This is a genomic window from Actinosynnema sp. NPDC091369 (genome assembly GCF_044757065.1).
GTDB lineage: Bacteria > Actinomycetota > Actinomycetes > Mycobacteriales > Pseudonocardiaceae > Actinosynnema.
Window position 1 is genome coordinate 918,483 of the sequence record NZ_JBIVUG010000002.1, and the last position, 47,701, is coordinate 966,183.

At 72.3% G+C, this 47,701-nt stretch carries 49 protein-coding genes (1 of these 49 running past the window's edge); 31 read left to right on the plus strand and 18 right to left on the minus strand.

Annotated features, from left to right (window positions below; translation table 11 throughout):
* The 3 genes from ACIQMJ_RS12235 to ACIQMJ_RS12245 all read left to right on the plus strand — a co-directional run.
* Window positions 1-247, plus strand: partial view of a hypothetical protein gene (locus ACIQMJ_RS12235; RefSeq protein WP_499761003.1) — the 3' end only. 725 nt of this gene lie to the left of the window's left edge; only the last 247 of its 972 coding nucleotides appear in the window; its start codon lies beyond the left edge, outside the window; the stop codon is at window positions 245-247.
* Window positions 248-364: 117 nt separating this feature from the next.
* The gene (locus tag ACIQMJ_RS12240) at window positions 365-1,183 is read left to right on the plus strand and encodes a phytanoyl-CoA dioxygenase family protein (RefSeq protein WP_499761004.1); all 819 of its coding nucleotides are present in this window, start codon (window positions 365-367) and stop codon (window positions 1,181-1,183) included.
* Window positions 1,184-1,281: 98 nt separating this feature from the next.
* Window positions 1,282-3,210: a family 43 glycosylhydrolase gene (locus ACIQMJ_RS12245; protein WP_499761005.1), complete on the plus strand. Its 1,929-nt coding sequence runs from the start codon at window positions 1,282-1,284 to the stop codon at window positions 3,208-3,210.
* 2 nt (window positions 3,211-3,212) lie between these two features.
* On the opposite strand, the gene proS is transcribed toward ACIQMJ_RS12245, so the two are convergent.
* Window positions 3,213-4,652: a proline--tRNA ligase gene (gene proS / locus ACIQMJ_RS12250; RefSeq protein ID WP_499761006.1), complete on the minus strand. Its 1,440-nt coding sequence runs from the start codon at window positions 4,650-4,652 to the stop codon at window positions 3,213-3,215.
* 61 nt (window positions 4,653-4,713) lie between these two features.
* Between proS and ACIQMJ_RS12255 the strand changes: the two genes are divergently transcribed.
* Window positions 4,714-5,109: a hypothetical protein gene (locus ACIQMJ_RS12255; protein ID WP_499761007.1), complete on the plus strand. Its 396-nt coding sequence runs from the start codon at window positions 4,714-4,716 to the stop codon at window positions 5,107-5,109.
* Here the strand turns inward: ACIQMJ_RS12255 and ACIQMJ_RS12260 are convergent.
* The 4 genes from ACIQMJ_RS12260 to ACIQMJ_RS12275 form a co-directional block, all read right to left on the minus strand.
* On the minus strand, window positions 5,081-6,418 hold the full coding sequence (locus ACIQMJ_RS12260; protein WP_499761008.1) for an extracellular catalytic domain type 1 short-chain-length polyhydroxyalkanoate depolymerase: 1,338 nt from the start codon (window positions 6,416-6,418) through the stop codon (window positions 5,081-5,083). The genes ACIQMJ_RS12255 and ACIQMJ_RS12260 overlap by 29 nt on opposite strands.
* Before the next feature lie 149 nt (window positions 6,419-6,567).
* Window positions 6,568-7,794 carry a serine hydrolase domain-containing protein gene (locus ACIQMJ_RS12265; RefSeq protein ID WP_499761009.1) on the minus strand — a complete coding sequence of 409 codons (1,227 nt, stop codon included), beginning with the start codon at window positions 7,792-7,794 and terminating at the stop codon, window positions 6,568-6,570.
* A 189-nt stretch (window positions 7,795-7,983) separates the two neighbouring features.
* Window positions 7,984-8,220: a hypothetical protein gene (locus ACIQMJ_RS12270; RefSeq protein ID WP_499761010.1), complete on the minus strand. Its 237-nt coding sequence runs from the start codon at window positions 8,218-8,220 to the stop codon at window positions 7,984-7,986.
* 230 nt (window positions 8,221-8,450) lie between these two features.
* Window positions 8,451-9,044 (minus strand): TetR/AcrR family transcriptional regulator, encoded by a 594-nt coding sequence (locus ACIQMJ_RS12275; RefSeq protein WP_499761011.1) that lies wholly within the window; start codon window positions 9,042-9,044, stop codon window positions 8,451-8,453.
* 92 nt (window positions 9,045-9,136) lie between these two features.
* On the opposite strand from ACIQMJ_RS12275, the gene ACIQMJ_RS12280 reads away from it, so the two are divergent.
* Entirely contained in the window at window positions 9,137-9,538 is a 402-nt protein-coding gene (locus tag ACIQMJ_RS12280; RefSeq protein ID WP_499761012.1) for a nuclear transport factor 2 family protein, read from the plus strand.
* Window positions 9,539-9,557: 19 nt separating this feature from the next.
* On the opposite strand, the gene ACIQMJ_RS12285 is transcribed toward ACIQMJ_RS12280, so the two are convergent.
* On the minus strand, window positions 9,558-12,035 hold the full coding sequence (locus tag ACIQMJ_RS12285) for an SdrD B-like domain-containing protein (protein ID WP_499761013.1): 2,478 nt from the start codon (window positions 12,033-12,035) through the stop codon (window positions 9,558-9,560).
* Window positions 12,036-12,216: 181 nt separating this feature from the next.
* Between ACIQMJ_RS12285 and ACIQMJ_RS12290 the strand changes: the two genes are divergently transcribed.
* Window positions 12,217-12,933 carry a hypothetical protein gene (locus tag ACIQMJ_RS12290; protein ID WP_499761014.1) on the plus strand — a complete coding sequence of 239 codons (717 nt, stop codon included), beginning with the start codon at window positions 12,217-12,219 and terminating at the stop codon, window positions 12,931-12,933.
* 9 nt (window positions 12,934-12,942) lie between these two features.
* Here the strand turns inward: ACIQMJ_RS12290 and ACIQMJ_RS12295 are convergent, their stop codons facing one another.
* Window positions 12,943-14,268, minus strand: coding sequence for a right-handed parallel beta-helix repeat-containing protein (locus ACIQMJ_RS12295; protein WP_499761015.1), 1,326 nt, complete (start codon window positions 14,266-14,268; stop codon window positions 12,943-12,945).
* Between the two features lie 65 nt (window positions 14,269-14,333).
* Here ACIQMJ_RS12295 and ACIQMJ_RS12300 point away from each other — a divergent pair, with 65 nt between their 5' ends.
* Together ACIQMJ_RS12300 and ACIQMJ_RS12305 are read left to right on the plus strand one after the other, a co-directional pair.
* Window positions 14,334-15,464: a Dyp-type peroxidase gene (locus ACIQMJ_RS12300; RefSeq protein WP_499761016.1), complete on the plus strand. Its 1,131-nt coding sequence runs from the start codon at window positions 14,334-14,336 to the stop codon at window positions 15,462-15,464.
* An 86-nt stretch (window positions 15,465-15,550) separates the two neighbouring features.
* Entirely contained in the window at window positions 15,551-16,339 is a 789-nt protein-coding gene (locus ACIQMJ_RS12305) for an MOSC domain-containing protein (RefSeq protein WP_499761017.1), read from the plus strand.
* A gap of 78 nt (window positions 16,340-16,417) precedes the next feature.
* Here the strand turns inward: ACIQMJ_RS12305 and ACIQMJ_RS12310 are convergent, their stop codons facing one another.
* On the minus strand, window positions 16,418-17,095 hold the full coding sequence (locus ACIQMJ_RS12310) for a GNAT family N-acetyltransferase (RefSeq protein WP_499761018.1): 678 nt from the start codon (window positions 17,093-17,095) through the stop codon (window positions 16,418-16,420).
* A gap of 330 nt (window positions 17,096-17,425) precedes the next feature.
* On the opposite strand from ACIQMJ_RS12310, the gene ACIQMJ_RS12315 reads away from it, so the two are divergent.
* Window positions 17,426-18,478, plus strand: a complete 1,053-nt coding sequence (locus tag ACIQMJ_RS12315; RefSeq protein WP_499761019.1) for a lytic polysaccharide monooxygenase auxiliary activity family 9 protein — start codon at window positions 17,426-17,428, stop codon at window positions 18,476-18,478.
* A gap of 82 nt (window positions 18,479-18,560) precedes the next feature.
* On the opposite strand, the gene ACIQMJ_RS12320 is transcribed toward ACIQMJ_RS12315, so the two are convergent.
* Window positions 18,561-20,525 (minus strand): heavy metal translocating P-type ATPase, encoded by a 1,965-nt coding sequence (locus tag ACIQMJ_RS12320; RefSeq protein ID WP_499761020.1) that lies wholly within the window; start codon window positions 20,523-20,525, stop codon window positions 18,561-18,563.
* 94 nt (window positions 20,526-20,619) lie between these two features.
* On the opposite strand from ACIQMJ_RS12320, the gene ACIQMJ_RS12325 reads away from it, so the two are divergent.
* Both ACIQMJ_RS12325 and ACIQMJ_RS12330 read left to right on the plus strand, forming a co-directional pair.
* Window positions 20,620-20,979 (plus strand): ArsR/SmtB family transcription factor, encoded by a 360-nt coding sequence (locus ACIQMJ_RS12325; protein WP_499761021.1) that lies wholly within the window; start codon window positions 20,620-20,622, stop codon window positions 20,977-20,979.
* A gap of 80 nt (window positions 20,980-21,059) precedes the next feature.
* Window positions 21,060-21,470 (plus strand): Fur family transcriptional regulator, encoded by a 411-nt coding sequence (locus tag ACIQMJ_RS12330; RefSeq protein ID WP_499761022.1) that lies wholly within the window; start codon window positions 21,060-21,062, stop codon window positions 21,468-21,470.
* Between the two features lie 7 nt (window positions 21,471-21,477).
* Here the strand turns inward: ACIQMJ_RS12330 and mrf are convergent, their stop codons facing one another.
* Window positions 21,478-22,572: a ribosome hibernation factor-recruiting GTPase MRF gene (mrf, locus tag ACIQMJ_RS12335; protein WP_499761023.1), complete on the minus strand. Its 1,095-nt coding sequence runs from the start codon at window positions 22,570-22,572 to the stop codon at window positions 21,478-21,480.
* A 47-nt stretch (window positions 22,573-22,619) separates the two neighbouring features.
* On the opposite strand from mrf, the gene rpmB reads away from it, so the two are divergent.
* From rpmB to ACIQMJ_RS12360, 5 genes are read left to right on the plus strand one after another with little or no spacing between them, the layout of a single operon-like run.
* A complete protein-coding gene (gene rpmB, locus ACIQMJ_RS12340; RefSeq protein ID WP_499761024.1) occupies window positions 22,620-22,859 on the plus strand; it encodes a 50S ribosomal protein L28 in 240 nt (79 codons plus the stop codon).
* Window positions 22,859-23,026: a 50S ribosomal protein L33 gene (rpmG, locus tag ACIQMJ_RS12345; protein WP_033439124.1), complete on the plus strand. Its 168-nt coding sequence runs from the start codon at window positions 22,859-22,861 to the stop codon at window positions 23,024-23,026. The genes rpmB and rpmG overlap by 1 nt, the downstream gene beginning before the upstream one ends.
* The gene (gene rpsN / locus ACIQMJ_RS12350; protein ID WP_499761025.1) at window positions 23,026-23,322 is read left to right on the plus strand and encodes a 30S ribosomal protein S14; all 297 of its coding nucleotides are present in this window, start codon (window positions 23,026-23,028) and stop codon (window positions 23,320-23,322) included. The genes rpmG and rpsN overlap by 1 nt, the downstream gene beginning before the upstream one ends.
* A gap of 10 nt (window positions 23,323-23,332) precedes the next feature.
* Window positions 23,333-23,566, plus strand: coding sequence for a 30S ribosomal protein S18 (rpsR, locus tag ACIQMJ_RS12355; RefSeq protein WP_499761026.1), 234 nt, complete (start codon window positions 23,333-23,335; stop codon window positions 23,564-23,566).
* Window positions 23,567-23,626: 60 nt separating this feature from the next.
* Window positions 23,627-24,787 carry a GTP-binding protein gene (locus ACIQMJ_RS12360; RefSeq protein WP_499761027.1) on the plus strand — a complete coding sequence of 387 codons (1,161 nt, stop codon included), beginning with the start codon at window positions 23,627-23,629 and terminating at the stop codon, window positions 24,785-24,787.
* Between the two features lie 35 nt (window positions 24,788-24,822).
* On the opposite strand, the gene ACIQMJ_RS12365 is transcribed toward ACIQMJ_RS12360, so the two are convergent.
* Window positions 24,823-26,166 carry a hypothetical protein gene (locus ACIQMJ_RS12365; protein WP_499761028.1) on the minus strand — a complete coding sequence of 448 codons (1,344 nt, stop codon included), beginning with the start codon at window positions 26,164-26,166 and terminating at the stop codon, window positions 24,823-24,825.
* Window positions 26,167-26,237: 71 nt separating this feature from the next.
* Window positions 26,238-27,734: a glycoside hydrolase family protein gene (locus ACIQMJ_RS12370; protein ID WP_499761029.1), complete on the minus strand. Its 1,497-nt coding sequence runs from the start codon at window positions 27,732-27,734 to the stop codon at window positions 26,238-26,240.
* A 233-nt stretch (window positions 27,735-27,967) separates the two neighbouring features.
* On the opposite strand from ACIQMJ_RS12370, the gene ACIQMJ_RS12375 reads away from it, so the two are divergent.
* The gene (locus ACIQMJ_RS12375) at window positions 27,968-28,978 is read left to right on the plus strand and encodes a TerC/Alx family metal homeostasis membrane protein (protein ID WP_499761030.1); all 1,011 of its coding nucleotides are present in this window, start codon (window positions 27,968-27,970) and stop codon (window positions 28,976-28,978) included.
* A gap of 115 nt (window positions 28,979-29,093) precedes the next feature.
* Here the strand turns inward: ACIQMJ_RS12375 and ACIQMJ_RS12380 are convergent, their stop codons facing one another.
* The gene (locus tag ACIQMJ_RS12380; protein ID WP_499761031.1) at window positions 29,094-29,876 is read right to left on the minus strand and encodes an MBL fold metallo-hydrolase; all 783 of its coding nucleotides are present in this window, start codon (window positions 29,874-29,876) and stop codon (window positions 29,094-29,096) included.
* 84 nt (window positions 29,877-29,960) lie between these two features.
* Between ACIQMJ_RS12380 and ACIQMJ_RS12385 the strand changes: the two genes are divergently transcribed.
* Window positions 29,961-30,545: a CGNR zinc finger domain-containing protein gene (locus tag ACIQMJ_RS12385; protein ID WP_499761032.1), complete on the plus strand. Its 585-nt coding sequence runs from the start codon at window positions 29,961-29,963 to the stop codon at window positions 30,543-30,545.
* 171 nt (window positions 30,546-30,716) lie between these two features.
* On the opposite strand, the gene ACIQMJ_RS12390 is transcribed toward ACIQMJ_RS12385, so the two are convergent.
* A complete protein-coding gene (locus tag ACIQMJ_RS12390; RefSeq protein ID WP_499761033.1) occupies window positions 30,717-32,546 on the minus strand; it encodes a DNA/RNA non-specific endonuclease in 1,830 nt (609 codons plus the stop codon).
* Window positions 32,547-32,809: 263 nt separating this feature from the next.
* On the opposite strand from ACIQMJ_RS12390, the gene ACIQMJ_RS12395 reads away from it, so the two are divergent.
* Window positions 32,810-34,009, plus strand: a complete 1,200-nt coding sequence (locus ACIQMJ_RS12395; protein ID WP_499761034.1) for a S8 family peptidase — start codon at window positions 32,810-32,812, stop codon at window positions 34,007-34,009.
* Window positions 34,010-34,011: 2 nt separating this feature from the next.
* Here ACIQMJ_RS12395 and ACIQMJ_RS12400 read toward each other — a convergent pair whose 3' ends face one another.
* Window positions 34,012-34,632: a response regulator gene (locus ACIQMJ_RS12400; protein ID WP_499761035.1), complete on the minus strand. Its 621-nt coding sequence runs from the start codon at window positions 34,630-34,632 to the stop codon at window positions 34,012-34,014.
* Window positions 34,629-35,543 (minus strand): sensor histidine kinase, encoded by a 915-nt coding sequence (locus ACIQMJ_RS12405; protein ID WP_499761071.1) that lies wholly within the window; start codon window positions 35,541-35,543, stop codon window positions 34,629-34,631. Before ACIQMJ_RS12405 ends, ACIQMJ_RS12400 begins: the two co-directional genes overlap by 4 nt.
* A 525-nt stretch (window positions 35,544-36,068) precedes the next feature.
* Here ACIQMJ_RS12405 and ACIQMJ_RS12410 point away from each other — a divergent pair.
* The 11 genes from ACIQMJ_RS12410 to ACIQMJ_RS12460 all read left to right on the plus strand — a co-directional run bounded on the left by ACIQMJ_RS12410 (window position 36,069) and on the right by ACIQMJ_RS12460 (window position 43,609).
* On the plus strand, window positions 36,069-36,248 hold the full coding sequence (locus ACIQMJ_RS12410; RefSeq protein ID WP_499761036.1) for a transposase: 180 nt from the start codon (window positions 36,069-36,071) through the stop codon (window positions 36,246-36,248).
* Window positions 36,249-36,996: 748 nt separating this feature from the next.
* Window positions 36,997-37,194, plus strand: coding sequence for a hypothetical protein (locus ACIQMJ_RS12415; protein ID WP_499761037.1), 198 nt, complete (start codon window positions 36,997-36,999; stop codon window positions 37,192-37,194).
* Complete coding sequence (locus tag ACIQMJ_RS12420) at window positions 37,191-37,544, plus strand: antibiotic biosynthesis monooxygenase family protein (RefSeq protein ID WP_499761038.1); 354 nt, start codon at window positions 37,191-37,193, stop codon at window positions 37,542-37,544. Before ACIQMJ_RS12415 ends, ACIQMJ_RS12420 begins: the two co-directional genes overlap by 4 nt.
* 3 nt (window positions 37,545-37,547) lie before the next feature.
* Window positions 37,548-38,156 carry a SchA/CurD-like domain-containing protein gene (locus ACIQMJ_RS12425; RefSeq protein WP_499761039.1) on the plus strand — a complete coding sequence of 203 codons (609 nt, stop codon included), beginning with the start codon at window positions 37,548-37,550 and terminating at the stop codon, window positions 38,154-38,156.
* Window positions 38,153-38,542 (plus strand): cupin domain-containing protein, encoded by a 390-nt coding sequence (locus ACIQMJ_RS12430; RefSeq protein WP_499761040.1) that lies wholly within the window; start codon window positions 38,153-38,155, stop codon window positions 38,540-38,542. The genes ACIQMJ_RS12425 and ACIQMJ_RS12430 overlap by 4 nt, the downstream gene beginning before the upstream one ends.
* Window positions 38,539-39,795 carry a beta-ketoacyl-[acyl-carrier-protein] synthase family protein gene (locus tag ACIQMJ_RS12435; RefSeq protein ID WP_499761041.1) on the plus strand — a complete coding sequence of 419 codons (1,257 nt, stop codon included), beginning with the start codon at window positions 38,539-38,541 and terminating at the stop codon, window positions 39,793-39,795. Before ACIQMJ_RS12430 ends, ACIQMJ_RS12435 begins: the two co-directional genes overlap by 4 nt.
* Window positions 39,792-41,024, plus strand: coding sequence for a beta-ketoacyl synthase N-terminal-like domain-containing protein (locus ACIQMJ_RS12440; RefSeq protein ID WP_499761042.1), 1,233 nt, complete (start codon window positions 39,792-39,794; stop codon window positions 41,022-41,024). Before ACIQMJ_RS12435 ends, ACIQMJ_RS12440 begins: the two co-directional genes overlap by 4 nt.
* A 1-nt stretch (window position 41,025) precedes the next feature.
* The gene (locus ACIQMJ_RS12445; RefSeq protein ID WP_499761043.1) at window positions 41,026-41,268 is read left to right on the plus strand and encodes an acyl carrier protein; all 243 of its coding nucleotides are present in this window, start codon (window positions 41,026-41,028) and stop codon (window positions 41,266-41,268) included.
* A 1-nt stretch (window position 41,269) separates the two neighbouring features.
* Window positions 41,270-41,728: an SRPBCC family protein gene (locus tag ACIQMJ_RS12450; RefSeq protein WP_499761044.1), complete on the plus strand. Its 459-nt coding sequence runs from the start codon at window positions 41,270-41,272 to the stop codon at window positions 41,726-41,728.
* Window positions 41,713-42,042: a TcmI family type II polyketide cyclase gene (locus tag ACIQMJ_RS12455; protein WP_387500212.1), complete on the plus strand. Its 330-nt coding sequence runs from the start codon at window positions 41,713-41,715 to the stop codon at window positions 42,040-42,042. The genes ACIQMJ_RS12450 and ACIQMJ_RS12455 overlap by 16 nt, the downstream gene beginning before the upstream one ends.
* Window positions 42,035-43,609, plus strand: a complete 1,575-nt coding sequence (locus ACIQMJ_RS12460) for an FAD-dependent monooxygenase (protein ID WP_499761045.1) — start codon at window positions 42,035-42,037, stop codon at window positions 43,607-43,609. Before ACIQMJ_RS12455 ends, ACIQMJ_RS12460 begins: the two co-directional genes overlap by 8 nt.
* A gap of 243 nt (window positions 43,610-43,852) precedes the next feature.
* Here the strand turns inward: ACIQMJ_RS12460 and ACIQMJ_RS12465 are convergent, their stop codons facing one another.
* Complete coding sequence (locus tag ACIQMJ_RS12465; RefSeq protein WP_499761046.1) at window positions 43,853-44,989, minus strand: amidohydrolase family protein; 1,137 nt, start codon at window positions 44,987-44,989, stop codon at window positions 43,853-43,855.
* A gap of 302 nt (window positions 44,990-45,291) precedes the next feature.
* Complete coding sequence (locus ACIQMJ_RS12470) at window positions 45,292-46,428, minus strand: amidohydrolase family protein (RefSeq protein ID WP_499761047.1); 1,137 nt, start codon at window positions 46,426-46,428, stop codon at window positions 45,292-45,294.
* Window positions 46,429-46,620: 192 nt separating this feature from the next.
* Here ACIQMJ_RS12470 and sigJ point away from each other — a divergent pair, with 192 nt between their 5' ends.
* Window positions 46,621-47,580 (plus strand): RNA polymerase sigma factor SigJ, encoded by a 960-nt coding sequence (sigJ, locus tag ACIQMJ_RS12475; RefSeq protein WP_499761048.1) that lies wholly within the window; start codon window positions 46,621-46,623, stop codon window positions 47,578-47,580.
* Window positions 47,581-47,701 lie beyond the last annotated feature (121 nt).

Below are 47,701 nucleotides of genomic sequence, written 5' to 3' on the forward strand. Positions count from 1 at the left end.
CACCGGCGGCCGCACGACCCTGGACGACAACATCGTCAACGGGGTGCTCCGGCTGACCGCGAACAACCCGGTGGCCGAGGTGGCGGCGAACAACAGCATCCGCGGCGGGATCGTCGGCGACCACTCGGCGCCTTCCCTCTCCGCCGCCGCCACCGAGGGCGTGCGCGGCACCGCCGAGGAGCGGGCACGCGAGCGTCGCGCCCGGGCCGGCGCGTCCGCGTCGGTGCGGGGAGCGGCCCGGCTCTGACCGTCGTCCTCGGGCTCGCGATCGTGCGGGCCCGAGGCGTCCACCAGCGTTTACAACGTTGGAAATTCTGCTACGTTCGGTGGCGGTCCGCTCTCGCGACGAAGGGCAGAGGTGGTCATGACCAGCGCTGACGAACCCCGGGACCCGGTTCGGGACCTGTACTCGGACGGCATCACCGCGCGGCGCGGCGCGTTCCCGCCCGACTGGGCCGACCGGCTCCGCGAGGACGTCGAGGTGCTGTTCCGGGAAGCGCTCGAACGCCCGGACGGCGCGATCGGCCGCGGCCCGAACCGCTTCTACGTCGAGATCCACCCCGAGCGGGTCCGGGGCTTCCTCGACCTGGTGACCCACCCCTGGGTGGTCGAGGTGGCGCGGGCCGTGCTCGGGCCGGACTACCAGGTCGTGGAGCTCGGGTTCGACGTGCCGCTGCCCGGCGCGGTCGCCCAGCCGTGGCACCGCGACTTCCCCGCGCCCGAGGAGACCGTGCGGGACCGCCGGCTCACCTCGCTCGCGTTCAACGTGACGACGGTCGACACGACGCCCGAGATGGGGCCGTTCGAGATCGCGCCCGGCACGCAGTGGGACGACGGCGCGGAGTTCGAGCACGGCATGTTCCCGCCGAAGTCGCACTACCCGCGCTACGAGGCGCTGGCGCAGCAGAAGATGCCTCGGCGCGGCGACATCTCCGCGCGGTCGGCGTTGACGATCCACCGCGGCACGCCGAACCGGTCGGAGTCGTCGCGGCCCGTGCTGGTCCTCGGCGTGGTCGCCGCCGGGGTCGTGAACGACCGCAACGACCTGGTCGTCAGCCGCGCCTACCACGAACGGCTGCCCGAGGACGTCCGCGCCCACCTCGGGTGCCGCGTCGTGGACCGGCTCGAACCGCTGGTGCAGAGGCACACCATCGAAGGTCTCGTGATGGGCGCGGCCGAGTAGCCCCCTTCCGGCCTCCCCGGCCCGCCCCTGCCCGCCACACCTGCCGCCCCCTCCCCCTGCTCGTCCCCCTGCGATCCCTGCGAAGCGGAGCCGCCGAGATGGCCACCCTGCCGATGAAGCTCGCCACCACCGCCCTGACCGCGCTGCTCGCGGCCGGTGTCGCCACCGCCGCGCCCCGGGCGGTGGCCGCCGCCGCACCGGACCTGCCGACCGCCGTGGCGGGCAACCCGTTCGTCGACGGCTGGTACGCCGACCCCGACACCATCGTCCACGGCGACACCTACTGGGTGTACCCGACGACGTCCAAGACCTACGCCGAGCAGACCTACCTCGACGCGTTCTCCTCGCAGGACCTCGTGCACTGGACGAAGCACAGCAACGTGCTGACGACGGCCGCCGTCTCTTGGGCGAAGTACGCGCTGTGGGCACCCGCCCCGATCGCCCGCAACGGCCGGTACTACCTGTACTTCGCCGCCAACGACATCCAGAGCGACTCGGCGCTGGGCGGCATCGGCGTGGCCGTCGCCGACCACCCCGCGGGCCCCTACCGCGACGCGATCGGCCGGCCGTTGATCGGGCAGTTCCACAACGGGGCGCAGCCCATCGACCAGGACGTGTTCATCGACGACGACGGCCAGGCGTACATGTACTACGGCGGTTGGGGCCACGCGAACGTCGTGAAGCTCAACCCGGACATGGTCAGCCTCGGCACGTTCCCCGACGGCAGCACGTTCCGGGAGATCACCCCGGCGGGGTACGTCGAGGGCCCGCAGATGTTCAAGCGGGGCGGCAAGTACTACCTGATGTGGTCCGAGGGCGGGTGGACCGGTCCGGACTACTCCGTGTCGTACGCGATGGCCGACTCGCCGACCGGACCGTTCACCCGGCTGGACAAGGTCCTGGCGCAGGACCCGGCGGTCGCGCGCGGCTCGGGCCACAACTCGGTGGCGAACGTGCCGGGCACCGACATCTGGTACATCGTCTACCACCGCCGGCCGTTGAGCGAGACCGACGGCAACCACCGGCAGCTCGCCTACGACCGCCTGCACTTCAACGCCGACGGCACGATCCGGCGGGTCGCGATGAAGGTCCAGGACAACTTCGCCGACGACAACGCCCACGGCTGGAAGACCCACGGCGGCACCTGGACCGTCCCGGGTGGACGGTTGCAGGCGGGCGCGTCCGCCGGGGGCAAGGCGTTGCTGGACACGAACTTCGGCGACTTCACCCAGGACACCGACGTGACGATCACGTCCGGCGGCGGTGACGCGGGGCTGGTGTTCCGGGCGAGCAGGGCGGCGGTGGGCGTCGACAGCTACTCCGGCTACTACGCGGGCATCACGCCGGCCGGGCGCGTCGTGCTGGGCCGGGCCGACAACTCCTGGACCCCGCTGGCCTCCGCGCCGCTGAAGGTGGACGTCGGCACGACCTACCGGCTGCGCGTCACCGCGGTCGGCTCGTCGATCAAGGTGTACGTCGGCGACATGGCCACGCCGAGGATCGGCGTCACCGACGCGACGTTCGCCTCCGGGGGCAACGGGGTGCGGGTGTTCAACGCGGCGGCGGCGTTCGACAACGTCGCGGTGGGACCGGCCGTGGGCGGTGAGGTCAACCTCGCCCTGGGTCGTCCGGCCACCGGGTCGACGCCGTGCGCGGCGGGCGAAGGGCCGGAGAAGGCGGTCAACGGGACCGTGACCGGGGGCAACACCGACAAGTTCTGCTCGGCCGCGCCCGGCGCGTGGCTGGCGGTGGACCTCGGCTCGACCCGGTCGATCTCGCGGTTCGAGGTCGCCCACGCGCAGGCGGGCGGTGAGGACGCGGGCTTCAACACCCGGGCGTTCGGCCTCTCGGTGTCCAACGACGGCACGACGTGGCGGCGGGTGGTGGACGTGACCGGCAACAGCGCGGCCACCACGGTCCACCCGGTCACCGGCGTCGCGGGCCGCTACGTCCGGCTCGACGTCGGCGTCCCCACCGGGAACGCCGACATCGCCACCCGCGTCTACGAGCTGCGCGCCTTCGGCTGACGTCAGTACGCGCGGCCGAAGACCACGCGCTTGCCGTAGGTCTCCGGCTCGCCGCACCGGACGCAGCGGCCGCCCGCCGCGGGCGCGTCGAGTGGCACGCACCGCGGCGTGGCGGCGGTGACCGCCTTGATCTCCTCCTCGCACCGGCGTTCACCGCAGTGCGCCGCCCGTGCCCACCCGACGGCGACCGCGGCGGTGAAGTCGTCCCAGGTGTCGGTGTCGGCGGTGTGGTCGTCGCGGAACCTGGTGGCGCGGTCCAGCAGGAACGCCTGGAAGTCCGCCAGGACTCCGGGCAGGACGTCGGCGACCGACGCCAGTGGCACCTGCCGCTTGCCCTCGCCCAGCCGGACGGCGACGGTCGCGTGCCCGGCCTCCAGGTCGCGCGGGCCGAGCTCGACCCGGACCGGCACCCCTTGCAGCTCCCACTGGTGGAACTTGAACCCCGGCGACACGTGCGGCCGGTCGTCCAGGTGGACGCGCACCCCGGCGCGGCGGAGCGAGGCGGCCAGGTCGCGGGCCGCCGCGTGCACCTGGTCGGCCTGCTCCGCGCGGCCGATGGGCACGACGACCGCTTGGAAGGGAGCCAGTCGCGGCGGCAGCACGAGGCCCTTGTCGTCGCCGTGGGTCATGACGACGCCGCCGATCATGCGCGTGCTCATGCCCCACGACGTGGTGTGCGCGTACGCGAGGTCCCCGGCGTCGGTGTTGTACCTGATGTCGAACGCCCGCGCGAAGTTGTCGCCGAGGTAGTGCGACGTGCCCGCCTGGAGGGCGCGCCCGTCGCGCATCATCCCCTCGATCGTGAACGTCCGCCGCGCGCCCGCGAACCGCTCGCCGGGTGTCTTCTCACCGGGCACCACGGGCATGGCGGCGAGGTCGCGCGCGACCTCGGTGTAGAGGTCCAGCGCGAGCATCGTCTCCCGCATGGCGTCGGCCTCGTCCACGTGCGCCGTGTGGCCCTCCTGCCACAGGAACTCGGTGGTGCGCAGGAACATCCGGGGCCGCAGCTCCCAGCGCACCACGTTCGCCCACTGGTTGAGCAGCAGGGGCAGGTCGCGGTGCGACGAGATCCACTTGGCCATCATCTCGCCGATGACGGTCTCGGACGTGGGTCGCACGACGAGCGGTTCCTCCAGCTCCTTGCCGCCCGCGTGCGTGACGACGGCGAGCTCGGGCGAGAACCCCTCGACGTGGTCGGCCTCCCGCCGGAGGTGGCCCTGCGGGATCAACAACGGGAAGTACGCGTTCTGGTGGCCGGTGTCCGCGATCCGCCGGTCGAGTTCTCCGCGCAGGAGCTCCCAGAGGCGGTAACCGTACGGTCGGACCACCATCGTGCCCTTGGCCGGCCCGCGGTCCACGAGCTCGGCCTTGACGACCACCTCGTTGTACCACGCGGAGAAGTCCTCGGACTGCGAGGACACGCCCCGTTCGTGCCGCGTCATGCCGGGAGGCTAGCAACGGCCCGGGTGAGGCTCGAAGCCATTAACTCCATCGCGCGACACGGTGCTCCTGGCCGGAGTCGGCGTCGGGTCGTCCGGCGTCACGGGCGCGCTCGTGACGCGCCCCCAGCCGCTCTGGCAGTGCACCAGCGCTGCCCGACCTGAAGCAGCCGCCCACGCGGGCGGGCGCGCCATCCTCGGAGCCCGCGAGGTGCTGATGGAGCTGCTCGTCCACGGGACGATGCCGCGCGCCGAGATCGCCAAGCGCCTGCGCCTGTCCCGCAACGACGTGCAGGCGCTGCCCCTGGCCGAGCACCGGTTCGGCGCGGGCGTGGACTCCATGGTGCTGATCACCGTGGGCGCGGTCGGCGGCGGCCCTGTCGATCAGGGCCGCCGTCGACGGCGCGATCTGAGCGGCGCGGTCCCCCGGCTCAGACGACGGTGCAGGCCGTGCCGTTGAGGGTGAACGCGGTGGGCTCGCCGGTGCCGCCGGTGTGGTCGGCCTGGAAGCCGATGCCCACCGAGGCGTCGGGGGCGATGGCGGCGTTGTACGACGCGTTGCGGGCCGTCACCGCGCCGCTGGTCGGGCTGTAGGTGGCGTTCCAGCCGCTGGTGATCCGCTGCCCGCCCGGGAGCGTGAAGGCGAGGCTCCAGCCGTCGACCGGCGTGGAGGCGGTGTTGGTGATGGTGATGGCGGCCGTCAGGCCGGTGTTCCAGGCGCTCACCGCGTACTCGACGCGGCAGCCGGTTCCACCGGGCGGTGTGGTCGTCGTCGTGGTGGTAGTGGTGGTGGTAGTAGAAGTCGTAGTGGTGCTCGTGGTCGTGGTGGTGCTCGTCGGCGGGGTGCCGTCGAGGCCGAAGAAGCGGATCACCTGGGCGGCGTCGACGGGGATGTTGTGCGTGACGCCCTGCATGCTGATGGCCTCGACCGGGGCTCGGCCGCCGCTGCTGCCGTAGCGGGTGCGGGTGTAGCCGGACTGCGGCGTGTCGGTGTACGTGGGCGTCTGGCTCAGGCCGTGGACGTTGGTCCACTGCTTGACCTGCTCGCCGAAGTTGGGGTAGCGCAGGGTCTCGTCGTTGGTGCCGTGCCAGATCTGCATCCGGGGACGCGGTCCGGTGTAGCCCGGGTAGGCGCCGCGCACGAGGTCACCCCACTGCTGCGCGGTCTTGATGAGCTGGCCGCCGGAGCACTGGCTGTTCCACTCCGAGCCGTTGGTGGTGGCGAAGCAGGCGAACGGGACGCCGGCGAACGACGCGCCCGCGGCGAACACGTCGGGGTAGTCGCCGAGCAGGACGTTGGTCATCATCGCCCCCGACGACGTGCCGGTGGCGAAGACCCGGGCCGGGTCGCCGTTGTGGCGCTGCTTGACGTAGTCGACCATCGCCACCAGGCCCACCGGGTCGCTGCCGCCGCCCCGCCGCAACGCCGCGGGCGAGGACACGTCCCAGCACTTGCTGCTGCGCGTCACGGTCGGGTAGATCACGACGAACCCGTACCGGTCGGCCAGCGACGCGTACTGGGTCTGCGCGTGGAAACCCGGCCCCGAGCCGCCGCAGTAGTGGATCGCCAGCAGGATCGCGGGCTTCGCCGCCACCCGGTCCGGCACGTACAGGTGCATCTGGAGGTTGGTCGGGTTGGCGCCGAAGTTCGTCACCTGGGTCAGGCTCGCCGCGGAGGCGGCCGGCGACGACGCCACCGCCACCAGGGTCGCACCGACCAGACCGGTGACGGCCGCGACCACCCCGACCAACGCGTTCTTCAGCTTCATCGCGTCCTCCGCGTCGACAGCGAGCCCGAAACGTTACGAAGTATTGGGCGAAACGATTCGAGCCGGCAAGACCCGGAACGGCCGGCGTCTCAGCAGGTCGCCCGCTCCCCGGGACCACGACCGCGCCTCCGGGGCGGTCGCCGAACCGGTCAGCCCAGGCACGACCGGACAGCCGCGGCCAGGTCGGCAGCCCTCGGGTCGTCCGGGCGGTAGTTCCACAGGGTGGTGACGTAGCCGAAGCCGACGCGGGCGTCGGGGTCGCCGAACGCGATCGACCCGCCCGAGCCCGGGTGGCCGAACGACGCCGGGCCGACCATCGGCAGCGGCGCGCACGACCGCCAGAAGCCCAACGACATGGCGAACGTGCGGTCGGCCGGGAGGTCCAGCCCGTCCGGCACCCCGTACATCCGGGTCTTGTCGGTCTGCACGACGGTCATCGCCTCGACCGTCGCCGGGTCGAGCAACCGCACGCCGTCGACCTCGCTCACCGTCGCCGCGTACATCCGGGCCAGCGACCGCGCGTCCGAGACCATGTTCGCGGCCGGGAACTCCGCCGCGCGCCACTCCCGCGTCCGGAAGTACCCGGAGTTCGGGTCCAGCGCCCCGCCGAGCGAACCCGCGTGCATCTGGACCGCGTCCGGCGTCCACATCGACTGCACCCACGCGGTGACCGTGTCCGCGTCGAGGCCGGTCGTCGCGATCATCCCGGCCAGCAGCTCCTCCACCGTGAACGGCGCGGCGTCCTCGAACCGGGCCACCCTCGGCTCCTGGTCCTCGGGCAGGCCGATCCAGGCGCTGAGCCCGAGCGGGCCGGCCACCTCCTCGGCGAAGAACGCGCCCAGCGTGCGGCCGGTGATCCGGCGCACGACCTCGCCGACCAGGTACCCGTAGGTGACGGCGTGGTAGACGTGCCGGGTGCCCGGCTCCCACAGCGGGGGCTGCGCTTCGAGCGCGCGGATGACCGGGTCCCAGGCGCACGCCTGCTCGAACGTCAGCGGCCCGTCCACCACCGGCAGGCCCGCCTGGTGCGACAGCAGCCAGCGCACCGGGATGCGCTCCTTGCCCGCCGCGCCGAACTCGGGCCAGTACCGGGTGACCGGGGCGTCCAGGTCCAGCAGACCGCGCTGGACCAGCAGGTGCGCGCAGATCGCGGCGGCGCCCTTCGTCGTGGACGCGACCTGGACGATCGTGTCCGAGGTCCAGGGCCGGTTGGTCGCGCGGTCGGCCAGCCCGTCCCACAGGTCCACGACGGGCTTGCCGTCCACGTAGACGCAGCACGCCGCCCCCACCTCGCCGGGGTGGTCGAAGTTCGCCCGGAACACGTCGGCGACCTTGCCCCAACCGTCCTCGACCACCGAGCCCACCGTGACCGCCATGTCGTGCTCCCTCTCACGTGGCGGGACCGGTCGTCCCGCGCTGGAGCCACGATCACGTGCCGCCCTGACACGGGGCAGCCACCGCCCTGACACGGCGCTGACGGCCCGGCTCCCGTCGCCGACGGCCCGTCCGAGTTACCCGGGCCGAGGTCGGGTGCGCCCTGGTTTCCCGAGGCGTTCCCCCGTCACTCATGTCGCCCCACCGCTCTCGGGACGCGCCGCCCGGCCGCCTTCCGCCAAGAACTGCCGGTAGACGAGCGCCAGCAGCGCCGCGTACGCGTGTTGCGCCCGACCGACCTCCCGGTCACGGCCCGACGCGGCCTCGACCCGGTCGATCCGCTGCGCGATGTCCTCCAGTTCGGCGAGCACGTCGACCGGCGCCGGCGTGAAGATGCCGCGCTCCACGTACCGGATCACCGTCGTCACGTACTCGTCCGCGACCGCCAAGTCGCCGTGCGTCCCGATCAGCTCCCGGTTCGACCCGCTCGGGGGGAACGGCAGTTGCCGTCACAGCGTGTAGGAGTCGATGAAGCCCAGCGTCCTTCCCTGTCCTCCAGTCGCTGGTGTACCGAAAACACCCCGTCGAGGCCGATGATCCCTCTCGCCCCCGCCGGGATCGGCCGAGCGCGCCCACCACCTCGAAGTGGTACTCGAAGCTAGCCCCGGCGCAGGCCGTCGAGCAGCAGCCCCAGCAGGCGATCGGCGCGCGCGGCGCGGTCCGGGCTGTCCTGGACGGCCCAGGCGAGCGCGCCGACGACCTTCAGCACGTCCTCGGCATCCGCGTCGGCGACGACGCCGCCCGCGTCCCGCGCCCGCGCCAGCAACGCGGCCCCCACCTCGAACACCCTGTCGTGCCAGGTCGACACCACGTCCGCCCGGCGATCGAGGGCCGAGGTCATCACGGCGGCCGACAGGCCCCGGTAGGTGAGGCCGTGGTGGAGCGCGGCGCGCAACCAGGTGGACAGCGCGTCGACCTCGTCCTCGGCCGTCAGCAGCCGCCGGCCGAGGTCGATCAACGCGGCCACCTGCCCGGCGAGCACCGCCTCGACCAGGTCCAGCCGGGTCGGGAAGTGCCGGTACAGCGTGCCGCTCGCCACGCCCGCCCGCCGCGCGATGTCGTCCAGCGACGCGTCCACGCCGGCTTCGGCGAACGCGATCCGCGCCTGCTCGACCAACCGCTCGTAGTTGCGCCGCGCGTCGGCGCGCATCGGCCGCGCGGCACGGACCTCCGGCTCGTCACCCGTCGGCACCGGCACCTCGTCGTTGCTGTCCGGGGATACGGTCCGTTACCGTGCCCGATTAACCGGACCGTGCCTCATCTTAGCGCAGGGAGGGTCGCCCGATGTCGCCACGAGACGTGCTGGAGCAGTACCGCCGAGCCGCCGTCGACCAGTCCGTCGACGACATGCGGCGGCTGTACGCGGTCGACGCCGTGCACGAGTTCCCGTTCGCGTTCCCCGGTGCGCCGTCCCGGCTGGAGGGCCGCGACGCCATCGTGGACTGGATCGCCGCCGGGTGGCGGTCCGCTGCCCTGAAGTACGAGCGCTACCGCACCCTCGCCGTGCACGACACCCGCGACCCGGACACGATCGTCGTGGAACAGGAAGCGCTGGGGACCGGCACGGTCACGGGTGGGTTCACGCTGCCCAACGTCGTGGTGCTCACCGCGCGCGGCGGGCAGGTCCACCGGCTGCGCGACTACGTCGACGTCCTGGCCGCCGCGACCGCGCTGGGACAGCGCTGATCGCGGCGGCCGGGACCGCTCAGTCCCGCCTGGCGCGACGCTTCCGGCTCAGGAACGCCAGTGCCGCGCCCGCGCCGAGCACCAGGACACCGAGCAGCACCACCCACGGCAGCCCGGAGACGCCGGTGGAGGCCAGCGAACCCGTCTGCTTGCCGGTCGGGGCCGTCGTGGTCGGGGCCGTGGTCGTCGGCGGCGCGGACGTCGTCGTGGTCGGCTCCGGTCCCGGGATGTGCACGCCCGCGTCGATGGTGTGGTCGACCTCGCCGGGGCTGTCCGGGGCGGTGACGGGCGCGAACCCGTTGCACAGCCGCCCGGTCGCGGGCGGGTCCACGTTGGAGTCGTGCACCCGGTCGTCACCCACAACCGGGAGCGTGAACCGCAGGTCGGTGGCGGGCGGTTGGTCCGGCACCGTGGCGGTGTCCGCGGTGCAGACGTCGAACTGCACCGTGTACTCCGCGCCGGGCACGAGCTCGTAGGCCGCGCCGACGCCGCCGAAGTAGTACTCGCCCGCCGCGTCGGTCTTCGTGGTGGCGACCGGCTTCCCGGTGGCGTCCAGCAGGGTGATGGTCGCGCCGGGCAGCCGCACGTCCGCCGGGTCCTGGACGCCGTTGCGGTCGCCGTCGAACCACACCAGGTTGCCGATCTGGATCGGCGCGTTCGCCGCCTGGTACGCCACGGCGCCGAGCCCGCCCGCCTTGCCGAACCCGTTCTGGTTCGGACCGACGAACTCGTAGGCGTTGGCGGCCGGGTCGTGGCCGGGCCCCGCGCCGGTCCTGACGTTGTAGTAGCCGGTGCCGCCGGCGGCGACGTTCACGGTCGGGTCCATCTGCGTGCTGACGGCCCAGTCCAGCTGCGGGATGTACGCCACCGCGCCCTGCGCGGCTTCCTGGTGCGCCGCCCGGCCCGCCGGTCCGCCCTGCGAGAAGTAGTCACCGGGGAAGTACTCGACCACCCTGCCGGCCTGCTGGCCGTCGTCGAGATCGTCGGCGTGGTCGGCGCAGGTCCCGGTGCCCTCCCAGGAGTAACCGCCGCCGGGGTCGGCGCACGCCATGACGATGTCGCCGCCGGAGAAGCCGTTCTGGTTGCCGTTCTCGCCCGGCCGCGGGTCCACCGAGCCCCAGCCCGCCGCGTCCATGAACCGGTCGCGGAAGCCGAGGATCATCGACCCGTCCCGGGTGAACGCCAGGCTCGCCAGGTGCGGCTGCGGGTCGATCAGCGCGCCGTTCGCCACGTCGTGGTCGCCCCAGGTCGCCAGGCGGGTGTCCCACGGGTTCCAGCCGTTGGTCTGCCCCGGCACGCTGCGGCCGGCGAGGACCTCACCGCGCTCGAAGCCGAGCTGCCGCGTCAGCACCGGCGTGAACCGGGTGCCGTCGTAGGTGGAGACCACGGCCTTGAGGTCCGCCCGGTCCTGCGTGCTCTCCGCGCTGCACACGCCGCCCACGTACAGCTTGGCGTCGTGCGCGGTCACGGAGAACGGCCGCCAGTCGGTGGCCGCCGCGCAGCCCGGGTCCGGGATCGGCACCGTGGCCGCGGGCGCCGAGGCCGCCGTCCCCGTGGCGTCGAAGCTGACCAGCGTGCGGGTCAGCAGGTTCACCGCGTACAGCGTGGCGCCGTCCTCCGACAGGGCCAGGCCGCCGATGCTCTCCTTGCCCGGCGCGTCGGTGAACCCGCCGTCCTTGATCAGGTTGGCCGTGTCGTGCGGCGTCACGGCCGCGCCCGGCACCTTCGCGAACAGGGTCGGCGCGCCGCCGCCGTCGACCGGCACGGTGTAGATCGCGTCACCGCCCTGCGGCCCGTACAGGGCGTGCCGCCGGGCGAACGCGCTCTGGAACAGCCGCCGCCGCTGCTTGTCGTAGGCCAACCCGAACGTCGTGCCGACCTGGGCCTGGGTGGCCAGCGTGGTCGGGCACGCGACGTCGGTGGGGCACGTGCCGCGGGTGTTCACCCCGAACGCGACCAGTGCCCGGGTGTCCGTCGCGTTGCCGCCGTTCTGCACCGGCACGAAGTACCGGGCGTCCGGGAGGGCGTAGTGGGCGGGGTTCCAGACGCCGGTGATCACGGAGTCGTTCTTGCCGTCCGAGACGTCGACGAAGGTGGTGAAGCTGTCGAAGTGGTTCGGCGCCGTCGAGGCGGGCGCCGCCCGCAAGTAGGCCCGGTGCGACTCGGGAACCGTGACGTCCACGCGGTAGTGGCCGCCGGTCAGCGCGGTGGACGGCGGCACCACGACCTTGCCGGTGGCGTCCGTGACGCCGGTGACGTGGTTGCCCGCGCGGTCGGACACGTCGACGGCCATGCCCTGCTGCGGCACGTCCATCGCCGTGTTGATCACGCCGGTGCCGAAGAAGTCGCGCAGCACCTGGACGGTCAGCGTGCCGTCCGCGGTCGACGCGGCGGCGTTCCCGGCCGTCGTCCCGGTGATCGCGCTGCTCACCAGCACCAGACCGGCCAAGCCCGCCCGGAGCGGCCTGCTCCTGCGCGTCCGGGATCTCCGGATCATCACTGTCCCCCTGTGGAAGTCGTTGTGGCCGTCACAGACAACCAGAACGGGGACAACGCGTGTGCCATACGTTCGGGTGAATTGGACGGGTGAATCATCGAACCTGTTAGCATTTCGCCGCGTGCCTAGGATTCGAGCCGGGAAAACCCTTCCGAGTCGGCCGTCCCGACGGTGGTGGGCGGTGGTCCTCGTCGGCGTCACCGCGGCGGCGATCGCGCTGGTCACGTTCCTGTTGGTCGATTCCCCCGCGCAGCCAACGGTTCCGCGCGCGCTGACCGCGGACGAGGCGGATCGGCTGGCCATCGCGCGTTTCCGCAATTATGAGGTCGGCGGTCGCGCCGTCACGATCACCGTGCCGACCACCGCGGGCGGCCTCGTGATCACCGGTTCCGTCGATTACCGAGCGGGACTCGGTTACGGCGTGGTGCGCGGCACCGGGCGCGACGCTTCCGGCGACGGGTTGATCCAGTGGAACGGCACCGCCGTTTTCTTCCACCCGACCGAGAATGCGCCTGGCACGGTGCCCGCGTCACCGCCGGGATGGGGGTGGCACGACCGTCCCTTGCAGACGACCGGCAGCGCGTTGGACAGCGCGTTGCTCATCGCGCTCAGCCTCGGCAGCGACCGCCCGGACAACGCGCAGCTGCTGCCGCAGAACGGCGCTTCGTGGGTCGGACAGGACGAGGTGCGCGGCCACCGGGTGGACGTGATGTCCGGGCCGGCCGCGCGCGGCAAGCCCGGCACCGCCGGGAACGTGCGGTACTGGGTCGACCCGGACGGCACCCTGCACCGGGTCGAGGCCGACGTGGCGTCCGAACCGGAGCCGGTGCTCGTGGACTTCGACACCCAGGACTACGTTGCGGTGCAACCGGTACCCGGGATCACCCCGGCGGGGTAGCCCGTCCCGTCACGGTGTCCGCACCACTGCGGACTCGGCGAGCAGGGTCGCCGCCGGGAGGGTGATCCCCGCGAGGTCCGGCAGCGCGGGCACGGCCGGGACGGCGGTGGGACCGGCGGTCGTGGCGTCCGGGAACCCGGGCTGTGCCGGGGGTGCGGCCACGTCGGTGAACGGGATGCCGCGCGGGGGTTGGGGCCTCGCCCAGGTGCCGGAGGGCGACGGGTCGGCGGCGGGGCACGCCGCGGCCGTCGCGAGCCCGTCCGGCGCGGTCGTCCCGAGGTCGTTGCCGCGCAGGCAGTTGCCCCGGCCGCGGGTGGCGGTCGGGAACGCCCAGCCGACGTCGACGCCGTTGCCGGTGAAGGTGTTCTCCAGGACCTGGTTGCCGTTCGGCGGGATGTCGGAGGTCGCGGTGATCACCAGGCCCGCGGTGGCGTTGCCCTCGACCCGGTTGCGCACGACCCGGTTGCCGCTGCCGCCGTCGATGCCGATGCCGACGCCCCACCCGCCGTCGGCCTGCTCGGGCGTCGCGGCCTGCTGGTTGACCGCGACCAGGTTGCCCGCGACCACGGCGTCCTCCTGCGGCAGCAGCTTCTCCTGGTGGTCGGAGCTGCTGGTGAGCCCGACCCGATTGCCGGTGAAGCGGTTGCCGACCACGTACACGTCCCCGCTCGCGTTGGTGCCCTCGTAGCCGACGGCGTTGAGCTCGGCGACGTTGTCCCGCACCACGACGCGGCAGGGCTTGCACTGTCCGACGTAGATGCCGGAGTCGGCCGAGCCCGACGCGTACGAGTGCTCGATGACCCCGTCCTGGGCGGAGAACGCGTAGATGCCGTACAGGCCGTTGCGGGTGGCGGTGACGTGGGAGACCAGGAACGACTTGAGGAACGTGACCGGCTCGTCGCCGGTGTCGTAGCCGCCGTCGCCCGGCGTGCCGGACGCCGCCGCGCGCGAGCCGGTGACCAGGACGCCGTTCTGCGTGTTGTTGCGCACGGTCAGGTTCTGCACGGCCACGCCGGGCGCGGTGACGACGATGCCGTTCGGCTGTCGCAGCCGCCCGTCGATGACGACGTCGTCGCGGGACTCGCCGCGCAGGGTGATCCGGGCCGTGTCGACCCGGACCGACTCGTGGTAGACGCCGGGTGCGACCAGGACCAGATCACCGGATCGGGCGAGTGACACGGCGGCGGAGATCGTCGGTGCGTCGGCCGGCACGCGGATCGTCACGTTCGCGCCGTCCGGCCGGGTGCCCGCGCCGGGTGGTTCTTCGTCGGCTCCGCAGCCGGCCAGCACCAACGCCGGCACCGTCACGATCGCGGCAAGGCCGAAGCGCAGCATGGGGTCCAGTCTGGCACGACGGGCGAAGTCGCCTGCGGTAGCCCGAATGTGGCACCCTCCACCCCGTGCGCCGAGCCGAAGAGCACCCGTCCCGCCGTGCTTTCCTCGGCGCCACCGCCACCGCGCTGGCCACCGGTCTCGCCGGGTGCGAGCCGGGCCCGACCCAGCCGGTCGCCTCCACCGCCGTGTCGCCGACGGGGCCGCACCAGGCGGGCGTCACGCGGCCCGGCGAGGCGCAGCCGAACCTGCTGGTGGTCGTGGCCGACGTCGCCGAGGGCGTGGCCGTCGGCCCGCTGCTGGCCGAGCTGGGCGAGGCGGTCCGCGAGGTGACCGCGGGGACCGACGCGCGGCTGCTGGGTCTCGCGCCGGGCGACCTGACCGTGACGATCGGGATCGGTCCCCGGCTGGTCCGCCTGGTCGACCCGTCGTTGCCGGGGGCGGCGGACCTCCCGTCGTTCTCCCGCGAGGAGGTCGACCCGCTCGCCCGGGGCGGCGACCTGCTGGTGCAGCTCTGCGCCGGTGACGCGGTCGTGCCGCCGGTCGTCGCCGCCGCGCTGCTGGGTCGGGCGGGTGACCGGGTGCGGGAGCGCTGGCGGCAGTCCGGCCGTCGCGGCGCGACCACGCCGGTGGAGCAGGGCGTCACGGCGCCGCGCAACGTCTTCGGCTTCGTGGACGGCATCGTGGGGCCGCACACGACCGATCAACAGCAGCGGCACCTCTGGCTGGCCGGCCCGGCTCCGGTCGCCGGCGGCACCCTCGCCGTGCTGCGCCGCATGGAGGTCGACCTGCCCCGGTTCGCCGCGTTACCGGCCGAAGCGCAGGAGGCGGTCTTCGGCCGGCGCCGCGACACCGGCGTCCCCCTGTCCGGCGGCACCGTCGCCGCTCCCCCGAACCTCAACGCCAAGACCCCGGACGGCCGCTACCTCATCCCGGCGGACGCCCACCTCCGCCGCGCCCACTCCGGCGTCGCCGGCGTGGGCCTCATGCTCCGCCGTTCCTACAGCATCGACACCCCGGGACCGGGTCTGCTGTTCATCAGCTTCCAGAACGACCTCCGCACGTTCACCACCACCCTGGCCCGCATGGACGACAACGACGCCCTCCTCCCCTTCACCACCACCACGGCCAGCGCGTCGTTCCTGATCCTCCCGGGCTTCACCCCCGAAAGCCCTCTGGGCGCAACCCTGTTCCGCTAGCGCCGCAGAGCAGGAGAACCTTGCGGAATCCGGGCCGGTCCCGAAAAGAGCGCTCTCACGGGTGCGCCACCAGGTACTTTGACCGCATGGCCACCGTTCACGCGCTGACGTTGTACCCGATCAAGGGGTGTGCGGGGGTCGTCGTGGACCGGGCCCGGGTCACCCCGACCGGGTTGGCCCACGACCGGCTCTTCGCCCCCGTCGGTCCCAAGGGGTCGATCGTCTGGCAGGGCGAGGCGCCCCGGCTGGCGGCGGTCCGGGTGCGGGTGCTGCACGACGGCGCGAAGCTGGCGTTGAGCGCACCCGGGGCGGGCGAGCTGCTGGTGGACGTGGTGACGGACGGCGAGGTCCGGCCGGTCGAGGTGGAGAAGTGGCCGGGCACCGGGGTCGACCAGGGTGACGAGGCGGCGGAGTGGTTGTCCGAGGCGATCGGCACGCCGGTCCGCCTGGTGCGCGAGCCGTCCCGGGAAGACCGGGCCCGCGACGGGGTCGACCCCACCGCGCTGCACGTCCTGTCACTGTCCACTTTGGACGACCTGAACGAGCGGATCGCGCGGCGCGGTGCACGACCGGTGCCCATGGACCGGTTCCGGCCCAACGTGGTGATCAGCGGCTGGCCCGAGCCGCACACCGAGGACCGCGTGGGCCGGATGGCGGTCGGCGGCGTCGAGGTCGGTTTCGGCGAGCTGGCCATCCGCTGCGCGGTCACGCTGGTCGACCAGCCGACCGGGGTGCGCGTCGGCCCCGAACCGCTGCGCACGCTGGCCGACTACCGCCGCGAGCCCGACGGCGTCAGCTTCGGCCTGAAGGCGTCCGTGCTGGTCCCCGGCGACATCGCGGTGGGCGACGAGGTCACCGTCACCGAGTGGCGTTGAGCGGGGACCGACCCGTCCGGGACGCCGCGGGGCGGGTCGACCCGTCAGCAGCCACCCGCGGCCCGCGCCCGTGACGCGTCACGCGCCCGGCTGGTTGGTGGCGATCACGACGGCCGCCGCGGTGGTCCAACCCAGGGTGGCGTAGAGCGCCCGTCCTTCCGGGCTCGCGAGGAGGATGCCGTGGCGCGCGCCGCGGCTCACGGCTTCCGCCGCCAGGGTCGCCACCACCGCGCTGCCCAGGCCCCGGCGGCGGTGGGGTGGGGCGGTCTCGATCCGGTCGAAGACGGCGTCCCCGCCGGTGATCGCGGCCTGACCGCTCGCGGCGGGTTCGTCGGACGAGTGCCGCACCTCCACCTTGACCACTCCGGTCCCGCCGGCGGTGACCCGGTAGCCCTCCGGGACCGCGCGTCCGGGGTGGTCGACCAGGGGACGGGTCATCAGCCACTCCCGGGTGGCCCTGAGGTGGAGGCCGGCGGCGCGCAGGACGCGTTCGACGTCGTCGGGGTCGGTCGTGGGCACGGTCAACCAGGTGGCCTTCCCGTCGGCCGCCGCCTCGTCGGCCAAGGCGCGCACCGCGGTCCGGTCGGCGTGCAGGGCCAGCATTTCACGGTAGCGGCCCGGACGGTGCTGGAGCAGGTGCAGGGCACCGCCCGCCTCCTGCGGGGTGGCCCATCCCCGGCACGCGCTCCAGCCGCGCTCCCAGCGGCGGACCAGGTCGGTGAGGGAGGTGTCGGTCGGTGCGGAGTCGGTCGTCATTGTTGCAACTATATGGCAGTAAGTCGGGAGGTGAAGCGCACAAGGCCCCGAACGGCCGCGACCGTGCCACCCGTTCTCACCACGCCGACCCCGGCCACTCGGCGGCTTTGCGCAACATCACCCGAATGGCCGATGCCAATCGGGGGTGCCGTGCCAACACTGACCACGCTGGGAGCGCTCCCAGAGAGCGCATGTGACAACGCCCGGCAGCTACCCGGTTCCCCCGCACCACGCCTGGAACCGCTGAAGTCCCCGTCGTCGATCAACGAAGATTTGGCGGTAGACATGCTTCACCCTTCTGGGAGCGCTCCCACTCCGGGAGTCCTCACCGTGCGGGTCCCGTCCCGCCCCGCTTCCCTGTGGCGGGTGTCGGCGGTGCTCGGCGCCTGCCTCGCGCTGCTGACGACCCTGCTGGCGACGTTCGGCGCGGGCACGGCCTCCGCGCACGGCGCCGTCAGCGACCCGCCCGCGCGCCAGTACGCCTGCTACCACCGGTGGCCCAACGGCCCGACGCAGCAGATGGCCACCGAAGACCCCATGTGCTACAAGGCGTGGCAGGCCGACTCGTCGGCGATGTACAACTGGAACGGCCTGTTCCGCGAGGGCGTCGCCGGCAACCACGAGGCGGCCATCCCCGACGGTCAGCTGTGCAGCGCCGGCTTGGCGCACAACGGGCGCTACGCCGCGTTCGACGAGCCCGGCAACTGGAAGACCGTCGACCGCCCGAGCCGGTTCACCCTGAACCTGCACGACCAGTCGTCGCACGGCGCCGACTACATGCGCGTCTACGCCACGCGGCAGGGCTTCGACCCCAAGACCCAGAAGCTGCGCTGGAGCGACCTGGAGCTGGTCGGCCAGACCGGCAAGATCCCCACCGGCTCCACCACGCCGGTCGAGGTCAACGCGCCCGGCCGCACCGGCCACCACGTCCTCTACACGGTGTGGCAGGCCAGCCACCTCGACCAGTCCTACTACTTCTGCAGCGACGTCAACTTCACCGGCGGTGGCCAGACCACGACCACCACGACCACCAGCACCACCACTACGACCACGACCAGCACGACGACCACGACCACGGACGTCCCGGCCCGGGGCTGCTCGGCGGTGCTGCGCACGACGTCCCAGTGGAACGGCGGCTTCCAGGCCGAGGTGCGCGTGACCGCCGGGTCCGCGCCCATCACCGGTTGGGCGGTGACCTGGACCTTCGCCAACGGCGAGCGGATCAACTCGATCTGGAGCGCCGCCGCGACGACGACCGGCACCTCGGTCACCGCGCGCAACGTCAACTACAACGGCGCGCTCGGCGCCGGGGCGAGCACCACGTTCGGCTTCGTCGCCTCCGGCGCGCTCGGCACCCCTTCCCTCACCTGCACCGCGTCCTGACCGCGTGCTGACGTGCCGCCGGCCGCACCACCACGGCGCGGCCGGCGGCCCGCGCGGTGCCGTCCACCCCGGACGACGGATCTCAGGACGTCTCCCGAACGGCCCGACGCCAAGCGGCGGCGCGCAGCAGGCGCAGGCCGTTCAGCGCGACGATGATCGTGGACCCCTCGTGCCCGGCGACGCCGAGCGGCAGCGGGAGGGTGCCGACGAGGTCCCACACCACCAGGCCGGCCATGAACGCGCCGGCGATGACCAGGTTGGCGACCACGACGCGGCGGGCCCGTCGGGACAGCGCGATCACGGCGGGGATCGTGGTGAGGTCGTCGCGGACCACGACGGCGTCGGCGGTTTCCAGCGCGAGGTCGGCGCCCGCGCCACCCATCGCGATGCCGGTGTGCGCGGCGGCCAGCGCGGGCGCGTCGTTGATGCCGTCACCCACCACGGCCACCCGGTGCCCGTCGGCCTCCAGTCCGCGCACGGCGGCGACCTTGTCCTCCGGCAGCAACCCGGCGCGCACGTCGGTGATGCCGACCCGGCCGGCGAGCCGGTCCGCGGTGGCGCGGTTGTCGCCGGTGAGCAGGACGGGCGTGGCGCCGGTGAGCCCGGTGACCGCCGCGACGGTGGCGGCGGCCTCGGCCCGGGGCTGGTCGGTGAGGCCCAGCACCCCGACCAGGTCCCCGTCGCGGAGCACGACCACGGCGGTGTGCCCGCGCCGTCGCAGCTCCTCGACGGCGGCCGGCGGTGCGCCCGCCGGCAGCAGCGCCGCCGGTGATCCGACCTGCACGAGGTGGCCCTCGACCCGGGCGGAGACGCCGCGACCGGGTTCGGCGGAGAACTCCACGGCGACGGGCAGGTCCAGGCCGCGGTCGCGGGCCGCGCGGACGACGGCGGCGGACAGCGGGTGTTCGCTGGGGTGTTCGGCGGCGGCAGCGAGGCGCAGCAATCGGTCCTCTGTGGACTGTGCGCCGTCGAGCGCGCGGATCTCCGAGAGTTCGGGCGTTCCACGGGTCAGCGTGCCGGTCTTGTCGAACGCCACCCTGGTCGTCGCGCCGAGTCGTTCCATCACCACGGCGGACTTCACGAGCACGCCGTGCCGCCCGGCGTTGGCGATCGCGGCCAGCAGCGGCGGCATCGTGGCGAGCACGACGGCGCACGGCGACGCGACGATCATGAACGTCATCGCCCTCAGCAACGACTCCCGCAACGCCTCGCCCCACAGCAGGGGGACGGCGAACACGGCCAGCGTGGCGGCGACCATGCCGACCGAGTAGCGCTGCTCGACCTTCTCGACGAACAACTGGGTCTTCGCCCTGGTCCGGCTCGCCTCCTCCACCAGGGTGGCGATGCGCGCCACCACGAAGTCCTCGGCGCGGCGGTCCACCCGCACCCGCAGGGAGCCGGTGCCGTTCAGCGTCCCGGCGAACACCCCGTCCCCCGAGGTCTTGTCCACGGGCAGCGGTTCCCCGGTGACGGTGGCCTGGTCCACCTCGCTCCCGCCCGCGACCACCGTGCCGTCGGCGGCGATCCGCTCGCCCGGCCGCACGAGGACCACGTCGCCGACCGCCAGGTCGGCCGCCCGCACGACGTGCTCGCCGCCATCGGGGTCCAGGCGGGTGGCCACGTCGGGGGCGAGGTCCAGCAGGCCGCGCACGGAGTCCTCGGTGCGGGCGGTGGCCAGCGCCTCCAGCGCGCCCGAGGTGGCGAAGATGACGATCAGCAGGGCGCCCTCCACCACCTGCCCGATCGCGGCGGCCCCGATCGCGGCGACGACCATCAGCAGGTCGACGTCGAGCGTTCGGTCCCGCAGCGCCCTCAGCCCCGCCAGCCCCGGCTCCCACCCGCCGGCGGCGCAGCAGCCCAGGTACAGCGCCCACCACAGCCAGGACGGTCCGCCGAGCAGGTGCGCGGCCAGCCCCGCGAGGAAAAGCGCGAGCGCCGCGGCGGCCCACCGGGCCTCCGGCAGCGCGAGCAGCCGGGTCCGGCGCGGCGGCGCGGCGGACCGCCGGACCGGGGCGAGCGGGGTCGGTGTGGCGGTGGTGGAAGCCACGGGGGCACCTCCGGGAACGACGATCGGCCGCCCGACCATAACAGAACACATGAAGATGTCTTCATGCATCACCCGGAAGTTAGACTGCGCGACCATGGGACACGGGGCGGAGGGTCACGGCCGACCGGCCGGGCGGCTGGACGCCGAGGCCGCCGCGCACGTGGCCACCACGTTGCAGGCCCTGGCGACCGCCAGCCGGCTGCTGATCCTGAGCGAACTGCGCCAGGGACCCCGCCCGGTCACCGAGCTGGCCGAGGCGATCGGCATGGAGCAGTCGGCGGTGTCGCACCAGTTGCGCCTGCTGCGCAACCTCGGCCTGGTCATCGGCACCCGCACCGGCCGCAGCATCGTCTACAGCCTGCACGACAACCACGTCGCCCAACTGCTGGACGAGGCCGTCTACCACAGCGAGCACCTCCGGCTCGGCCTGGCCGACCGCCCCGACGCGGGCTGACCGACACCTGATCACCCCGCCACGCCGCCGTGGCTATATTGGTGTTGATTATCGTTGTCGAACGACGACCTGGGGGGCTCATGTCCGCGTCACCGCTCGTCCCGCTGCGCGGCGGCCCCCGGATGACGCCCCAGCGCCAGGCGGTGCTGCGCGTGCTGACCGGCCTGCCCGGCCCGACCACCGCGAACGCGATCCACCACCTGCTGCGGTCCGAGGGCGAGCGGATCGGCCTGACCACCGTCTACCGGCACCTGACCTCACTGGTGGACGCGGGTGCCGCCGCCCTCACGCGCGACCGGGCGGGCCGCCACCTGTTCCACCTCCGGACCGACACCCACGACCACTACCTCACGTGCGTGCGGTGCGGGCGCACGGCGGGCGTGGACACCGCCGCGGTCACGCGGTGGGCCGTCGAGACGGCGACGGCGCACGGGTTCGCGGACGTCCAGGTGGAGGTCGAGATGGCCGGGCGGTGCGGTCGATGCCCCTGACGGTCCCTCAGAGGTCTTCCATCTCGTCGTGCCACCCGGTGAACGGGTCGACGAACTCCAGCTCGTCGGCCAGCGCCAGCTCCTCGTCGGTCACCAGCGCCTCGCGCAGCGCCGCCGTGACCTCGTCCGGCACCGCGGAGGTGGTGATGACCACCAGCTCCTGCGACCGGTCGCCGAAGCGGGGGTCCCACACCGCCGACGCGACCGCCCGGCGCTCGGCGGGGTACTCCGACCAGTCGTCCACGGCGGCGAGCCAGGGGCCGAGGTTGCCGACGTTCAGGCCGCCGCCCGCGGATTCCAGCCACAGCGCGACGTCCGGCTGACCGGCCAGCCACACCCGCCCGCGCGTGCGCACGACACCGTCGAGCAGCACGTCGATGGCCTTGTGCAACCGCATGGGGTGGAACGGGCGGCGCTCGGTGAAGTGGACGACGGCCACGCCGTGGGCCGGCCGCAGCGGCGGCTGCCCGTGCAGCAGGGGGCCGAACCCGTCGTCGAACCGACCCCGCCGCGCGCCCTCGGGGATCGCCGCCAGCAGCTCCGACACGTCCAGCCGGTCGCGGTCGCGGCGCGGCGCGAGGGGTGACAGCCGGTCCAGCACGGCGCCCAGGACGGGGTCGCCGCCGGCACCGGTCAGCACGATCGCGTCGGCGAACTCGGCCTGGCCCACGACCACCTGCGCCACGGTCCGCTCGTCGCCCTCGACCGCGCCCAGGCCGCGCTCGGCCAGCGTGTCGTCGCCGGTCGCGTCGGCGAGCCAGGTGGCGCGGTCGACCACCGCGATCACGGCCCGGACCCGCACGTCGACCTCGCGCAGGGCGAAGCAGACCGCCTCGGGCTCCAGCGCCGGGTCCAGGTGCACGACCACGCGACCGCCCAGGCGCTCCAGCAGCGGCAGCAGGTCCAGGCGCAGGGTGCACGAGACGCAGCCGTGCGCGAGTTCGAGCACGGTCAGCTCGCCGTCCACCCAGCGGCGCACCACGCCCTGGGCCAGGTCGCGCAGGTCGTGCCGGACCAGCACCGATCCCGGCGTCGCGCGCCAGACCTCTTCGGCCACGTCGTGCTGCGCCAGGCCGGACACCAGTAGGACCTCGGTTCCCATGTGGGTTAGCCTAACGGAAACGATTGTCGTTTCAAACTGGAGGTAGCGTGTCGTCACGGCACTGCCAGGTCACCGGGCGCAAGCCCGGCTTCGGCAAACAGGTCTCGCACTCCCACCGGCGCACCTCGCGCCGGTGGCTGCCCAACACGCAGCGGCGCCGGTTCTGGCTGCCCTCGGAGAACCGGCACGTCGTGCTGACCCTCTCGACCAAGGGCATCAAGACCGTCGACAAGCGCGGCATCGAGGCCGTGGTGGCCGAGCTTCGCCGCCAGGGGGTGAAGGTCTGATGGCCAAGAGCACCGACGTGCGGCCGATCATCAAGCTCCGCTCCACCGCGGGCACCGGCTACACCTACGTGACCCGCAAGAACCGCCGCAACGACCCGGACCGGCTGGTGCTGCGCAAGTTCGACCCGGTCGTGCGCCGCCACGTCGACTTCAAGGAGGAGCGCTGATGGCCAAGAAGTCCAAGATCGCCAAGGACCGGCAGCGGCGCGAGACCGTCGCCCGGCACGCCGAGCGGCGCGCGGAGCTGAAGGAGGTCATCCGCACCGACCCCGAACGGCGTGACGCGGCCCAGCGGGCGTTGCAGAAGCTGCCGCGCGACGCGTCGCCCACCCGGCTGCGCAACCGCGACACCGTGGACGGCCGTCCCCGCGCGGTGTTCCGCGCGTTCGGGCTCTCCCGGATCAGGCTGCGCGAGATGGCCCACCGGGGCGAGCTGCCCGGCGTGACCAAGTCGAGCTGGTAGGAGGAGGACCGTGCCCCGCCCCGAGCGCCCCGCCAAGCGCCGCGTGAACGCCCTGCACAAGGAGGGCGTGACCACAGTGGACTGGAAGGACGTGGCGCTGCTGCGCAAGTTCATCTCCGACCGCGGCAAGATCCGGTCCCGCCGGGTCACCGGTCTGACGCCGCAGCAGCAGCACCAGGTCGCCACCGCCATCAAGAACGCCCGCGAGATGGCGTTGCTCCCCTACCCCAGCAAGGGTCGCTGACCGATCCCGGTGCGCCCCGTCGTCACGGCGGGGCGCACCGCACTCCCCCGACAGGTTGACATGACTCCCGATACGCGCGTCCCGGTCACCGTGCTGTCCGGCTTCCTCGGCGCGGGCAAGACCACCCTGCTCAACCACGTGCTCGCCAACCGGGAAGGACGCCGGGTGGCCGTGGTGGTGAACGACATGAGCGAGGTCAACATCGACGCCTCCCTCGTCGCCGGCCGCGGCGGTGAGCGGCTGGTCGAGCTGACCAACGGCTGCATCTGCTGCACCCTGCGCGAGGACCTGCTCGAGAGCGTCGGCGCGCTGGCCCGCGAAGGCCGCTTCGACACGATCCTCATCGAGTCCACCGGCATCTCCGAGCCGATGCCGGTCGCGGCCACGTTCGAGTGGACCTTCGAGGACGGCACCAGCCTGTCCGACCACGCCCGCCTGGACACCATGGTCACCGTGGTGGACGCGGTCGGGTTCCTGGCCGAGCTGGAGCGCGGCGACCGGCTGGCCGAGCGCGACCTCGCCGCGGCCGAGGACGACGAGCGCGGGATCTCCGACCTGCTGGTGGACCAGGTCGAGTTCGCCGACGTGCTGGTGCTGAACAAGACCGACCTGGCCACGCCCGACCTGCTCGCCACCACCGAGGGCCTGCTGCGCGAGCTCAACCCGAACGCCCGGCTGATCCGCTCGCGGCGCGGGGTGGTGGACCTGGCGGACGTGCTCGACACGGGTCGCTACGACCCGGTCACGGCCGCCACGGCACCGGGTTGGGCCGCGGAGCTGGCCGGGTCGCACACCCCGGAGACCGAGGAGTACGGCATCCGCTCGGTCACCTACCGCGCCGACCGGCCGTTCCACCCGCAACGCCTGGCCGCCGCGCTGGCCGATTGGGAAGGGGTGCTGCGCAGCAAGGGTTTCTGCCACGTCGCCAGCCGGCCGCACACGCTCGCGGTGTGGTCGCAGGCGGGCCCGAACCTGACCATCGAGCCGGGCGAGCTGCTCGCCGGCCACGCGGCCCGGCAGGAGCTGGTGTTCATCGGCGTCCGCCTGGACCGCGACGAGCCCCGGCGCAGGCTCGACCCGGCGCTGCTCACCGACGCCGAGCTGGCCGCCGGCCCCGCGGCGTGGCGGCGGTTCCCCGACCCGCTGCCGCCGTGGGACGACGTCGACGCGCACGACCACGAGCACGTGTTCCCGCTCCCCCGCCTCCCGCTGGGGCGCTGACCCACCCGATCGGCGACGTCCGGGCCGGGGCCCGGTCACAGGTAGCGGCAGGGCAGGTCGAAGTACCACGTCTCCGGCTCGTGGTCCAGGCGGCCCGCCGGCGCGCCCTCGCCGCACTGGGCCCGTGCCCGGGCGACGCTGTCACCCCACGGGACCCCGGTCAGCACGACCTCGGGCTCCCGCAGGTGCTGGCTCACGCTGACCAGCACCACGAACGCGATCACCGACCGGGCCGCCATCACCGCCAGGCGCCGCCGCTGCCCCGCGGGCACGGCGGCCAGGCCCACGGCCATCGCGGTGAACAGGAACAGGCACGGGGCGATGCTGTAGCGCTGCCCGGCCAGCACCACGTCCGGCTGCTGCACCTGCAGGACCGCGGCCCAGTTGGCGGTCAGCGACACCACGATCACGATCGCGCTGAGCGCGACCCCCAGCGACGCCACCAGCCGGCCCGCCCGGTCGGCCCACCACAAACCCGCCGCGATCGGCAGGGCCGCCGCCAGCACCGCGGCCACGACCGGCAGGTTGCCCTGCTCGGGGTAGATCCGGGCGACCTGCTCCGACCCGGTGAACGCCACCACCGGCACCCGCAGCACGCTCGCCAGCACCACCTGCACCGGGTCTACCGCGTCGTGCGAGTAGGGGTTCCGCTCGGCGAACAGCATCACCACGCCCTGCGCCAGCGCGCCCGCGAGGAACGCGACGGGCACCTCCTTGCGCGGCAGGGCCGACCGCAGCAGCGCGATCGGCACGAGCAGGAGCGCCAGCGGGCTCGACAGGGCGGCCAGGAGCACGAACAGCGCGACCGGCACCCGCGGGGCGTTGCGCCACAGCAGCGCCCAGAACATCCCGTAGAGCAGGAACCAGTGCAGGTTCGTCATGTTGTTGACCGGCTCGGAGTTGCCGGCCGGCAGCACCACCACGAGCGCCGCGAGCGCGAACCTCAAGGGCACCCACCGCAGGTACGCGCCCGACGCCGCGAACGTGATCAGGGCGACCGCGGCGCGCAGCACCGCCGCCGAGACGGCGAAGCCCGCGGCGGCCCACTCCAGCGGGAGCAGCGCGACCGGCTCGGCCACCAGCCGGGGCAGCGCGTGCAGGTACCCGCCGTAGGGCGTCACCAGGTTCGACCACGCCGGCCGCGTCAGCGCGTCCACCAGGAAGCGCGCGCCGTCCTCGGCCCACAGGTGGTCGAGCCGGGACCGGCCCGCCGGGATCAGCAGCAGGAACCCGACCGCGCCCAGGAACCCGAGCGCGTACCCGGTCGCGGTCCGCCCGCGCGGGGCGGGAGGTTCGGACGGCGGCGGCAGCAGGCCGTCGGCCACCGCGCGCAGCCGCCGTCCGCCGGTTCTCGGCGGGTCCTCGGTCGTCACCGTCATCCGGCGGCCCTCCCCTGCGCCCGTGGACTAGGTAGCGGGAAAGTACCCGCACCCCCGCGGGCGTCTTCCGGTCAGGGTGCGGTGAGTTCCCCGCCCCGCTCGTAGAGCGACCACTGCTGCGCGGACACGGCCGTGATCGGGGAGGAGTTCAGCGCGGCCACGTCGATCGAGCCGACCACCCACAGCTTCCCGTCCAGCACCAGCCCGACCACGCCGTCCGGCGAGCGCACGGCCTCGGCGCCGGCGGGCACGCGGGCCGCGACCGGCAGCGAGTCGACCACGGCGGGCCGTTGCGCCAGCACGCCGCGGGAGAGCTCCTTGGCCACCGACCGGCGTTCGAAGCGCAGCACCTCGTCGCCCACCACCAGGTCGACCGTGTTCTCCGGCGACGGCACGGCGAAGCGGTCGAGCGCGCTCACCTCGGCCGTCGTGGCGCAGCCCGCCAGGCCGACCGCGTCGAGGCCGAAGTGCCGGATGTCCGTCGGCGCGTTCGCCCCGCCGATCACGGTGGAGCGCAGCACGTCCAGCGACACCCGCCCGCACGGGTCGGTCGGGTCGACCGGCGCGTGCCCCTCGGCGGTGCGCACCAGACCCGGCCCCTCGCGCCACGCGCCCGGGATCAGCACCGGGTCGTACGGCTGGCGGGTGAAGTCGGCGTTCCAGAACGTGATCGTGGTGCCCGCGTCGGTCGAGTGGGCGATCGCGAACGCCGACGCGGCGTCGATCCACATCCAGTCCGCGCTGAACGCCTCCACCACCGACCGGGTGCGCGGCTGGTTCGTCGCGGGCACCGGCGACATGCCCTTCTCCCCCAACGCCTCGACGCCCTTGCCGAACAGGGGGTCGCGGGAGCGCAGCACGTACTGGCCGGCGCCGTTCGGGTGCGACGCGCGGCCGGTGGTGTCGGTGAACATCAGGTAGAACCAGCCGTCGACGTACACGACGGACTGCTGGCCCGCGCCGTAGGCGTTCTCGCGGATCACGTCGTTGGCGGGCACGACGATCGGTTGGCCGTTGTTCGCCCGGGTCCAGGTGATGCCGTCGGGGCTGCTCGCGACGCCGATGGAGCTGCCGTTGGCGTGGTTGTCGCGGGCCGCGCCCGTGTAGTACATGTAGTAGACGCCGCCGACGTGGACCACCGACGGGTCGCACACGTGCATCGCGTCGAACCCGGTGGTGCTGCCGGAGAAGACGGGCGCGGCCGTGCTGAACGGGCCGTCCGGCGACGGTCCCTCGCTGTGGAGGATGTCGTCGCCGCCGGGCTGCGCGATGCTCATCTGGCTGCACCACCACGCCCGGACCCGACCGCCTTCCCGCAGCACGGCGGGCGCGTAGTTGTACGGCGCGTCACCGACGCCCTGGATCACCACGCCGGCGCTCTCCCGCGGCCGGTCGACGGCGAGCGCGAGCTTCTTCGGCGCCGGGCGCGGTGCAGGTGCGGACGACGTGGTCTCCGACGCGGAGGTCATCGGCACCGAGCCGCTGGCGACCGGGTCGCTGCACGCCGTCACCGTGCCCACGAGTGCGGAGGCAGCAAGCAGCGCGAGAAGCCGTCGACCCGGGGACACGTCGCCCAGTCTAGTGGCCGCTCATACGTGTGAGTGAGGGGTGCTCACGGTCCGTGCCGACCAGCTCACCTTTACCACTGCTTTACTAATCGGCGGTCGTCCCTGATAATGGGCGCCGAGGGGAGTACTTCCCAAGTGCCTGGCCGGTCAGTACGGACATCCCGTCGATGTCCCCGGCAGGCCGCCCGAGAGGGTGAAGGAGACCTCGGACTTCGCTGTTCGAGGAGCCCTTGATGCCTGTGCACGTCGCCGCTTCGGCGAGCCCGGTCGAGTCCATCGGGTCGCCGGGTCTGTGGTTCACCAGCATCGCCGTCCTGGTGGCGCTGCTGGTGGCCGACTTCGTGGTCACCCGCCGCCCGCACGAGGTGTCTCTGCGGGAAGCCGCCGGGTGGTCGGTGTTCTACCTCGCGCTGCCGGTGGTGTTCGGGTTCTGGCTGTGGCAGGCGTTCGACACCGACCGGGCGCTGGAGTTCATGACCGGCTTCGTGGTCGAGAAGTCGTTGTCGGTGGACAACCTGTTCGTCTTCATGCTGCTGCTGGCCGCCTTCGCCGTGCCGAACGAGGTGCAGCAGCGGGTGCTGCTCTACGGCATCGTCGGCGCGCTGGTGCTGCGCGGCGTGTTCATCGCGGCCGGCGCGGCCATGCTGTCGGCCGGCACGTGGGCGTTCCTGGTGTTCGGGCTGGTGCTGTTCGCCTCGGCGGTGAAGATCCTGCGCGAGGCGATGGCCGGGCACGGCGGGGAGCGCGACATCAACGAGATGCGTTCGGTCCGGCTGCTGCGCCGGTTGATGCCGGTCACCGACGACTACCGGGGCGCCCGCCTGACCGTCCGCGAGCACGGCCGACGCGCGCTCACGCCCCTGGCCGTCGTGGTCGTGGCGGTGTTCGCCACCGACGTGGTCTTCGCCGTCGACTCCGTGCCCGCGGTCTACGGCATCACCGACGACCCGTACCTGGTGTTCGCCACCAACGCCTTCGCCCTGCTCGGCCTGCGCGCCCTGTACTTCGTGCTGCACACCGCGCTGGCGAAGCTCGTCCACCTCAACCACGGGTTGGCGATCATCCTCGCGTTCATCGGCGCGAAGCTCGTGCTGCACTGGGCGCACGGCATCTGGCCCGCCGTGCCGGAGATCCCGACGCCGCTCTCCCTCGGGGTGATCATCGTCGTGCTCGCCACGGTCACCGTGACGAGCCTGCGCTCCCGCCGCCGCGTCGACCGGCCGGCGGAGCAGCCCGTCGACTGACCGCCACCCCACCAGCCCGGCGGCGGCGTCCACCGGCACCAACCCCCAGTGCCAGGACGCCGCCGCCTGCCAGTTCCGCGCGGACGCCGCGCGCAGGTGCACGGTCACGTGCAGGTCAGCCGCGTTGGCCCAGGTCCAGCCGGTCGCGCAGGCCGGCGGCGGTGAACGCGGCGACCAGGGCGTCCTGCCCCTCGGTGAAGTGCGACCAGCTGTCGTAGTGGACCGGCACGACCTGGCGCGCGCCGAGGACCTCGGCCGCCCGGGCGGCCTGGGCGCTGTCCAGGACGATGACCTGGCCGTCGAAGAGGATCGGGAAGCGGGGAGCGCCGGCGAAGAGGATGGCCGTGTCCACCGGGCCGAAGCGGGCGGCGATCTGCTCGACCGCGTCCAGCGAGGCGTTGTCGCCGCTGACGTAGACCGTCGGCAGGCCGTCGCCGGTCAGCACGAAGCCGACGACCTGGCCGGTGATCGGTTCGACCTCCGCGCGGTCGCGCGGCCCGTGGACGGCGGGCACGCCGGTGACCGTGACCGAACCGCCGTCCGGCCGGTCGAGCCGGACGGACTCCCAGTCGGCCAGACCCCTGGCCCGCTCCCCCAGCCGCTGCCCGCCGCCGGGCGTGGTGAGGGTGAGCGGGACGTCGGCGAGCAGCGCCCGGCCCGCGTTGTCCAGGTTGTCGGGGTGCTCGTCGTGCGAGAGCAGCACCACGTCGACGCGGCCGAGGTCGGCGGGCGCGGCGGCGGGCGGCGCGGTCTTGGTCAGCAGGCCGCGCGGCACCGGGTACTCGCCGGGCTCGTCGAACGTCGGGTCGGTCAGGAAGGTCAGCCCGCCGTAGGTGAACAGGGCGGTGGGGCCGCCGAAGACGCGGACGGGGAGCCGTGCGCCGAGGGTGTCGGTCATCAGAACCTCACGGATGATGAAGTAGTTATCCGTGAGGGACGGTAGCCCCTTCTCACGGAAAAACACAACTCGTACCATGAGAGGGTGACCGACGAGCCTGTGCCGCCGCCCGCGCCGGGCGCGGAGGACCACCTCGCCCTCGACTTCGTCAACAGCGCCGTGGCGCTGCCGGGCGGGCAGTTCATCGACCTGCTCGGCACACCGGCGGCGACGAACCGGTGGCTGTTCGACCGCGGCCTCGCGCCGGCCGACGCCGGGGTGCGGGAGATGTGCGCGAGCCAGCTCCGCTCGTTGCGGGAGAACGTCAGGTCGTTGTTCGCGGCCCGCGTCGCCGGGGTGCCCGCCCTGTCGTCGGCCCTGTCCGCGGTCAACGACGCGTTGAGCAAAGCGCCCACGGCCGCCCTGTTGCAGTGGGACGAGAAGACCGGCCCCTACCGCGCGACGCCGTGCCCCACCAACGAGATCCTCGACCGGGCCCTCGCGACGCTCGCGGCCAACGCGGCCGACCTCCTCACCGGTCCCGACGCCGAACGCCTCACCCAGTGCGGCTCGCCACCGTGCAACCGCTACCTGCTGCGCCACGGTCGCCGCCACTGGTGCTCCACGCGCTGCGGCGACCGCGCCCGAGCCGCCCGCGCCTACGCCCGTCGCACGCAGAAAGCCGGCTGACGACCGAGGTGGCCGCGCACCGCGACGAGGGGAACTGCGGTGCTGAGGGCTGTCATCTTCATTGCTTCGGGCGTGTTCCTGATCGCGTTCGGCGGGTGGCTCGTCCTGGACGACAGGCGCCTGGTCGACGCGGAGGCGGAAGTGGTCTGACACCCACCACCGGCGGCGCGCTCACCACTGGATGTCGGTCAACGCCTCCAGCGGCGCGCGCTCGTCCAGCGATTCCGGCAAGACCAGCGTGTCCGCGGCCCGCAACGCCGCCGGGAACGTGAAGCCGCACCGCCGCTCCACCTCGTCCAGCCGCACCTGGAACACCCGGAACTCGTCCAGGTCCAGCGACTCCAGCTGGTTCAGGTTCTGCGTGAGCACGAACGCCCGCGCCGTCAGCGTGCCCGCCGAGACGAACGCGATCACCTTCCAGTACTCGCGCGGCAGCGCCACGCCGCGGAACACCCGGTCGTCCGGCTGGAACACCGGACCGCCGTAGACGCTCACCTTGAGGTCGTCGACGTCCACGTCGGACAGCACGGCGTCCTCCAGCCGACCCCACAGCCCCTGCCGCATGCTCTGGTTGAAGTCGTCCATCTGGGGCGTGATGTTGGTGAAGAAGAACGAGTCGACGTTCGCCCGCTCGGCCACCGCCTTCGGCCCCCACAGCAGGTCCGCGCGCCGCGCCAGGTGCCCGCGGTCGAGCCGGTTGCCCCGGTACAGCTCGTCGCCGACCTGGAACTCGGCCGGCAGCCGCGGGTCGAGCACGAACGGGATGCCGGTGCGGTTGATGGACTTCAGGTCACCGCCGTCGATGTTCCACGCCACCCAGAACGCGAAGCGCCGCGACTTGCTCTGCGCCAGCGAGAAGTGCGTGTAGTCGATCACGACCGACCCGTTCAGCTCGACCGCGTCCGCCCGGGTCGCCTCGCCCAGCTCCGGCACGCCCACCGGCGTGCCGAGGAAGTTCTCGTCGAACCCGACCAGCGCGGCGCGCGCCTGCGGTTCGCGCGGCGGCTTGAGCGTGATGCCGAGCTTCTCGAACACCGAGCCGGGCAGGCACGCCAGCGCGTGCTCGTCCGGGCTGTCCCCGGCCTCGCCCGCGAAGTGCAGGCCCGCCATGGTCCGGCCGGTCCGGCCGTTGGCCGCCTTGAACACCCACGCGGAGCCGGAGTCGCCGCCCATGCTGATCTCGCCGTCGGCGGCGGGGCGCGCCGGGTCCGGCCCGATCTCGAAGCAGCCGATCTGCCGCCGGCCCACGCCGGGCCCGTAGTCGATCTTGACGAGGGTGTCGACGCGCCGGACGACGCCGTGCGTGACGCCGGTCGTCCGCCCGCTCTTGACGACCTTGTCGCCCAGTTCCGGCTCGCCCAGCTCGTCGATCCGCACGCCCAGGTCGAGGATCTCCGACTCGAACCGCCGGTCCTCGATGGTGGCGACGGCGCAGTCCCCCGCCGCGCCCAGGTGCGACCGGACGAGCCGGCCGAGGCGGTTGCGGTCGGTGCGGTTGTCGTCGTGCACACCGGGCTGCACCACCTCCTCGCCGATGGCGCCGTTCGGGCCGTGCAGGACGTGCCAGTTGCTGAGCACGTACGGCGTGCCGTCGACCCGGTCGTGCACGACGCAGCCGACCGTGCCCGCGGAGACCCGCACGTGACCCACGCTCACGCCCGGCACCACGGGGTCGACGCGGGTCTTGCGCACGTCGCTGACCGTCTCCTCCACCACGTGGAAGTCGACGCGGTAGTCGCGCTGCAGCACGTCGGTGGGCACGGGGGCGCCGTCCACCTCGATCGTCTCCGGCAGCAGCGCGGTGCCCAGCGCCCGCAACGCCTCGGGCTCGGCCTTCTGCCGGACGGTGAACTGGATGGCGATCTCGTCCGTCGGCTTGCCGTCGGCGACCTTGTAGCCGATCCCGATCGAGGAGACGTTCGGGTCGCGCAGGTAGTCCGCGCCCTTGGTGCGCACGAACCGCCGCAGCGAGGCGGACAAACCGTTCTTCTTCTTGACCATGAGCGCAAACCCCCTGTGTGTGCGCGCCGGTGGCCTTGCTGTCGACGTCACCCGATCCGGTGTTAGCCCGAACCCGTCCCGTTCACCCATTCGAGGTACAGCTCGACCACTGAATGCAGTATCCAGTACCGAGAAGGCTGAAAGTTGACCATCGGACGACTGATCGTTGAACTCTGATCGGACCTGTTGCCCGCCCGTGTGCTCGTGCTGTGGTTCAAGGACGAGCACGTTCCCCGACGACACCCTGCCCTGTTGGAGGAGCCGTGAAGATCGGACATGCGGTGGTGGCGAGCGCGCTGTTGGCCGGCCTCGTCGCCCCCACCGCCCACGCCGCGCCCGTGCTGTACGCCGACCACCCGCAGGCCGTGGCCGGCAGCTACATCGTGGTGCTCAAGCGGCACTCGGACCTGGCCGCCGCCCGGTCCGCCGCGCCGCACGTCACGTTCACGTACGGGACGGCGCTTCCCGGGTTCGCGATGCGGGCCGGCGCGGCGGAGGCCCGGCGGCTGGCCGCCGACCCGCGCGTCGCCTACGTGGCCCAGGACGTGCGGGTCGGGCTGCCGGCGAACGACGTGGTGGCGCAGGACGTGGTGGCGCAGGACTTAGTGGCGCAGCCCGACCCGCCGTCGTGGGGGCTGGACCGGATCGACCAGCGCTCCCTGCCGCTGGACAGGAAGTACTTCCACCCGAGCACGGCGTCGTCGGTGCGCGCGTACATCTTCGGCACCGGCATCCGCTACACGCACCAGGAGTTCGACGGCGCGGCCGTGCCCGGCTTCGACGCGGTCGGCGGCGTCACCCCGCCCGGCAACGACTGCAACGGCCACGGCACGCACATGGCCGGCACGGTCGGCGGCCGGACCACCGGCGTGGCCAAGGACGTGACGCTGGTGTCCGTGCGGGTGCTGAACTGCCAGGGCTCCGGCACGTACTCGCAGATCATCGCCGGGATCGACTGGGCGACCCGGGACGCGGCGGCCAGTGGCCGGCCCGCGGTCGCGCTGATGACGCTCGGCGGTGCGGCGAACCAGGCGTTCAACGACGCCATCACCCGGTCGATCAACGCGAACGTGCACTACTCGGTGGTGTCCGGCGGGTCGAACGCGGACGCGTGCGCGTTCTCCCCCGGCAGCACGCCGTTGGCGACGACGGTGGGCGCGACGGACGCCAACGACGCGAAGGCGAGCTTCTCCAACTACGGGTCGTGCATCGACGTGTGGGCGCCGGGCGTGAACATCACGTCGGCGTGGGGGACTTCGGACACCGCGTACTCGACCATCAGCGGGTCGACGGCGTCGGCGCACGCGGCGGGGGTGGCGGCGTTGTGGCGGCACCGGTTCCCGGGTGATTCGGCGATGGCGGTGGCGGAGGCGTTGCGGGCCAACGCGACGCCCGGCGTGATCACCAACCCGGGCGCGGGGTCGCCGAACCTGTTGCTGTTCATGGGGATGATCCCGGTGTAGGGCTACAGCAGGCCCCGGTCGCGGGCGTAGACGGCGGCCTGCGTGCGGTCGCGCAGGCCGAGCCGGCCGAGGATGCGGGAGACGTGGTTCTTCACCGTGCCCTCGCTCACGTGCAGGCGTCCGGCGATCTCGCGGTTCGTGCGGCCGGTGGCGACCAGCCGCAGCACGTCCACTTCGCGTTCGGTGAGCCCGTCGGGGCGTCCGCTCGTCACGGCGGACGCCAGGCGGGCCGCCGCAGCCGGGTCGAACTGGACCACGCCGGAGTGCGCGAGCCGGACCGCGGCGGCGAGCTCGGCCGCCGGGCGGTCCTTGAGCAGGTAGCCGCTCGCGCCGCCCTTCAGCGCCCGGACCACGTACTCCTCGTCGTCGAACGTGGTCAGCATGACCACCTTGGCCCGTTCGCGGCGCAGGAGGCCGAGCGCGTCGATGCCGTCCAGCACGGGCATCCGCACGTCCATCAGCACGACGTCCGGGTCGCGCTCCCCGACCACCTCGACCGCAGCCCGCCCGTCACCGGCCGTGCCGACGACCGTGATGCCGGGTTGGAGGTCGAGCAGGGCGGCGATGCTCTCGCGGATGAGCTGCTGGTCGTCCACGACGACCACGCGCACGTCGTCGGTCACGCCGTCCCCCTCGGCACGACCACGGTCAGCCGGGTGCTCGCGGCGCACGTGACGTCGACCGTTCCGCTGACCTGCGCGATCCGTTCGCGGAGCCCGCGCAGGCCGAACCCCTCGCGTTCCGGCGCGAACCCGGGCCCGTCGTCCTCGACCACGAGCCGCGCTTCGCGCGGTCCGCAGTGCACCATGACGGTGACGCCGGAGCCGCCGTGCCGCACCGCGTTCGTGATGCCTTCCTGCGCGGCCCGGAAGAGCGCGAGCAAGGTGCCGGTCGCGTACCGGGACTCGTCACCCGTGCAGGTGACGTCCACCTCGAGCGGGTCGGCGAGCCGCACCAGCGCGTCACCCAACCGGAAGGGCTCGCGGAGCGCCTTCACGGACGTGCGCACGTCCTCCAACGCCTGCCGCGCCGACTGCCGCGCGTCCTCGATCGCCCGATCCGCCACCGCGGCGTCGTGGTCGCGGAACGCCACGGCCTTCTCCAGCAGCACCGACACCGCCGTGAGGTGGTGCCCGATCGCGTCGTGGACCTCCCGCGCCACCCGATTCCGCTCCGCCGCCGCCGACATCTCCGCCATCGCCAACGCCAAGACGACCCCGATCCCGAACATCACCAGGTCGGACACGTGCTCCACCGACCGCGTCCACCCGGGCACCGTCACCTGGAACGCCCCGACCAGGAACCCGGCCACCCCAACCCCCACCGCGACCGCCACCACCCGCCCGAACGCGAAGTACGCCGCGAACGGCAACAGCAAGAAGAGGACCCGCCCCATCCCCGACCCATCCGCAAACGCAACCACCACCACCAACCCCGCCCGCAACCCCAACCCCAACCCCGCCCCCAACCGCCACCCGACCACGTCGACCACCACGAGCCCGACCAACCCACCAGCGAACCCCAACCACCACACCTCCCCCAACCCAACCAACCCCGCATACCCACCGACCACCAACACCACCCCGCAGAGCAGGGGCGACAACCACGGCAGAGGACGCACACGGGCAGGCTACGTCCCCCACCGCCATCCCCGACCCAATTCCCCCGGATCCTCCCGATCCCATCTCGCAGCCTTCCCGTGCCGCACCGGGCCCGCCGGTCGTTCAGGCACCCAGGCCGTTCGGCCGCTGGACCCGATGGCTCGCGGCACGCGGATCGCTCAGGCAGACGGTCGTCGCGACCTGAGCGGGGACTGTGAGCTCGTCTTCTTCAGTCCCGGCGGTGATGCACGCCCCGGTTGATCATGGAAGCAACCCTTGGTTGATCATCACTCCTGCGACAGAAGGATGTTCGACCAAGGGCTGCGTGATCAGTGTGCACCCTCCCGACCGCAACCGGTCGCCAGGGGCATTGTCCGGGTTCCGGCGGAAGTTCAACCGGTGTCCGACCCGTCGGGCGGACGGGTTGTTCGAGCTCGCCGACGCCGTGTTGTGGGCCGGTGCGCACGCTGGTCGGCCTGTCGCTGGCGCCGGAGCACCGGCGTGGTCACGGTGGTCTCTGCTACGCGGTGAACAACGGCCGTACCGAGGTCGACCGGTTACACGAAGCGTTGGTGCGGCTGCCGTTGCCACGTGCCGCCGACTGCCGCCTGGTGCTGGTGGTCGACATCTCCCCGTGACCGCAACCCGACGGCGCGACCTGGCCGGAACGCTCGCGATCAGGTCGAGGACCTTGCGACGGAACTCCGGCGGGTAACTCCTGGGCAGCCGACCTCTTCTCGAGGACATCAGCATGACAGTCCAGTAACCCGACTCCACAGAACCCAGAGCACATCACCCCACGAAGCCGGGGCGGTTCAGCTACCCGACTCGACGTCCGCCGCGACAACGGCTGGGCGGCATCGTCAACCAACACCCCACGCTCCCGAACTGCACGGACGACAGTTCGGGCCGGCACAACGCCAGGTCAGAGACTCCGCAGCGTGCACGTCCGATGGACGTTGCCGCCGCCAACCAGCCCTTCCGGTGCCGTGCCGGTTGATCGATTGATGGCCCGACCAGCGGGAGTCTTCCGTTCTACCGTCCGGCGACGATCGGGCGGCGCTGCGAGTCAGGGTCGCCGAGCGATCCGCACCGGCCGACGATCGTCCGCGCCGGATGATCGGGCCGTTCGGGCGTGCACCGGGTGATGCCGTACCAGCGCTGCAAACTGGAGACTCCACTGTGGTGTGACGCGTCCAGCCAAAAATGCTGGAAGGTAACGCTCCATGTGGTCCGGCCGGGTGATGTAGCACCCGGTCGAACGGTTCTGAGGCTTTGACCGGGTAGCCGGTCACCTCGCGGGCATCCCCGGTCCGGAAGCCCCGACGCGGACCGTGCCGGCCGGTCCAGCAGCACGTTCGGGACGACAGAACAGGAAACGACTTCATGTCAACCGAATCCCACATGGCGAAGTCGCAAGCAGAGAAGTGTCGGGCACCCGGCTTCGGCATGCCGACGGCCCGTGCGGTCGTGGTGGCCCGAACGGCGTTCGCCGCCGCCGCGCCGCCGCCGCTCGCCGAGACGGTCCCCGAGGTGTTCCAGGCGCCGGAGATCGCCGCGTACCCGGAATGCACATCGTCATGACAGCCGTGGACGAACGGCACGCAGGCCGCCTGCGTGTGATCTTCCGGTTGCGCATCGCAGACGGCGCGGAGGAACGGTTCCTGGCCGCCTACCGGCAGGTTTCCCATCAGGTGTCCGAAGTAGACGGCTACCTCGGTGACCAGCTGTGCCAGTCGGAGGACGATCCCGCCGACTGGGTGATCACCAGCGAGTGGTCGAGCCCGGCGCACTTCCACGAGTGGGAGGCCACTCCCGGCCACCGCGAGATCGCGGCTCCGCTGATGGCGTGCGTGACGGCGAGGGATTCGCTGCGCTACCACGTCCGCCTCACCACCGCGGCGGCGTCCGAGTCAATCACGGTTGGAGGCTAGGTCGTGAACCGCTACGCGCTGACGTTCTCCGTGCGGCCGGGGTCGGAGGCCGAGGTGGCCGAGATCCTGTCCACCTACGCCGCACCACCCGCGGGCCGCCCGGAGGCCGCACGCCCGCTGCTGGACCGCACGTCGGTCTTCATGGCGGGCCAGGTCGTGGTGAGGGTCGTGGACATCACCTGCCCGCCTTCGGTGGCTATCCGGCACCTGGCCGGGCAACCGCAGATCCGGGCGGTCGAAGAACGGCTCAGACCGCACCTGGTCGAGGACCGCGACCTGTCCGACGACGACAGCCGCCGGCGTTTCCTGGCCACCTCGGTGATGCGGGTCGTGTCCTCGCGCAACGGCCACACCGGTCACATGGCCCGCACCGCCGCGCTCTACCAGGCGTTGCCGGGCCAGGGCCGCGAGGTCGCCCGCCTGCTCGGCGTCGACGGCGCGGGTTCCGGTTGCGGCTTGACGGTGTTCCGCCGCCGCGACTTGGTGGTGCGCCTGCTGGAGTCGGCCGAGGAGACGCCCGCCGTGCCGCTGGCGGGCCTGCTCGCGCCGCACGTGCAGCTGGCGCGCCCGATGACGTTGCTGACCGACCGAGTAGTAGGGGTGATGAGATGACCGGCCAACTTCACCGGATGGTGAGCACGTCCGACGCCACCCCCAACCGCAAGCGCGGCGGGGACATCCGGGTCCTGTTGAGCCCGACGACTGTCGGCGCGACGGGGGGATTCCTCGGCGTAACCCTTTTGGAGCCGGGTGAGCGGGTCAACGAGCACTACCACCCTTACTCCGAGGAGTTCCTGTACGTCGTGGAAGGCCGGGTCGATGTGGACCTCGACGACGTGCCGCACACCGTGCCGGCGGACCACGCGCTCCTGATCCCGATCGGGGTCCGCCACCGGGTGCGCAACACCGGACCCGGGCTTGCCCGCGTGGTGTTCCAGCTGTGTCCGCTCGCGCCTCGGCCGGAGCTGGGGCACGTCGACACGGAGCGGACGTCATGAGCCGCCGGGTGGCCGTGACCGGCCTGGGGGTGGTGGCACCGGGTGGCGTCGGGAGGAAGGCGTTCTGGGAGCTGCTGGTCTCGGGGCGCACCGCTACCCGGCCCATCAGCCTCTTCGACGCGGCGGGTTTCCGGTCCAGGATCGCCGCCGAGTGCGACTTCGACCCGGCCGATGCGGGGCTCGGCCCCACCGAGGTCGCACGCATGGACCGGTACGTCCAGTTCGCCGCTGTGGCCGCGGACGAGGCGTGGCGGCAGGCGGAGGTGGACGTGGCGGACCCCTGGCGGTTGGGCGTGTGCATGGGATCGGCGGTCGGCGGCACGACGCTGCTGGAGCAGGACTACGTGACGACCTCGCACGCGGGTGCCCGGTGGCTGGTCGACCCCGGCTTGGCGTCGCCGTTCCTGCACCGCGTCCTCTCACCGGCCACGCTGGCCGCCGAGGTCGCCGACCGGATCGGCGCGCGTGGGCCCGTGCGCACGGTGTCCACCGGCTGCACGGCCGGGCTGGACGCGGTGGGCCACGCCGCGCGGCTCATCGAGGAGGACCGGGCGGACGTGGTGGTCACGGGTGCGTCCGAGTCGCCGATCTCGCCGATCACGGTGGCCTGTTTCGACGCCATCCGCGCGACTTCCGCTCGCAATGACGATCCCGCGCACGCCGCCCGTCCGTTCGACCTCGACCGGGACGGGTTCGTGCTCGGCGAGGGTGCGGCGGTGCTGGTGCTGGAGGAGTTGGGGCACGCCCGCCGCCGGGGCGCGGTGGTGCACGCCGAGGTGGCGGGTTTCGCCACCCGCAGCAACGCCTATCACATGACCGGGTTGAAAGCGGACGGCGTCGAGATGGCCGAAGCGGTGCGGCGGGCCATGGACCAGGCCCGACTCGGGGTCGACGATATCGACTACATCAACGCGCACGGCTCGGGCACCCGGCAGAACGACCGGCACGAGACCGCGGCGTTCCGGCGGGTGTTCGGTGCGCGCGCGTACGGGGTGCCCGTGAGTTCGATCAAGTCCATGATCGGCCACTCGCTCGGTGCGATCGGCTCCATCGAGCTGGCGGCCTGCGTGCTGGCCCTGACCAGCGGCGTCGTCCCGCCGACCGCGAACCTGGACACGCCCGATCCGGAGTGCGACCTGGACTACGTGCCGCACACCGCCCGGGAACGGGACCTGCGCGCGGTGCTGTCGGTCGGAAGCGGCTTCGGTGGTTTCCAGTCTGCGGTGGTGCTGGCCCGGGGGGACCGGTCATGAGCGCCGTCGTCACCGGTCTCGGCGTGGTCACGCCGAGCGGTATCGGGGTCGACGAGTTCTGGCCGGCCGTGCGGGACGGGCACGTGGCCCTCGGGCCGGTGCGACGGATCGAGCCGAACCCGTACCCGGTGGTCGTGGCGGGCGAGGTCGACGGGTTCGAGCCGGACGGCTGGATCGACCCGCGGATCACCGTGCAGACAGACCGGTTCACCCACTTCGCGCTCGCCGCGGCGGGGATGGCGCTGCGTGACGCCGAGCTCGACCCGGCCACCGTTCCACCGTTCGGGTTCGGTGTGGTGACGGCGAGTTTCTCGGGCGGTGTGGAGTTCGGCCAGCGGGAGATCGAACGGCTCTGGAAGGACGGGCCCGGGCACGTCGGCCCCTATCAGTCGATCGCGTGGTTCTACGCCGCGTGCACCGGTCAGATCTCCATCGGCAACGGCCTGCGCGGGCCGTCGGGCGTGCTCGTCGCGGACGAGGCGGGCGGTCTGGACGCCTTCGCGGCGGCGGCCGGCGAACTGCGCCGAGGTGCCGAGGCGATGCTCGTCGGTGGCGCGGAAGCCCCGTTCTGCCCGTTCTCCGTGTGCTGCAACCTCGGGCTCGGCCTGTTGAGCACGGGTACGGACCCGGCTACCGCGTACCTCCCGTTCACCGCGCACGCGACCGGGTTCAGCCCGGCCGAGGGCGGCGCGATGGTCGTGGTCGAGGACGAGGACGCCGCGCGCGGGCGAGGTGCCAACGCACGGGCGGTAGTCGCCGGTCACTGCGCCACCTACACCGGCTCGCAGCACCTCGACCTGTCCACCGAAGGGTTGCGGCGGGCCGCAGAGGGCGCGTTGGACGAAGCCGGCCTCAAGCCCGGCGACGTGGATGTGGTCTTCCTCGACGCGTTGGCCGATCCACGCGCCGACGACGCCGAAGCTGGGGCCTTGAGCCTCCTGTTCGGCGAACGCGCCGACCGGGTGCCGATGACCGCGCCCAAGACCGGGTACGGGCGCTGCTACGCGGGCGCGGCGGTGCTCGACGTCGCCGTCGCCGTCCTGGCGATGGAGCACGGCGAAGTGCCTCCCACGCCGGGCGTGCACGACTACCGGTTCGACTTCGACCTCGTCACCGGAGCATCCCGCCCGGCCGACATCCGCACCGCCTTGGTCCTGTCCCGAGGTCTGTACGGCGGGAACTCGGCGCTGGTGCTCCGGCGTCCGGAACCGATCAGAGGAGATGACTGACGTGGACACGAACCTTTCCCCCGACGACCTGGCCGCGTTGATCAGCCGGTGCACCGGTGTCACCGTGACCGGTGAGCAGGTCACCGACTCCGCCCGCACCTTCGACGACCTCGGCGTCGACTCCCTTGGCCTGATGGGTGTCGTGGCCGAGCTGCAACGCAACCACGGCATGCCCCGCGACGTCGAACTGGAACCGAGCCAGTCACCGCGGGAGCTGCTGACCCTGCTCGCCGGGAGGGCGTGACATGGCCGGGCACACCGAGAACGAGATCGTCATCAACGCTCCGATCGACTTGGTCTGGGAGCGCACCAACGACGTCGAGAGCTGGCCGGACCTGTTCAGCGAGTACTCGTCGGCACAAGTCCTGGAGCGGGACGGGAATCGGGTCGTCTTCCGGCTCACCATGCACCCGGACGCGGACGGCAACGTGTGGACGTGGGTGTCCGAACGCGTCGCCGACCCCACCACGAGGACGGTCACCGCGCGACGCGTCACGACCGGCCCGTTCGAGCGGATGGACATCCGCTGGACCTACGAGCAGGTCGACGGCGGCGTGCGGATGCGGTGGACGCAGGACTTCGCGATGAAGCCCGACGCGCCCGTGGACGACACCGCCATGACCAGGCGCATCAACGACAACAGCCGCGTTCAGATGGCACTGATCAAGCAGAAGGTGGAGGAGTTCGCGTGCACCGCACCCTGATCGTCGCTCGCATGGTCCCGGACACGGCCGACAAGATCGCGGCGGTGTTCGCGGACTCCGACCACAACTCCGGTCTGGCCGAAGTGATCGGGGTGCGAGCACGCAGCCTGTTCCAGTTCGGCGGGCTGTACCTGCACCTGATCGAGGGCGAGCGGCCGTTGGCGGAGGCGGTGGCCGAACACCGCCACGACCCCCGGTTCAAGCGGATCAGCGAGGACCTGAGCCCGTTCGTCAGCGCGTACGACCCGGAGGCGTGGCGCGAGCCGAAGGACGCCATGGCGCACGAGTTCTACCGGTGGGAGCGGCATGTCTGACAGCACCGGTCGGCGCATCCCGGTGCTGATCGTCGGCGGTGGTGTGACCGGGCTGTCCGCGGCGGTGTTCCTGGCTTGGTACGGCGTCCCGGCGCTGCTGGTGGAACGCCGTACCAAGCCACTGGACGAACCGAGGGCACGCGCGCTGCACCCCCGCACCATGGAGCTCTACCGCGCGGTGGGTCTGGAGGGTGCCATCCGGGAGGTGCGGTCACCGATCGCCGGCCACGACGTCGTCGCGCACGCCGAGACCTTGGCCGGACCGGAGCTCCTGCGGCTGCCCAACCACCTGGATGCCGACGCCGGCTCACTCAGCCCGTGCAAGTGGGCAACCATCGACCAGAACCAGCTCGAGCCGGTGCTGCGCGACCGTGCCGTGTCGGCCGGGATCGATGTGCGGTACGCCACCGAGGTCGTGGCGGTGGACGACAGGCCGGATGGAGTCGTCGCGTTGCTGCGCTCCCGCCGCACCGGGCACGAACAACTCGTGCGCGCCGACTACCTCGTCGCGGCGGACGGGTCGCACAGCCCTGTCCGCCGCATGCTCGGCATCGGGCACGACGGCCCGGGGACGCTCGCCCGCAAGGTGAACGTCTACTTCGACGCCGACCTGCGGGAACCGTTGCGCGGGCGCAGGGTCATCGTGATGACCCTGCGCAATCCCTCCGTGCACGGCTTCCTCAGCTCGATCGACGGCATGAAGCGTTGGCGGTTCGCCATCTCGCTCAAGCCCGACGAGGACACCTCGATCAACGAGACCGAGAGCGTCCGGCTGGTCCGGGCGGCCATAGGCGTGGACACCCTGCCGATCGTCATCGACAGGGTGTCCGACGTGCCGTGGGAGATCGCCGGCCGCGTCACGCGCCGGATGTGCACCGGCCGCGTCTTCATCGCGGGCGACGCTGCCCACACCATGCCGCCGGTCGGCACGTTCGGTGTGGCGACAGGTGTGCAGGACGCGTTCAACCTGGCGTGGAAGATCGGCCTGCACCACCGCGGCCTGACCGGACCCGGAATGCTCCTGAGCTACGAGGCCGAGCGCCTGCCCGTGGCGCGGCACACGACCCGGATGACCGCGGAACGGTACTGCCTGGTCAACGGAGGCCCCGGCGACGTGCGGGAAAGCGCCGTGCGGCAACGGATGATGATGTTCGGCTACACCTACCCCGCCGGCGCTTTCGTGCCCGACGACGTCACGCCGCACCTGGTGGAGGACCCCGACCACCCGTCCGGCGCGCCGGGTGCCCGTGCCCCGCACATCCCCTTGGCGCACGACAGTGGCATGACGTCGATCACCGAGCTGATCGGCCAGGGGTTCGTGCTGCTGACCGGCTCCACCGGGTGGGAACGCGCGGCGGCCGACGTCGCCGCCCGATCCGGCGTCCGCATCGACCACTACCGGATCGGCGACTCCCTGCGTGACACGACGGGCACGTTCCACCGCCGTTACGGGATCACCGACGGCGGGGCCGTGCTCATCCGCCCGGACGGTTTCATCGCCTGGCGCACCCGGACGACCGACCCCGAGGCCCTCGCCGGTGCAGTCGACCGCGTGCTGTTCCGCTGAACCCCGCGGTCGGTCATCAAGCCTGTTGTCCGATCGGTCACCCGACCGTGACGAGGAGTCCGCTCCGGCGACGGCCGTGACAGCCGGGGCGCGGGACGGTGGACCCGGTCCGACCGGTGCGGGTCACGATGTCGGCTGCGGACCATGCACGGCGCTCTTGACAGCGCGTCGACGGCGTGCACGGGCGGCCGGTTCGAGTTCGGTGAACGCGCCGGCTACCTGGGAGGCCCGTGCATTGGCCGCTCAGAGGCACGCCAGCGCGGGGAAGAGTCGGAGTGCGTTGTCCCGGTTGACACAGCCGCGCAGTCCCGCGTCCAGCGCGGGATCGGCGTCGAAGACCGCGGTCGTGTCGGCCAGTTGCGCGGTCGACGTCGCAGGCCAGTCGCTGCCGTAAAGCAGGTGAGTCGGACTCACTGAGGTCAGGAGCGTCGGCGTCGAGTGCGAGGACATCGGCGCTGCCGTGTCGTAATAGAACCGTCGCAGGTAGTCGTCCAGCCTGCCCGGCGGGAGGGGCGGGTCGAAGCGGTCGGCGTTCAGACTCACCCGGTCGGCGACGTAGGGCAGGAATCCTCCGCCGTGCGGCAGGACGACAGTGACGTTCGGGAAGCGGTCGAGCGTGCCGTGTACCACCAGGTTCAGCGCGGCCCGCGTCGTGTCGAGCGGGTAGTCGCACACGTAGCCCGGCACCCCCGGCACGACGGCCTGGTCTGGCGTGCTTCCGGGCAGGTCCGTCGGGTGCAGCACCAGGACGCTGCGCAGCGCGTCGAGCTCGGCCAGCAGGGGGTCGAAGGCCGGGTCGCCGATGTAGGTGCCGTCGCGGCCGTGTGTGAACGCCTGGCACCCCACCGCGCCCATCTCCGCGCCGGTCCGCACCGACCACACGTCGAGGTCCACGTCGTCCAGACGCGCGCGCGACAGGAACGCGAACCGCCCGGGATATGCGTCGGCCAGCTCGCGCACCTCGCGGTACGCGATCAGGAGACCTTCCTTGTACTGATCCCCGTCACGGTAGCGGGCGGCGGGCATCGCCACCGACAGGATCGCGGTTCCGACGCCGACACCATCCATTGCGGACAGCGCCGCGCCGTCGTCCCACTCGGCCCACCAAGGCAGCGGCGAGAGGGTGACGATGCCTTGTTCCTCCGCCCACCGCAGCCACCCGGGCGGTGTGCAGTGGTGGTGGACGTCGATGCGCCGGTCCCGGTGCTCGTCCCCCGACGACGACGCCGAACCAGGGTGGACGAGCGAACCGACACCGCCCACCCCCCCGATCAGCACCGATCGCCGAGAGACCACGCCCACGACCGCCTCCTCGGTTCCCGCCGCACTGCATCCGACTTCCAGCATCGAACCGCGCCCGCACACCCGCAAGGCCACCACCGCGATAGCACCCCTTAGTGTCCACACGCCCAACTCCCCGTGACACCGCTACGGCCGCGATCGCACCGGTCCGGATCGATGGTGCTGTCGTGACTGAACGCCCGTCCCCGTTTGCTCCTCCGCGGTCTCGATGTGCCGCGGTGCGGCCCGACGTACCAGGACGTTCGCGCGGCCCGCTGCCCCGGGCGAGCGAGGATGCCGGCGATGAACTCAACGGTCACCGGCTAGTGTGCTGACAGACCGGTGATAGGCAGATCGTTAGTACCCACCGTTTTCCCTTGGTAGGGGTGGTTGCCGCAGTGCTACCGGGGCAGGCGGACGCCGCGGCGCCACACCTCGGCGATCGCGGCGGTGGCGGCGATGTCCAGGGTCGGGTCGCCGTCGACGAGAATGAGGTCGGCGCGCAGCCCTAGTGCGACGCGGCCGCGATCGGCCAGTCGGAAATGCCGTGCCGGCACGCTGGTGGCCGCGGCGAGCACCTCCTCGTTGCCGAGCCCGGCTTCGGTGAGCAGGGCAAGCTCGCGGTGCACGGCGGCGCCGTGCACGGGGGCGAACGGGTTGGCGTCGGTGCCCGCCAGCAGTGGCACGCCGGCTTGGTGCAGGATCCGGGCGGCGTGGACGGCGTTCTCGGCGCAGCCGGGCAGCGCGTGGTCGGCCGATCCCGGCTGCCCGGTGATCGCCTCGAAGTAGGCCAGGGTGGTAACGACGAACACGCCCTGCGTGGCGATCCGGGCGGCCAGGTCATAGCCGACGGGATCGTCGGGTCCAGCGTCGGCGAACACATGGGCCAGGCCGTCGACTCCGGCGTCCAGGGCGATGGTCACCTCCCGCGCGGTGATCGCGTGCGCGATGGTGAGCAGGCCGTAGTCGTGGGCTGCCTCGACGAGCGCGGCCACGACTTGCGGTGTCAACGCGGGGAGCCGGCTGCCGTGCACCGCGCCGTCGTCGACGACGATCTTCAGATAGTCGATCCCCTCGGCCAGCCGTGCTTCGACGAACCGCCTTGCCTGGCCGGGGTCCGCGATGGTGTCGAACCCGCCGACGGCATCGCCGAACGCTTCCAGGGTCGAGGCGTCGAACCCCGCCATCAGCTGGCTGGGGTGCCCGCCAGGGGCGGTGGCGAGCATCCCGGCACTGCGCAGATCCGCCACTTCGTCGCCCGCGGCCAGTTCCCGCTGCCTGGACAGGTTGTCGGGCAGGCAGAACATGTCCAACTCGGTGGTGACACCGAAGGTCAACGCCTGGGCCAGGCTGCCATCGAAGGTGTGCGTGTGGGCGTCGATCAGACCGGGAAGCAGGGTCTTGGATGAGCCGTCGACTTCGACGTCGGCCGGGAGGCCGTCGGGTTCGGTGATCCGGTCTCCATCGATCATGATGTCGGCGCGAGGGATGGTCCGCTCACCGTCGAACACCCGTGCATCACGGATCAAAGTACGCATCGGTCCTCCTGGGAGTGGAGTGCCGAGGCAGGCTGCCTCGGCGTCACGCGACCCAAGAGGCGGGACGGGGCTCCGGGTGTGACACGGACAGCCGGTCCTGGAGGCGTAGATCACAATCGTCGCAACCGCGTCACACTCGAGTCACCGACGCACCTCTCATCAAGCGAACCGGTAAAGAGGAGGACGTCCGCCATGACTGAGCAGCCTGTGCACGCGGCCACCGACCACGCGACCCGGGTGTTCGTCGATTATCGGGAACTGCTGTTCTCGGTCGTCTACAACATCCTCGGCAGCGTCGCGGACACGGAGGACGTACTACAGGAGGCGTGGCTGTCCTGGGCGGCCCGGACCCGCCGGCGCGCCGGCGAGCGGGTCGACAACCCGCGTGCCTACCTCGTGCGCATCGCGGTGAACCACGCACTGGCCAAGCGTGCGGAGATTGACCGGCGAAGGGAGACTTACGTCGGGCAGTGGCTACCCGAACCGGTCATCACCCCGCCGGCGGACACCGGCGGCGAAGGCGACGCGGCGGACTCGGCGGTCCGTGCCGAGTCCGCCTCGATGGCGCTGCTCGTGGTGCTGGAAACCCTGACCCCGGCAGAGCGCGCCGTCTTCGTGCTGTATGAGGTGTTCGGCTACCCCCACGCCGAGATCGCCGAAATACTCGGCCGCAGCCCCGCCGCGGTACGCCAGCTCGCACACCGCGCGCGCGAACACGTACATGCCCGACGCCCCCGCTATCACGCCGACCCCCGGCTGCGCCGCGAGGTCACCGAGCGATTCCTGTCCGCCGCGCTCGGCGGTGACCTGGAAACACTCCTCCAGGTCCTCGCGCCCGATGTGACACTGTGGACAGACGGCGGCGGAAAGGGTCCGGCCACCAGCCTGCAGCCGATCCACGGCCGGGACACCGTTGCCGGCACCCTGCTGGCTGTCGCGGCCAACGTCGGCGACAGCCTCGCCATCCGCCACCAGCGGGCCAACGGCGACCCTTCCGTGGTGCTCTTCGAAAAGGGATCGCCCTTCGCCGTCCTCGTTTTGGACCTGTCACCCGACAACCACCAGGTATGCGGGGTCTACTCGGTCACCAACCCCGACAAACTCGCGCGGATCCGAAACGGTGAGCACCCCCGTCAGTCGCGCTCCCGCTGATCGCGGTGAACATCAGTGCTCCAGCCGGGACTGTAAAACGAGTGGTGTAACTCCTGATCAAGGATGCGCACCTGATGACCGAGATGATGTCCGGCGTGGAGCACGCCGATGACACGACGCC

What these genes read in the sequence shown, in the direction of transcription:
- ACIQMJ_RS12460 (WP_499761045.1), top strand. Translation starts at nt 42,035, where the DNA reads ATGTCTGACAGCACCGGTCGGCGCATCCCGGTGCTGATCGTCGGCGGT.
- ACIQMJ_RS12310 (WP_499761018.1), bottom strand. Translation starts at nt 17,095, where the DNA reads ATGACGACCGACTCCGCACCGACCGACACCTCCCTCACCGACCTGGTC.
- ACIQMJ_RS12295 (WP_499761015.1), bottom strand. Translation starts at nt 14,268, where the DNA reads ATGCTGCGCTTCGGCCTTGCCGCGATCGTGACGGTGCCGGCGTTGGTG.
- ACIQMJ_RS12390 (WP_499761033.1), bottom strand. Translation starts at nt 32,546, where the DNA reads ATGGTCAAGAAGAAGAACGGTTTGTCCGCCTCGCTGCGGCGGTTCGTG.
- ACIQMJ_RS12435 (WP_499761041.1), top strand. Translation starts at nt 38,539, where the DNA reads ATGAGCCGCCGGGTGGCCGTGACCGGCCTGGGGGTGGTGGCACCGGGT.
- ACIQMJ_RS12260 (WP_499761008.1), bottom strand. Translation starts at nt 6,418, where the DNA reads ATGAAGCTGAAGAACGCGTTGGTCGGGGTGGTCGCGGCCGTCACCGGT.
- sigJ (WP_499761048.1), top strand. Translation starts at nt 46,621, where the DNA reads ATGACTGAGCAGCCTGTGCACGCGGCCACCGACCACGCGACCCGGGTG.
- rpsN (WP_499761025.1), top strand. Translation starts at nt 23,026, where the DNA reads ATGGCCAAGAAGTCCAAGATCGCCAAGGACCGGCAGCGGCGCGAGACC.
- ACIQMJ_RS12360 (WP_499761027.1), top strand. Translation starts at nt 23,627, where the DNA reads ATGACTCCCGATACGCGCGTCCCGGTCACCGTGCTGTCCGGCTTCCTC.
- ACIQMJ_RS12415 (WP_499761037.1), top strand. Translation starts at nt 36,997, where the DNA reads ATGTCAACCGAATCCCACATGGCGAAGTCGCAAGCAGAGAAGTGTCGG.
- ACIQMJ_RS12280 (WP_499761012.1), top strand. Translation starts at nt 9,137, where the DNA reads ATGTCGCCACGAGACGTGCTGGAGCAGTACCGCCGAGCCGCCGTCGAC.
- ACIQMJ_RS12305 (WP_499761017.1), top strand. Translation starts at nt 15,551, where the DNA reads ATGGCCACCGTTCACGCGCTGACGTTGTACCCGATCAAGGGGTGTGCG.
- ACIQMJ_RS12380 (WP_499761031.1), bottom strand. Translation starts at nt 29,876, where the DNA reads ATGACCGACACCCTCGGCGCACGGCTCCCCGTCCGCGTCTTCGGCGGC.
- ACIQMJ_RS12430 (WP_499761040.1), top strand. Translation starts at nt 38,153, where the DNA reads ATGACCGGCCAACTTCACCGGATGGTGAGCACGTCCGACGCCACCCCC.
- ACIQMJ_RS12375 (WP_499761030.1), top strand. Translation starts at nt 27,968, where the DNA reads ATGCCTGTGCACGTCGCCGCTTCGGCGAGCCCGGTCGAGTCCATCGGG.
- ACIQMJ_RS12450 (WP_499761044.1), top strand. Translation starts at nt 41,270, where the DNA reads ATGGCCGGGCACACCGAGAACGAGATCGTCATCAACGCTCCGATCGAC.
- ACIQMJ_RS12470 (WP_499761047.1), bottom strand. Translation starts at nt 46,428, where the DNA reads ATGCGTACTTTGATCCGTGATGCACGGGTGTTCGACGGTGAGCGGACC.
- ACIQMJ_RS12365 (WP_499761028.1), bottom strand. Translation starts at nt 26,166, where the DNA reads ATGACGGTGACGACCGAGGACCCGCCGAGAACCGGCGGACGGCGGCTG.
- ACIQMJ_RS12420 (WP_499761038.1), top strand. Translation starts at nt 37,191, where the DNA reads ATGACAGCCGTGGACGAACGGCACGCAGGCCGCCTGCGTGTGATCTTC.
- ACIQMJ_RS12285 (WP_499761013.1), bottom strand. Translation starts at nt 12,035, where the DNA reads ATGATCCGGAGATCCCGGACGCGCAGGAGCAGGCCGCTCCGGGCGGGC.
- mrf (WP_499761023.1), bottom strand. Translation starts at nt 22,572, where the DNA reads ATGGGAACCGAGGTCCTACTGGTGTCCGGCCTGGCGCAGCACGACGTG.
- rpmG (WP_033439124.1), top strand. Translation starts at nt 22,859, where the DNA reads ATGGCCAAGAGCACCGACGTGCGGCCGATCATCAAGCTCCGCTCCACC.
- ACIQMJ_RS12330 (WP_499761022.1), top strand. Translation starts at nt 21,060, where the DNA reads ATGTCCGCGTCACCGCTCGTCCCGCTGCGCGGCGGCCCCCGGATGACG.
- ACIQMJ_RS12325 (WP_499761021.1), top strand. Translation starts at nt 20,620, where the DNA reads ATGGGACACGGGGCGGAGGGTCACGGCCGACCGGCCGGGCGGCTGGAC.
- ACIQMJ_RS12240 (WP_499761004.1), top strand. Translation starts at nt 365, where the DNA reads ATGACCAGCGCTGACGAACCCCGGGACCCGGTTCGGGACCTGTACTCG.
- proS (WP_499761006.1), bottom strand. Translation starts at nt 4,652, where the DNA reads ATGACGCGGCACGAACGGGGCGTGTCCTCGCAGTCCGAGGACTTCTCC.
- ACIQMJ_RS12440 (WP_499761042.1), top strand. Translation starts at nt 39,792, where the DNA reads ATGAGCGCCGTCGTCACCGGTCTCGGCGTGGTCACGCCGAGCGGTATC.
- ACIQMJ_RS12265 (WP_499761009.1), bottom strand. Translation starts at nt 7,794, where the DNA reads ATGGCGGTCACGGTGGGCTCGGTGGTCGAGGACGGTTGGGGCAAGGTC.
- ACIQMJ_RS12245 (WP_499761005.1), top strand. Translation starts at nt 1,282, where the DNA reads ATGGCCACCCTGCCGATGAAGCTCGCCACCACCGCCCTGACCGCGCTG.